The sequence below is a fragment of the Nocardia arizonensis genome, assembly GCF_001310275.1.
GTDB classification, from domain to species: Bacteria; Actinomycetota; Actinomycetes; order Mycobacteriales; family Mycobacteriaceae; genus Nocardia; species Nocardia arizonensis.
The window spans coordinates 1-54,887 of sequence record NZ_LGYZ01000030.1 but is presented as its reverse complement, the minus strand read 5'-3'; the positions used below and the strand labels follow the sequence as shown (position 1 = coordinate 54,887).

Genomic DNA, 54,887 nt, shown 5'->3' with positions numbered 1-54,887 from the left:
TGGAATTTTGTAGGTCGGTTCGTCGATGCTAGCGATTTCCTCGACATCCGGGTCGATGAACGAGCCGACGAAACTCGCGACGGCCCTAACGAGCCCGTCCCACAGCGTTCCGCCGTTGGCGGTGCCCTGGTTGAAATAGCCCGACTTGTCGACGATGTCGATAACCAGCGCGCCCGGGCGCAGCGTCATACCCGGAATCGGCTGTTCGTCGCCGAGGTCCGGCATGTACCGCCGCCACACGACCGACAGTTCGGCGTCGGCGAGAATTGGCGCTGCGACTGTGTGCCAGTTCTTGAATCTCGACGAGAGCAGCGCCCACAGAATCCCGTCGGCGAGGTCGTCGCCGAAACTGTGCGGCTTTACCACGACCGACCACTGCGAAACGTCGGCCGGTGTCCACGAGTCCGGGTCGAGGGGGTCGTCGGGCAGGTTCCACCAGGATTGTTGCTCGCGCATGACTTGCAGGTGGAGGGCGGTAAGCAGGCACCAACGGGCGCCGCCGGCGAGCATGAAAACGCGCGGGAATTGCAGGGCCGACGGCAGGAACGGGTTACTCCAAACCGTGTACCACTTGACGGTTTCGTAATCGCTGAGCCAGTTCACGACGAGGACGCGGGAACCGTCTTCGCGCTTCTCGGCCGACACCGAATCGAGGCGCCCGGACCAGCGCGCGCCGTTGCGGCACTCGACGACGATGTGAACGGTTCGCTTCTCGCCGCGCTGTAGACGGCCCCATTCGTCCCAAATCCATTGCGCGGTGTAGTGGTCCCATGGAATTTCGGTGACGCCCGCGCCGGTGTCGTTATCTTTCCACTCGAAATCGCCGAGGTACTCGGCGTCGAGCCAGCCCTGCGGGTTGAACTCGCCGTCGTACAGCGAGACATCGGGCGGTTCGAGGCGTTGCGCGGCGCGCTGGCGCTCGCGTTCCTCGGTGACTTGCCAGATGGCTTCACATTCGGCGAGCAGGTCCGCCGTCATCACGGCCATGTCAGAACCTCTCGAGGCCCCACGGCCGGCTCCACATTCGTGGTTGGCGGAACAGGATTCCGAACGTGTCGCTCGTAACCTCGGACGCCGCGACCGGTAGCGCGGTCCATGGCGTGTACGGCGGGATCACATAGAGCAGGCGGTTACCGCCCATGAGGCCCGTCACGTTCGTATTCGTGAAGTCCTCGAACGGGATTTTCATTCGGTCGACGTTGGCGCGCAGGCCGCTACCGTTCGTCGGCCCGATGGGGGTCGTGACGATCACGCGGTCGGAGTCGTCGCGGCCCGACCGGAAATCGACGCCGATCACGCGCGCGCCCTTCGGCCCGGTCCACGAGACATCGGGGATGTGCGCGCGACCGTCGCCGGTGACGATCACCGTGTGCGCCATCGGGCGGTCGGTGGGATTGCACACCCACACTTCGCCGTCGCCGGACTCCTCGCCCTCGAGCATCCATCCCGCGGGGTGCTCGTCGTCGCCGGTCCAGTCGGATTCGTACCACATGGGTTGTGGTGCTACGAGCATCATCGGCAACAGGCTGTGCCCGTAGTCCCATGGGTCGCTATCCATTGCCAGGATGGGCGATTCGAGCATGAGCACGTCGAGCGAGCGGGTACCGCTGCGCGGTGTGGTGATCGCGAGGCGAGCAGGTCCGGCGGCGGGGTCCCATGGGTCGATTTCGTAGTCGAACGCCCCGCGTAGGCGTGAGTCGATGTCGGCCCATTCCTCGGGGTCGTCGTTCGGCGAGAACGCCCCGAGGCCGATGTCGAGTTCGCGGTGTGGCCGGTCGACCTTGCTCGGTTTGCCGCCGATCTCGAATGCCCCGCGTTTCATCGACACCCGCACGGGGGCGTCGTACAGCCCTTGCGGGTTCGTGCCGAGCACCACGCCCTGCTCACCGGCACCCGGGCCGGACAGGCAGAAATACGAGTCGTCACACCCGAACAGCTCGACGGTTGCGTATACGCCCACCTCGCCTACTTCCCCGCCGTCTGGCGCTTCTGCTCGCGGGCCACCCGGTCGAACGCCCCCGCGATATCGGCCGTGACGATCTGCCAGTTGTTGACCGTCTTCTCCATGCCCTCGACGTGGCCGCCGATACCGGGGATCGCCGATTTCTGGCCGGTGAGCCAGGACTCGCCGGCCTTGCCGATCGCGCCGTTGAACTTGGTAAACGCGGCACTGACGGCGGCGGCCTGGTCGAACTGCTCGCCCGTGGCCTCGGCGGTGCCGTTGACCCCCGACGAGGCGGCGGGGGTCGTCGTGTTGGCCGCCGCGGTGTCGGCCGCCGTGCTGCTCGTCGTGAGCGACGCCGGGAAGTTGTCGACCCACACCGGAACCGCGGTGCCAGCGGGACGCGACGTGCTGCCCGACGAGCTCGTGCCGCCGCTGGTACTCGGGCCGCCGCTGGTACCTCCGGTGCCGGACCCGAGGCCCCCGGAACCATCGGCGCCAAGTCCGCTGGCGGTGCCGGACCCGAGCGCGCCGCCGGGGTCGCCGGACATCGGCCAGTGCCATTTCTTCGCGAAATCGGCGGCACCCTTCGCCCCCGGGCCTGCCTCGACGCCGTCGCCGCTCGACGATTCGACGTTGAGCGTGCCGACGGTCGTCGCCATGTGCCCGGCCTCGCCGACGCGCCCGTTCGTGCCGATGCTGATATCTCCACTGCCGCCGAGTCCGGGTTTCCAACCGAGCGAGGCGAAATCCGAATCGGTGGTGAAGTAGCGACGGCGCGGGTTCTTCCCGACGGCCGCCGCCCACACACCCCCGGCGATGCCCGAGCAATCCCACGACGGATCGCCGACGCCGCCGTACTGATATCGCTTGCCCGCCTCGCCGCGGGCGAGGTCCTGCCCCGCGACGAGGCCGCCACCGGCGAGGCCGGGCAGCATCGCGCGCAGCATTTCCAGCGGCGGCACCCATCCACGGTTCAGCGCGGCGACGAGCTCGGCACCGCCGCGCGCCATCGCCGACGCCTTGACGACGCCCTCGTCGGTGGACACGAGCGCGGTCGGAATACCGCGCGCGTCCCGGCCGAGAATGCTGTCGCTCGTCGGCGTGCCCGGCCCCCACAGCCGCCCGTCCGCCGTCCGGCCGGCCACGCCACCGCCGGCGAGTAGCGGCAAATTCGGTGTGTCGATGGTGAATTGAACGCGCTTGTTGATTACCGGGATCTCGAAATCGAATCCGAGGCTGAAATTATTCCACGCCGAGATAAGCCAGTTGATCGCCGACCGGAACGAATCTTTTATTCCGTCCCATAGGCCCGCCGTCGCCGAACGCACCTTGTCGGGCATACCGGTAACGAACGTGACCACGTCAGTAAATTTCCCGACGACCCAGTCCTTGACCTCGGTAACCTTCGTGTTGAACCACTCGAACACCGAGCCGACGAGGTCGAATGCTGGTTTGATGCCCGAGTTGTAGAACCACATCACCGTTTCGGCCGCCGTGGTGAATACCGTCTTGTACACGCCGAACACGCGCATGACGACGTTGTCCCACCAGAACGAGATAACGGCCGAAATCCCGTCGAACGCCGGTTGTATCGCGTTGTGCCACAACCACATAGCTACTGCGCCCGCGACCTCGAACGCGACCTTGTAGGCGTTGAACACGCGCATGACGATGTTGTCCCACCACCACGAAATGACCGCGCCTATTCCCTCGAACGCCGGTTTGATCGCGGCATTCCACAGCCACATAGCCTTGTCGCCGAGCCACTGGAAGGCATTGAGAATCCAGTCCCATGCGACTTGCAGCCATTCCCAAACCACCGCAACGGCATTCTTGATCGCGGGCCAAATCTTTTCCCACAGCCGTTTTCCGGTCTCGGTCTTGGTGAAGAACGCCCACAGCGCCGCACCGAGCGCGACGACGCCGAGGATAATCAACCCGATAGGGCCGGTTGCGAAATTCATTGCGATGCCGAACGCGCGCGCAGCGACCGCGCCCGCAATGAGCGCGATCCTGTGCGCGGCGAGCGCGATCGTATTGCCGGTCAGCGTCATTGCGCTACGGCCCGTCGCTGCCGCGAACACGCCCTGCGCCACCGACGAGGCGAACGTAATCGCGTTCCATACCAGCATCGCCGCGCCGACCACCTTGAACGCGGTCGCCGCCATCAGCAGATACGGCGCGAGCGGCGCGAGGTGCGACAGCACGGTCGCGAGCGGCGGGGCGATCGTGGCGAGCGTCGTCGCCCACGGCGTGAATGCGTGCACCAGTGCGGGAATGAGCGGGGCGAGCCGCTGCATTACCTCGCCAAGCGCGGGCATGATGATGTTCGCCATGTTGACGAGGCCGGGCGTTGCCTCGCGGATGGCGCCACCGACGGCGACGAATCCGGGAGCGAGGCCCTGTGCGGACGCCTGCCCCATCTGCCGGAACAGCGAGAACAGCGGCATTGCCACGTTCGAGACATTCTCGAAAATCTGCGTGAATTGGCTCAGCGCCCCTCGAATCTGCTCGGGGGTGATGCTCGCCAACTTGTTTCCGAGATTCAGGAAAAAGTCGTTCGCGCTCTTGCTGGAATCCTGGAACGTGGTCGCGGCCGCGGCGGCGAATTGCACGAATCCACTTGCGAGGCCGCCGAGTCCGACATTGTCCTTGTTGAGGTGCTGGAAGAACACGCCCGAGGCGTCGCCCATCCGCTGAATCGCGCCGATGGTTTCCGGGCCAGTGAGGGAATCCACGATGCCCTTGCCGATTTGCCCGGTGTAGACGCTCATCCACCCGAATTTGCCTCGGACCTGGTCGATTCCGACGCCTATTTTCTGGAATGCCGGGGTGAGTTCGGCCGAGAATCGGTCGACCATTTCCTGTTTCAGTGTGCGAACGGCGGTGAGCATCGGCCCCATTCGCTGACCGACCATTTTGTTAAACGCCTCGTCGGCCTCTTTCCAGTCCTCGCCGAATGTCCCGGCCGCCTCGCTGAGTCCCTTCATGCCGATTTTCAGGGCGAATATGGCCGGACCTGCGAGACCGACGGCCGCACCGGCGAATGCGCCGAGCGCCATCACGCCCGCCGACAGCGCGGACATGAGCGCCCCGCCGATGGCCGTTCCCAGACCGGATACGACGCCTATCGCGGTGGCCGCCCCGACGGTCATGAACGCCAGCTTTTGCGCGAAATTGGTCATGAAGGATGCGAGCCGAACCACACCTTGCAGCACCAGGAACGCCGAGGTGATCTGTCCGATTTCCCCGGCGACCCTGCTCGCTATGGCCGAGATGAGGCGTAGCGCGCCCGCGAGGCGCGTTAGACCGGTCGCCGCCACTTGCCGCAAGGCGAGCGCCGAAATGAAGGTGGCCGCGCTGAAACTACGCACCAACCGCGCGGCGAGACCGAACCCGGTGGCGATCGTGCTCGCGTTCGCCACGAACAGCGACAGGCCGCGCGTCGCAACGTTGATACCGACACCGACGCCCCGCAGTCCCGAGACGAGGCCGGAACGGATACGGTCGGCCGCCGACCGGCCGGACGCCTCGTAATCCTCGCTGCGGACGCCGTCGGCGACGGCCCGCCCGGCATCGCGCCCCGCCGAGTGCCCGCCGGCCACGAGTCCCTTTCGGAACCGTCCGGCGGCGTCGCGGCCCGCGGCGGCGTAGTCGGCGCTGCGCAGGCCAGCCGTGATCGCCGAGCCTGCGTCACGGCCGGCTTTCTGGCCGGTGGTCTTGAGTCCGACGCCGACCCGGGTACCGGCGGTGCGTCCGGTCGATTCGTAGTTCGCCGAGCCGATACCGGCCGTGATCGCCGAACCGGCGTCAAGGCCGGCCCGCTGTCCGGCGACCGTGAGCTGCCCCGAAATCTGGCGCTCGATATTCCCGGTGATGCCCCGGACTGTGGGGATTACCTCGAGGGTGGCGTATGCGGTAGCCAACGGATCACCCCCTATCCCGATTGGTCGCCATGGTGCGGTTGCGTTGGGCGAATCGGGCCATTACGCCGCGCTCGGCGCGCCTGCGTGCGGCCGTGACCGCGCGCTGTGTGATGGATTTCGGTCGGGCGCCGTGCGGTTGCCCGGTGAGTGCCTGCCAGATGTCGGCGAGTAGGTACTCGAGGGTCCCCCACTGCGGCTTGCCGCCGTTCTCGTGCACTGCGATCGCCGAGTCGCCGGGTAGGTCGACGATGCGTACCCAGATTTCGCGCAGCGTGAGCAGTGGCACGCCGGCGGCGTCGTATCGCCACCGGTCGGAGTACCGGACATGGTGGTAACGCGATAGGTCGCGCTCGACCTTGTCCGGTACTTCGCGCAGCAATCGCAGTAGGGTCGTCAGTTTCCCGCGTTGTCCAGACCGGCGGCGTCGGCCCATGCGTCGAGCATGTGCCCGTAATCGGCGTCGTACGGGTCCGTGGCGAGGAACCGCGCGAACTCAGCCGGTCCGAGCAGCTTCTCGAGTGCGACCGTGCCGCGGCGCTCGTCGAGTGCGCGGGCGACGCCCTTCGTGCGTTCGAGGTTGGCCGGGGCGGTGTAGACGTTGCCGGCGTACTCGAATTCGACGAACTCGGCGGCCTCGGCCTCGCGCTGCGCGGCGGGCTTCTGGTGGTCCTGCGGTTCGCGCACACCTGCGGGGCGGTGCGGCATCGCGCGCGCGGGGGCCTTCTTGGCGGCGGTCCGGCGGGGGGTTGTGGTCATGATGGCGTGGTTTCCTCTCGTGGTGAATCGAGGCGCAACCCTTGCGTCTCGAGTAGGTGGGCGGCGGTGGCGCCGAGGATCGCGGCCCAGCTCTTGGCGCCGAGTGCGCCGAGGCCGGGTTGCTTCGCCAGTTCGCCGGCGAATCGGCCGAGCACCTCGGCGGTTGTCCCGGCGAGCGGCTCGGCGGCGGCGTCCTGTTCCTGTCGTGCGCGTTGGATTGCCGCGGCGATGCGGTTGCGGTCGCGCTGGTTGTAGTTGCCGTTCTCGTCGGCGAGGCCGAGGTGCTGGGCGGCGCGACGGATCTCGTCCTCGGTGGGCACCGGGGCGGGGCGGGGCATGGCGTGGTTTCCCTGCTGGCGTGGTTTCGCGATGGAAAGCGACCGGGTCCGGCGAAACCACGCCAGCAATTCCGGGACCCGGCCGCGTCTGTTACGGCGCTGCCGCGACGAGGATTCCGGTCGCGCCCGTGAGGCCGGTCGCGTCGCCGACGAGCAGGCTGTTCACCTCGCCGGCGAAGTCGCCCTGCAGGGTGACCGTGTAGGGTCCGCCGGCCGAGCCGCTCACCGTGACATTGTCTGTGCCGAGGATCGCGACCAGCGCGGCCTGCACGACCGACGCCGCGGCGTTGTAGGCGATGGTGCCGGTTTCCTCGCCGAGGTACGACAGTTTGAACGTGCCCGCGGTCGCCGTGCCCTGAATGGTGACGATCTGGGTTTCGTTGATCGGCGTGTACTGGCGCACGTACAGCAGGCCCGAGCCGGTCGCGAAGATGTCCGCCGTCACCTCGTGTGAGGTCGGATCACTCTCGTTGCGGTCGAGGTTCGGAATCCAGCACTCGGCCGGTCGCGCGGTGAATTCTCGTTCCAGCAGCCCCTGGTCGTTGGTGTACTCGAACGCCAGCATGAACAGGCCCGGCCGCGGCACGACGATATTCGTCGGGCTCGACCCGGGGCGCGCGATCCGGCGGGTTGTCGGGTTCGATTCGAGGCAGGTCACCACCTTGGATTCCTTGTAGTTCTTGTGCCCCTTGCGGTATCGCCCGATGCCCCATCCGAAATGCTCGGTGGTGTCCCACTCGCGGGCATTCTTGATTCCGTCGTCGCCGTTGAGAATGCCGAGGTTGTCCCACGTCGCATCGAAATCGGCCGCGATCGTGGCGGGGTTGTTCGGCGTCAACGTCTTGCCGACGTATACCGCTGCGTCCGAATAGATTTGGACGGCTTCGGGGTTACGGGTGAGTGACATGTTCGGTTCCTTCCGTGAGCGTGCGGATTTCCCCACCCGTGCGGGGCAGGCGTTTCGGGCGGCGTGATTTCAGACCGCGAGCGTGCGGGCCAGCGCCCGCACCGTGAACGAGGCCATGACGCCCCGGTTGTTCGGGTCGATGTCCTCGACGAGGCCCGTCGGGTCGGTGACCGCGGCGATGCCGGGGATTCGGTGGGCGAGCAGGACGCCGAGGCACACACCGGCGATGCGCCGGGACCGGTCGCGGCCGGCCGACCAGACGGTGACGCGCAGGCTCGGCGAGGTAGCCGCCGGCCATACCGTCGGGCCGCCGTCGTCGAATACGACGACCCGCGGGGCGTCGTCGGGTGTCCAGTCCGGCGGCACGACGAGGCCGAACGTCGGTGCCGGTGCCGCGACGAGGCCGGGCACGACGCCAGCGAGGTAGTCCTTGGCGACCTTCGCCGGGTCGGCCGGGGTTCGGAACGGCTTCACAGGTTCCCGCGCACCGTGAGCCCGACCGCGGCGGCGGCCTTGGATAGTGCGCCGTATCGCGCCTGTCGGTAGGCGGGGACGCTCACGGCCACCACTTGCCGGTCGGTGGTGTAGCGATGAACTCGAACGTCTCGGGGGTGACCGCGGCGGCCTGCGCGTTCGGCGATGAGTCCGGCCGCCGCCTCAAGTTCGGGGCCGAACGCGGTACGCAGCAGGAGCCCGACCTCGCCACGATTGAGGGTCACCTTGATACGGGCCATGGCTACCCCCTTCCCCTCGTGCAGAGCACGACCGTCCCGGTTCGGGTCGTGCGCGGTGATCGCCAATCCTCGACCTGTACCCGGCACCGCTGCCCGCGTACGGTCACCTCGTCGGCGTCGGTGATGTCGACGGCGGGCGTCGCGTAGATCGTGAATTCGACGCGGTCACCATCGCGGCCCCGGTCGACGTATTCGGCCGTGGCACCGGGCGCGATGGCCTGCACTGCGATCGCGGTGTCGCCCCACGGCACCGGATTGCCGTCGTCGTCGTGTCCGCCGCCGCGGTGACGGATCACGGTCTCACTCATGCCCGGCTCGGGATTCGATACCGGTCGAGCACCCGGCGCTGCGAGGCGGTGAGCACGACGCCGCGGTCTGTCCGGGCGCCCCACTCGAACGGCCCCATTTTCTCGGGCTCGTCGCCGACGACCGCGGTTCCGACCGGTGTCGCGATCGCGAGCGAGGCGGCGTCGAGGATCACGGACACGAGGTTTTCGGGCACCTCGGCGAATCCATGATTCACCACGGCGACGACGCCGCGGTACCGGGTGGTCCAGTAGCCGCACCGGCGCAGCGAGCCGTCGCGCGACCATTCGTAGGCGGTCGTCTCGAGCGCGGTTCCGTTCTCGGTGATGCTGGCAACCGAGTTCAGAGCGAGCGTCGGGAGTTGCTGCACCGTGCCGCCGCTGCCGTCGACCGTCATCGTGTCGTCGATCGCCGGGGCGATATGCCATCCGCAATAGTCGCGAATCTCGCGGACGATACCGGCGAGGCGGGCGTACTCGAGGCCGGTTCCGGCGGCGAGCGCCTGGTATGCGGCCAGGTCGAGCAGCGACGGGACGGGCGAGCTCATCTCACGCGCCGCTCTTGCGGGTCCTGGTGCGCACCTTGTTCGCCGGCGTGGCCTGTTTGACCTCGGCGGCCGACGCGCTCTCGGCGGCGAGGCGCTCGGCCTCGGCGCGTTCGAGTTCGGCGGCCTCGGTGCGTTGACGCTCGGCGGTCTCGGCGTCGAGCCACTCACGTACCGCGGTGCGGTGGTCGACGGTGTCCTCGTCGGTGAAGCCGCGCGCGGCGGCGTCGGCCACGGTGAGCTGCAGCGTGGTCGGCCACCCGTTGACCTCGACCTCGTACACGCGAAGTTCGGGCATGTGTCCCTCCTCCTGCTGAGCACGGGCGGCCGGTGCGCCGGCCGCCCGTGAGGTGAACAGCGTCACGCTGTGATGTCGACCTTGACGAACGCGGTCGGCCGGGTGACGGCGAACGCTTCGCGCTTCTCGGCGAGGATCGCGACCATGTTGCGGATGAAGAAATCCGCGTGGCTGTCGGTGATCGTGACCGTGGTGTCCTCGCGGTCCCAGATCACGGCCTTGGCGAAGTCGCCGACGAGGGCCTCGCCGGCGGGCTGAGTCTCGCTCTCGACGACGGGCAGGCCCCACAGAGTGCGCGGGCCGATGGCGAACGGTCCGCCGTAGAAGAACCGACCGTCGGCGTCCTTGGTGAGGTCGATGGTCTCGGCGTCGGCCGGGTTCACGACGATGCCGTTCGGGTTCACGCGGCCGACGGTGCGTGCCTTGGTGATGCCCTTGCGAACCGAGGTGAACAGGTCGGTTGCGAACGCCTGCGTCTGCACCCCGGACCAGTTCAGAATGCCGGTGAAGTTCTCGCCCGTGCCGTTGCCCGCGAGGATCTGCCCCTCCTCGGCCTCGTCGATGTCGGCGCGCAACTCGTCGTTGATGAGGCCCTCGAGCTGCGCCACGTCGGCGAGCGCGCGCTTGGTGGCCGGCACCCACTCGGCGATCGTCTTCACGTTTGCGGTGCGGCGCTCATAGGCCCACGCGCCTTCGGGCTTGTAGCCGCCGTTCGCGTCGAGCACGAGCGCGCCGGCGCTACCGGGGGCGGTCGGCGCTGCCGAGCTCGTCGCCTCGGCGACGACCGCGGCGGCGTTGGTGTGGCTGGTCTGCGCCACGTACTCGACGACATCGGAACCGGTGCGGCGCACCGAGACGAGGTCGCGAATCGTGAGCGGCTTCCGGCCGAGCGGCTCGACGATGCCGGACTGTTCGGGCACGACGAACGCGCCGGCCGAGGTGTCCGAGCCGCCGACGAACAGGCCCTTGATGTTGATCGGGTCGGAGTGGAACCGGGTCCCATCGGGGATTCGGCCGCCCTTGAACGGCGCCATGGCCGCCTTGAACTGGGGCGACTCGATCACCTGGAGCCCGAGCGCCTTCACGCGCTCGCGCACCGGCATACGGCCCTGTTCGTCGAGGTCGTCGACCGCGGGCTCGCCGATTTCGGCGGCGAGACTCTTCGCCTCATCGAGGATCTCGAGGTCGCGCTTGGCGACCTTGATCTGGTCGAGCAGGTCTCGACCCTTCTGCATCTCGGCGTTGTACTCGGCCAGGATGTCCTCGGCCCAGCTCGAGGGGTCGCCCTTCTCCTCGACGATCTTGCGGGCCGCGGCGGTGGCGGCGAGTGCCGCTTTCTGGAGCTCGCCGAGCTTGGTCTTGGTCATCATGTCGATTTCCTCCCGGTGGTGTGAATGGTTATGCGCTGCACTCGATTTCAAGGGCGAGCGCGTCCAGTAACGCCAGGGAGACGACCGGATTCGGCGTGGTCTGGCCGGCGGGAGTCTGCGCGGACTTCCCCGGGGACGGTTCCTTACCGCTGGTCTTGTCCTGGTCTTCTTCGTCCTCCGTCGCCCCGTCGGCGGGGAGTACAGCTTTCAGTGATGCGGCGGCCTGCTCGAGCTGGTCGACCGTCTCGCGGATGATGTCCTCGTTTTTCGCCGACAGCACTCGGCCGGCCTTGGCGCGCAGGCCCGCGGCGGCGGCCTTCACTGCGAGGATTTCGGTCTCCTGGTTCGCGCCGATCGGCACAATGGATACCTCGAACAGGTCGAGCGTCTTGAGCGAGTAATAGGCGTCCTTGTACGTCTTGCCCTCCCCTACGGGCTCGACCCACTCGCCATCGACGATCGCGTACGCGAATGACATCTGGGACACCCGGCCGGACTTGAGCAGGCGGTACACCTGCGCCGATTTCGGCGAGTCCATATCCAGGCGACCGTGGACCTTGAGCCCGTGCGAGTCCTCGGACGCCTCGACGATCTCACCGAGGTTGAAATCCGGGTCAGCGGTGTTGTGGCCCCACAGCAGCGGAATCGGGATCGCTTTCGCCGCCCATGCCTTGAGGGTGGCGGCGAACGCGCCGGGCTGCACCACGTCGCCGTATGAGTCCTTGTTGCCGAACACCGATGCGTAGGCGACGAACTCACCCTCGGCGAGCCCGGCGTCGGGTCCTGCCTTGATCTTGACGGCGCACGCCTTCGTGTTCACGGGTCAGTCCTCCTCGGGCAGGTCGGGCGGGTCGGTGTCCTCGTCGACCGGGTCGGCGTCGTCGGCGGGCTCGGCGGGGGTCGGGTCCTGGTCGCCGTTCTGCGTGACGTTCAACGGACGGATCAGCACGTCGCCGCCCTCGATCGGCGACCGGTTGTCGAGCGCGCGGGCCTCGTTTACGGTCATCCACGGGCCGCCGACGGCGGTCTGTATCGCGGCGCCGCGTTCCTCGAACGAGCCGCTCAGCTTCTCGCGCAGGTTGAACTCGACGTAGATGCGTTCGGCGGTCAAGTCGGGGATGAGCTGCAGCTGTATCTCCTCGCGCAGCATGGTCAGCCATGGCCCGAGTGTGTCCTGATAGAGCATCTTGTGCTGCTCGGTGATGTTCGAGAACGTGGCGTGATCGAGGATTCCGACCATGGGCGGCGGGATGAAATACGCCGCCGCGACTTCCTCGCGGGACAGCTTGCGTACCTCGAGGTACTGCAAATCCTTCGCTGTCTGCGAGGCCGGAACGAACGTCATCCCGTCCTCGAGAATCGGTGTGCCGCCGACTTCCGGGCCGCCGCCGGTGTACTGCGAGCGCCACGACTTTCGGAACCGCTCGCGCGCGGTGTCCTCCCATTTCGGCGCCTCGGCCGGCCGCGACAGGTAGCCCGAGACGCGCGCGCCGTTGCGGAGCACTTGCTCGCGCATTCGGGCCGCGGCCCATTCCTCGGCCAGCGTGGAACGTAGCGCCTCAATCGGTGACGATCCGAAATCGTCGAGGCCGGAGTACCCGCGGAAATAGACCACCTCGTCGGCGGGAATCAGGCGTTTGCCCTTGCTCGCCGAGACCTCGAATGCGTCGGGGGTGAGCCAGTTCTCCCCCTTCGGCGTCACCAGTGGCGGCGGGAGTCGCACGAGGCCGAGGCCGCCGGTCTTGGGTTTGATCTTCCACCAGTACGCGCGGTCCCAGATCCCCACGTCGTGCACGAGCGCGGACACGAGGCGATACCGCGTGGTGAACGGGTTCGGCGTTTCGATCAGATCGGACAGCGGGTGATCGGTGATCCGCACCCGCTCGAGGTCGCTACGCCGCTCGAAGAAATGAATGCCGAGCTCGGCGATATTCCGCGCGAGGAACGTCACGCAGGTACGAACCGGCCCTTGCGTGCGCCATAGTTCGTAGTAGTCCATGGTCATGTCGTCGGCGAGCCTGAGCCGCGGCTGTACGGGCTGCCCCGGCCGCGACAGCGACCGCACCGCACCTTCGGATACGACGAACGCCACCGGTCACCCCCTCACAGTGCTTGGATGTAGTCGATGGCCGCGCGGTCGATCACGATCTCGCCATCGGCCGGGGCCGCTTGGTCGCCGTCGTGCACGGTGGCGTCGCGGACGATGAGCAGGGGGCCGCGCGTCTCGGTAATCACGCCCGCTACTGCGGTGCCGCTGCGCAGGTTCACCACCACGCGCCGGTGCACGACGTAGCGGCGCGAGCGCCACCACGACGCCCCGGCCGCGGCGAGTGCCGCGGCGGCGAGCACGAGGCCGAGGCCGAGAATTTCCATTGCCGCCCTTCGTCATACGACCATCAGGTCGTTGTCGTCGTATGCGCTGGTCGTCTTCGGCGCGGCCTCGATCGCCCTCGATAGCGCCATGACGAGCGCGACAACGGGGTCGATCTTGTCGCCGGCGTTTGCCTTGTCGGGCTTGACGTTCTCGGCGGCGTCGATGGCTACGGCGAAGTTGTCGACCGTCCAGCGCACCGCCGGATTTCCGCCGTGTCGGAGTACCGGCCGGTCCTCGGTGCCCGACAACATGAGTCGTTTGAGTTCCTTCGTCGGCGCCGACATGGATGCGAACCCTTGGCCCATGGTCACCATGGGGGCGCCGTCGGCGACGAGGTCGTTTACCAACTGGCTCGAGTTCCATCGGTCGTACGCGATTTCGCGCACGTCGTAGGTCTCGGAATCCGCGGTGATCGCCGATCGGATGAACTCGTAATCGGTGACGTTCCCCGGCGTGGTCGTGAGGATGCCGCGGCGCACCCACACCGAGGCGGCACCGGCGGTGCGCCGATCGAGGGCGGCGACGTTGTCCTCCGGTGTCCATAGCCGCCACACGAGGTCATAGCCGCCGCGATCCGGGTCGGGAAAGCACCAGCACAGCGCGTTCAAGTCGGACACACTCGCCAGGTCGAGGCCACCGAACGCGGCCCGGCCGCGCAGGCGCTTGGGGTCGATCATGCTCGCGTTGCGGTCCCACGCCGTGATGTCGAGGTACTTCGTGGCCTGCTTCGTGCGCAGGCCGAGGTGTAGGCGCAGGTACGACGACAGATCGGCCGGCGACTGCTGGGCCTTGACCGCGGCCTGTTTGAGGAACGCCCTCGTCGGGGAGACGCCGAATCCGGGGTTCGCTGCGCGCTGCGTTTCCTCGGCGAACGGGTCGGCGTCCTCGTCGGCGGCCCACACCACGCCGTAGGTGGCCGGGTCGGTGAGCACACCGCGGGCGAGTTGCTCGACGAGCGTGCGTTTCCGGTCGTACGGGGTTTCCTTGCGGCTCGCGTCCGCCGTGGTGATGAACACGATGAGCGGTTGCGAGCGCGATCCGGTGCCGGTCTCGATCGCCTCGACGAGGTCGTTCGTCTTGTGCAGGTGCAACTCGTCGACGATGCCGCCGTGTAGGTCGGCGCCGTGCTGGGCGTCGCCCGCGTTCGAGACCGGTTGGAAGTATGAGCCGGTCCGCTCGTGCACGATCTTGGCCTTGTACGTCGTGACGTACTTTCGCAGCGCCGGCGCTTTCTCGGCAAGTTGCTTGATCGGCGCGAACACGAATTGTGCCTGCTCGAGGCGGGTCGCCGCGGCGATCACCTGCGCGCCCTCTTCACCGTCGGCCGCGGTCAGATAGATTCCGATTCCACCCGACAACGTGGACTTGCCGTTTTTCCGGGGAACGTCCACGTACAGCGTGCGAATGATCCGCACATACACGCCGAAATCCTCGTCTAGGTGGACCCACCCGAACGTCGGCGCCAGGATATAGGCCACTTGCCACGGGTCCGGGATCAGCGGTTTTCCGGCGAGGCGGCCTTTCGTGTGGCGCAGTGCGCGAAATGCGTCCAGCACGCGGTCGACGCGCTCGGGATCGAATCGGGCGCCCGGCTCGTCGCGCGGTTCCGGCGTCTTCCATCGTGGCGGGCAATCCGGTAGCGGAATGCCGCGGTCGAGCAGATACCACGCGACCTCGGGCGAGAGCTTGAGCCGCTCGAGTTCCTCGGCGTCGGGCAGATCAGGCGAACGGGTCGTGGTCCGGGTCATCGCCGCCGCCGTCGCGCGCGAGCCGTGCCTCGGCCGACGGGGTGAGGCCGAACTCTTGCGCCATCGCCCGTAGCTGCGTGGTCGCGGTCTCGAGCACGGTCACGGCGGGGTTCCGCTTGACGCCGTGCGCGGTCGGCACGGTGAACCCGTCGCGCTCGACCTCGCGCGAGGCTTTGACCCACCGCGACCACGTCTCGCAGTAAACGGCCAGCGCGGCGCGGTCCTCCTCTTTCAGCAGGTCGAGGCGCGACAGGCCGGGCACGACTCGTTTCCACTCGGCCCGCGCCTCACGAGAGAGCCAGGTCGGCGGGCGTGGCGGGATGCGGCGGAACGCCGGCGGCGGCGTGACGACTCGGCCGCCGCTGTCGCGCCCCTCCGATCGGCCCTTGAGTAGGCGCAGACCGGCCGGGGCGGCGGATTGTCCGGGCATTTCACCCCCCGAAAAAAGTTGGTCAACTCGAGCGCGCGAAAGGAAAGCTCCACCGCCGGTGTCCGTCCGGGCGGTCGTAGAGATTCCGACCCCCTACCCGGGGTCAGAACGGCGCGGGGGTGCCACGGCGGGCCTCCTGCGCCTCTTCCAGACTCTTCACGAGGTGGTGCTCCTCGCACAGTGATTGCAGGTTGGCCCAGTCGTACCGGGTGCCGCCGAGGTGCAACGGTGTGATGTGGTCGACCTCTGTAGCGAGAGCTCGGCACGATGCGCGCGGCCACTCGCACACGGGGTCGGTGTCGAGCTTGGATGCGCGCAGCGTGCGCCAGCGTCGGGTGCTGCCACCGGCCCACGCGCTACCGGCCCACGCCGGCGTGCACGGGCATCGTTGCCCGCTCGGTGCGGGTCGTCGACAGCGGTTGCACACGCGGGGCGGCCTGCTGGGCATCAGCGAGACCGTTGCACCGTTCGGGCTGCGATCCAGCGCACGAGGCGCAGCAGTGCGGCGTCGAGCCAATCAGGCATGTGTCGACGGGGTCGACGAGGTGGTGAGTACACGCCGTCGAGCCGTGTACCGAGGTGGCCGGACGGCCCGGCGGTGAGGTGCCAGACCGAGCCGTCACGACCAATGATCTTCACCAGGACCACACGCCCAACGGCGCGGTGTACATGGGCTGTTCGAGCGTGCGAATCGGTTGGTGACGCAGACACTCGAACAGCAGGCCGAGCGCGTCGAGCAGGGTCACAGGATCGCGCCGACGACAGCGGCGGCGACGGCGGGCCAGTCGATCGCGCCGACGATGGCACCGACGACGGCCGAACCGGTGGACAGCAGAGTGGACAGCATGGCGGAATCTCCTCCGGTAGTGATTGGAATGGTCCCGGTATCGGTTCCGGGACGGGGTTCGCAGCGCGCAGCGTGACCCCCCGGGCAGTCTTGGGGGCCGGGGTTGCGGCATCGCGCCGAGTCGCCTCGGCGGTGTCGAAATGATGCGTTGGGGCGCTTACGGCATGAGTCGGCACCGTTTGACGCGCTGCGGGTCTATGGGGCCTGAAACGGCCTGTGACATGCAAAAACCGGCGCCGCGCCGACTTTCGGGGTCGGTTCGTCAGTGCCGGTTTTCAGGTGCCACCGAGGATAGCACCAGGTCAGGGCGCTTTCGATCTTGCCCGGCCATTCGTCGCGCCCGCGAGGTGTTCGGCGAGCTCGCGGCGAGCGAGGTCGAGGGCATCGCCGACACGGTAGACGGGCACCGCGCCATCCTCGCGCCGATCGGTGATCCGAACACCGGCGCGCGTGCGGATGAGCCACGCGCGCCGCGTGAGGCGGCCCTCAGCGGCCCATCGGTAGCCCGTGCGGCGTGCGATCGGCGATCCGACGGCCGCGCAGGCGTGCAGCAGCTCGGGCATCGTGCACAGCATGTCGCGGGCGGCCTCGGTGGCGGCGGCCTCGATCCGGGCGACCTCGTGCTGCAGATGGCACCGCGGGCACCGAACCCACGTCCCATCGGGTTCGGCCCACAGGTTCGCCGAGCACGTCGAGCCGTCCTCGAGCAGGGCGGGGCACCGGCCGAGGTATCGGTGATCGGCGGGCCGGTCGACCGCGCGGCGTAGGCCAGCGGTGGTGGTCACGATGTCGCGGTGCGCCTGCTCGGCGGCGTCGAGCTCGCGCAACTCGTGGGGATGGCTCGCGAGCCACACCGCGAGGCGCTCGTCGAGCTGCACCGGTGTGATGAGGTGGGCGGCCGTGCGCAGCGCCACACGGGACACGCGAACGCGAACACCGTTGCGCAGGCGGTCCTCGTGCACGACGGCGGGGGCCTCGGCCGAGCCGCCGGTGTGCCGGGCGTTGATCGCGAGGACGGCGAGCGAGCGAGCCTCTATCGGCACCTCGACGCCGAGGTGATCGGCGAGCACGCGCGCCCATCCGTGCAACGCGGTCGACAACGCGATAGCGTCGCGCTCGCCGAGCAGGCGCACGCCGCGCCCGCGGTATTCGCTGCTCGTGTCCTTGATCGGTAGCGGCGCATCGGCCGAGCGCCCGCCAGCGCGGCCGTCGGCGACCCGGGCCTGCCCGCTGCGCACCGTTTCGAGGTCGGCGAGCAGGCTCGGCACGGCCAGCAGGGCCTCGACGAGGGTCCGGCCGCACACCTCGCACAGCGCGAGGCGGTCGCCGACGAGGCGTGTGCAGATACCGCACGGCGTACCCGTCATCGGCCGCCGCCGGCCTGCGTGTCCAAATCGAGCACGGGCTGCTCGTCGTCGGCCACGGCCTCGAGTTGAGCTCGCCGAATCCGACGCTCGGCAACGGCCGCATAATCGTCGGTGATCTCGATTCCGACGAATCGGCGGCCCTCGAGGATCGCGGCGACACCGGTCGTGCCGGACCCGGCGAACGGGTCGAGCAGCACGCCGCCGGGCGCGACGATGCGGACTAGGTCGCGCATCACGTCCAGCGGCTTCTCGGTGATGTGCTGGCGATGCCGCGGCGTGTTGGACACATACAGCCCGGGCAACGGCTTGCCGTCGAGTTCCTCGAACGCCCGCGGCCCATGCGTACCCCACACCACGAACTCGCAGGTGTTCGCGTAGCGGCCTTGTGTATTTCGACCGTTGGGCTTGTGCCAGACCACGACGCCGCGCCACACGAACCCGCCGGCCTGGATTGCATCGGTCACGATGGGCAACTGTCGCCAATCGCAGAACAGCGCGAGGACACCGCCGGGCCGGACAACGCGCAGCGCCTCGCCGATCCACAGCGCCGACCAATAGCCGTAGCTACGTTGGTCGCGGTTGTCGCCGTCGAATGCCGACAGCGCGCCCCCGCCGGTACCGGCGGCGACTTGCTCGGTTTGCACGTACTTCGTGTGAACCGATTGCATTCGGTCGGTGCGGTAGGCGCCGCCGGAACTGTACGGCGGGTCGGTAATGACGGCGTCCACACTGGCCGTGCCCAGTCCGGCGAGCACGGCGAGCGCGTCACCGTGGTACAGCGTCGCGCGCTCGGTGTCGTAATACGGGGTCACCGGTCAGCCCTCCAATCGGTCGAGCGTGATGTGCACGCCCGTGGCCTCGCCCGGCTCGGCGAGGCGTTTCCGTGAGCGCAGGTCGACCACCTGGGAGTCGTCGACCCACGCCACGCCGGTAAGGGCGTCGAGGACGGCGCGGGCGAGCTTGTCGGCATCGGGCCGCTTGACGGCGGCGGGCGTCGCGACCGGCGTTCGCTGCGGTCGGTGCAGCACGAATTCCAGCGACGCGGCGAACGGGTCGCGCGTCGGCCGCCAACCGCGTTCGTGCGCGGTCCACGCGATCCGAGCGCGCCAGTCGTGGACGCCGGTCGCGGACTCGACGAGGATCGCCTTGCCGCGGGCGTTCTTGCCCTTGTAGTCCTTGGACCCTTGCGGGGCGGGGAGGCCGGGCACGAATAGCGCGCCGTCACTGGGTACGCGGTTGTACGCGATCGGTTCGGACATGCCGGGAAGTTGGTAGGTCACCGGTCGCCGCCGTTCCATACCGGAACCTCGGTGATGCTGTTGTCTGTCTCGCCGCGTAGGCGCTTGCGCACATGGTCGCGCAGTTGCTCGACGGCGAGCGGGTCGTTTCCGACCACGTCGACGAGGGCCTGCGCGGCGTCGTCGAGGATGCGGTGCGGGGCATCGGGTTTGACCTTGGCGAGCGCGGTCGCGGCACCGGTGCCGAACCCGTCGAGGTACACGCGCAGGATCACCTCGAACGGCGTCGTGACCATGTCGACCGGCGCGCGGTCGGGATCGTGCCCCGCTCGGGCTTGTGCGAGCTCGCCGCGCAGGCGGTCGAGTTCGTCGAGGGCCTCGAGGTGGGAGTCGATGAGCTGGCGCTCACGCTCGGCCGTCGGGCGGTGGTCCAACTTGCCGACCGGTCGGCGCCAGTCGGCCAGCGTCTCGCGTCGCATCATTTGGTCAGACCTCCTCGTGGGGTTCGTGGGCGCGGCACGCCGGCCACCACGCACGGATATCGGACGATTCACAGCCGGACACGCGAATACCGCCGCCGAACTGGCATTTCGGGTATTTCCGGCCGTGGTGCTCCTCGATCTGCCGGTGCTGGCACGTTCCGCAACGCAGACCGCCGCCGTCGCGGGTGGTGGCGGCGTCACGATGGAGCGCGACATATCCGAGCGGGTGCACGCCTGCGGCGATCCGATTCGCCACGAGGCGGCGGCGGCGTTGCCCGCGGGTGAGTTCCTCGGGCTCGTCGGACGGTGGCGCCTGCGCGCCCGGGGGAAGGTCGAACAATGCGAGGTCAGACACGTTCGGCGGCCTCCTGGTCATCGGGCCGGACTGTCGCGGTCGAGACGGTGCCGCGCGCGTCGAGCGTCCATGCCCGCTGTTCGGCCGTGAGGCCCGCGGGGACGTACAGCGCGGCCTCGCTGGCGAGAATCGGCGCCCACACGACGATTTCGCCGGGGCGAGGCGTCTCGATGCGGGGGCCATCGGCGCCCAGTACCCACGGAAATTCGCGGTCGTCGATGCGCAGCGCCCGGGCCTCGTCGTCGACGACGATGCGGCGCGCGAGGTCCGGCTCGACGTTGTCCGTCCAGACGAGTCGGGTCGCGCCGTCGTGGCCGTGCACGGCGATCGCGTCCTCGATCGAGGGCCACACGACGGTCGAGCGGCGTTCGCCTCGCCAGCGCACGACGGCGGTTCCGTCGTCGAACATGGCGCCGTCGGCGACCACACCGGTACCGCTGTAGCCCGTCACGTCCTCGTCGCGGTGAAACTCGAATGTGCGTGTCATCGGTGTTGCTCCTTGCGGTCTGCTGCTGCTATGGCCTGCTGTGCGCGCAGGCTTGGGGATGACTGGTTGATTTCGTGGCGTTCGCCGCGGGTCCACGGTTTGCACACGGGGCACGGAATCGGACGGGCCTCGTCGTCCTCGCCGAGCCATCCGCGGCGGCACCGGGAGTCATGCCACGGTGCCGAGGTGTCCTCGGGTTCGCCGGTGCGGTCGTAGCGAGTCATGTTGTCCACAGCCCGGCTCGCGCGGTCGTGAGTTGCGTTCGGTACTCAGCCACGCGGGTTTTTCTGGTTGTGGTTGGTATGGGTTGGTGGGGGGTCACCGGTGACCCCCAGACATGGCTCAGATGACCCCCAGACTCGGACCAGATGACCCCCAGACATTTCGGGAGAGCGCCCGAACAGGGGTCGCCGTTGACCCCCAGACTCACAACCTGTGGATAACTCCGGGGGTCACCGGTGACCCCCGGACCCGAGGTAGTTCCGTCTGTCCACGGGTCGCCGGTGCCCCGTGGAGTCCGGGCGATCCCGGCAACTCTGGGGGTCATGACTGACCCCCAGAAATCGCCGTCTCGTTCGGATCGAGCATCGGGTGATCGAGCAGCGTCGAGGGCACGGTGAGCCGGTATTCATCGGCGAGGCCGCGGTGCCGGTTGCCCTGTTTGGTTCGCTCGACGAGGCCGAGTGCGCGCAGATCGGCGAACGCGCGCTTGACGGTCTTCTCCGATACGCACATCACGAGCGCCAGGCGCTCGACGCCGGGGCGAATGCGCGTCCCGTCGCTGTCCGCGTAGGTCGCCAGCATGAGCGCGAGAAACTTTGTCGTGCTGTGCATTTGAACGCGCCGGGCGATCCGTTCCCACTCGAACCGGTCTACCGGGACCATATGGCGCGTCGCGCCCGAGACTGAATCCACAACGCGCCTCCACGGGGTTGACAGCACGAACGTCCACGAGTGGCGGGCGTCCAGTTCGGATAGGACAACCGGCGCGGTTCTCACTGCCCCGCCTGCTGCGCGCGGGCGTCGAGCCGGTCGGCGAACTGGCGCAGCGTCTCGGCGAGCTCGCGGTCGGCGAGCTCACGCGACGGATTGCGTACCTCGTCGATAAACAGGGCGTCGGGGTCGTCGGGGTCGTGCCCGATGAGCAGGGCAACGGCCGTGTATCGGGTGGCGTCGCGCAGAACGCGGGCCACCCGATCGGCCGGGACCGGCTCGGGCGCGGTCATGACTCGGCCTCGCCCGCGTACTCGGCCGCGATCGTGCGCGCCTCGAACACGATGCCAGGCAGGCGTTGCTGCCATCCCGAGGCGTACTCGTCGAGGCGCTCGCGACGGTCGGCGGTGAGCTCGCGCGAGGCCATCACGCCGAGGAAACTCTCGCCGCACCGCACGAGCAGCGACGGCGACGGGACGCCGCGGCCCTCGATGAGCAGCGGTGCGCCGTACGCCTTGGACGCCTCGCGGAATCGGGCGATCATGTCGCCCGATACGGCCATGTCGTCGATGGTTCGGTGGGGCGACTGGTGTACGGCCTCGATCTGCTGCGCGACGGCCGCGAGCGCCGAGTCCTCGGCCGACAGTCGCGGGATTTGCAGCGCGCGGCCGTCGATCATGCCCGAGCAGTCGGTAATACGCAGGTGTTCGTCGAGCACCTCGAGGCGTAGCAGATTCTCGGGCGAGACACCCTCGCCCACGGATTCCTTTCCACCCTTGAAGATTCCGAGGATTTTCGTCACGTCGTCGGGCAGCAACTCGACGCCGATCACGTGGTATCCGCCGGGCGGCTTATCGCCCCACAGGGACACGATCGCGAGCGCGCACGTGAATCGGTCCGAGGCGCACACGGTCAGGTGTTGGCGGCCGAGTTGCAGCCGTACGCGGTGCACCGCCGGCGATTCCTTGTCGGTGCTGGCGTGCACCCGTACCGACATGAGGGCTTGCCGGAAATCGCCGGTGCCGACGATCACGCTCTCGTGCATGGTCACTGCCTCTCGGTGGTGGGATCGAGGCCGAGCAGGCGGCGGACCGCCTCGCGGGCGGGTCGGAGTTCGGCGTCGCTGTTGAGCACGCCCATATGGCCAATGCCGTGCATCGCGTTCGCGATCTTCTGTTGCTCGATGAGCTCGCCGAGGTGTTCGGCGATCGCGAGCAGGGCGGCGATGTTGGCGCGCTGCGCGATGAGCATCGGCGCGGTGAGGTCCGGCCACAGTTCGGAATTCGCGTCGAGGTCGAGCAGCAACGCCGCCGCCTCGCGTGCGTGTTCGCTCACTGGTTCGCCTCGTTCGTGTCGGCGGCCTGCGCGGCGGTGAGGAACGCGGTCATGTCCTCGGCCTCTTGCCCGGTGAGGTCGGCGAGTGCGTCGAGCGGTCGGCGGGCGGCGTTGCGCGCCCAGTCCAGACGCGCGGCCTCGTCGGTCACGTTGTCGCGAACGAGCGCCGCCACGAGCGCGTCGACCTGCTCGGCCGTGGCCTTGACCTGCGCCGTGTCCTGTTTTCCGACTTTCTGCGAGGCGGCCTCGGGCGGCTCGGCCTCGAGGTGTTCGAGCAGACGAATCGCCTCGTCGCGGGTCACCTCGGCGCCCGAGGTGACCTCGCGCCCGAGGAATCGCCCGATTTCGGCGAGGATCGAGGGGGCGCCGGAAACGCCGCGCTCGCCGAGCAGGCGGGCGACCTTGCGCTGCTGAATCTTGGTCATCGGCGGCGAGGCGGCGGGGGCCTGGTCGGCGGGTTCCTCCGGTGCGGTCGGTGCCGTTTCCTCGGCGGGCGGCGTCCAGTTCTTGACCGTCTCGGCGGCGTCCGACGATTCGACCGCCGCACTCGCAGCGGCGAGTGCCTCGGCCGGCGACACTCGCTCGGACCGCACGCGGACCGGCTCGGGCTCGCTCTCGATGTCCTCGACGGTGCGCGAGATGCCGAGCAGCACGTCGGGCGCGAGTCGGCGGCACACCTCGGCGGCGGCCTTGGCCCACAACATGTTTTCGGGCTCGGTGATGTACTTTTCGTTCCCGATGAGGTTGCCGTTCTTGTTCACGGCGTACTCACCGGTACCGGGGTCGACCTTCGGGATATAGCCCGCCTTGTCGGCGCGCTCGATCGTCCACGTACTCGGCTCGGACTCGACGCCGTCGGGCGAGGTGCCGACGAACACGACGCGCGTCGGCCCGGATTCGACGGTGCGGAAACGGAACCCGCGATTCTTCAACAGGGCGACCATGGTACGGGCGTAGATGGCGGGCGTTCCGTGGACCACGAACACCTGCTGCAGCGCCTGCAACGGGTTGAGGCCGAGCTCAGCGCCATGCAGAACCGCGACCGTCGCCGCTTTCGGATTGCCCTGGTAGAACTTCGGCACCATGGGCGTCATGCACACCACGTCGGCGAACTCGCGCGCCTTGACCATCGCCACGAGGTAGCGATCCAGCGTGCCGAGCGGGTCCGACGGCAATGCGACCAGGGTCGCCTCGACGGGCTCGGGGACAGCGATTGCGGTTGTCACCGGTGCAACTCCTTCTTGAATTCCCAATCAGGGAGGTCGATTTGGTGGAACCCGCGGCCGTGCCCCGGCCACGAGTCGGACTCGATGCACCGCGCGTACCGATCGAGCGCGCGGCGGGTAATGTCGCGGCCGAGGTCGACCACGCGGGGTTTGAGTTCGTGCACCGCGACGAGGTGGGGCGGGCGTTTCGCGACGACGACGAACACGAACGCATCCAGCGGCACCCGGGCCTCGGCGAACGTGAGCTCGTACCACGCCTGTTGCACGTGGTAGGCCCAGCGGCGAACCTCGGCGGCGAAGTCTTCCGGGCTCGACGATTCGGCCGTTTTCAGGTCGACCGCGATCCGGCCGCCGGGCCGCTCGTGCATCCAGTCGGTTCGGGCGCGCATCAGCACGCCCGTCGCCGGATCGTGGCCGTACGCGCTCAGTTCGGGCGTGCCGGTCGCCAGTAGCGGCCCGGCGTCGTCGTCGTTGAGGACCGCCTCGGCCATGGTCTCGACGGTGTCGATTTGGTGGGAGAGCAGCGGCACGTCGCCGCGCGCCCGGATCACCTTCCGTCGCTGTTGGTCGGCGGGTTTCTTCCAGTCCTTCGCCTTGACCTCGACGGTGCGCGCGCCGACGCCGAGCACGGCCGTGTGCACGGCCGTGCCGAATTCCTGGTCAGGGGTGGGCTCGCGCACTTCCGGGTGGTCGCGCTCGTACAGCCATTCGGCCGGGGCGAGCTCGAGCAGGCGGCGCCCGCCGCTCGACGACAGCGAGGCGCGGTCGCCGTGGTATGTCTTCTCGGGAACCCCGGCGTACACGCCGGGAATGGTCGGTGCCGTCACGCGCCCACCGCCTCGGCGGCGATGCACAGCAGGTATCGGAACCCGGCGACCGCCTGCGCGGGTACCACGCCGTTGCCGATGATGTGGAGCTGTTCGTCCCGAGTGAGTCCGATGTCGGGATCGGTGACCCACCCGTCGGGCCACATCATCATCCATTCAGCGAACGGCGCGGCGAGGCGCGGGTTACCGGTGCGGCTGAGCTCGGTTGGTTCCGGGGCGGGCCTGGTGACGGCCTCCTGTCGGGCGATCGCGTCGGCGTATCTCCCCCATCGCTCGGGGGCGTACGCAACGTTGATGAGCTGCACCATGTGCCCGCCGCGCTTGTCGGGATGCGCGCCGCCGCCGGTGCTATCCGATGCGCTCGGGGTCGGTAGTAGGCCGGGCAGTGCGCGCAGGCCGGGGTCGTTCCGGTTGAGGTCGGCGGGTGAGCTGTGATGGTTGTCCGTGGTCTTCGGGGTCGGCAGTAGTCCACCCTCGGCGTGCGCTACGGCGAGGCCCGACAACAGCAGTTCATCGGCACGGTCGCCCGAGCGGGCGACCGCCGACGGCAGCATGAGGTCGCCCGACGAACCGCGCTGATTCGGGCCGCCCTTCACTCCGTCCCCAGTACGCGGCGTCGGCAACAGGGTTACAGGTCCAACGTCGAGCCGAGCACCTCGGCCAGCGACCCGTTTCCGTCCTCGACGTGCCGTCTCGCCGCCGGTGCCGTCATCGACGCCTTGCCATCCGCCGCGCGAGGCGTCGGGAGAGTAGGCGAGGACGAACGCGCGCTCGCGGCGATGACACGCGCCGACCGCCGACGCACGGACACACGTCCATTCCGCATCGAGCCCGAGGTCGGCCAGGTCTCCAAGTACGGCGCCGAGCGCCCTGAGAACAGGTCGACCTCGAACGTGTCCCAGGTCTGCGCCTGCGGATTCCACTCGGCGAATGGCTGGTGCACTGAGCAACCCCCGAACGTTCTCGATCAGGACGTACCGCGGTCGCAGCACGTCGATTGCGGCGGCCATGTGCGACCACAGACCCGAGCGGGTCCCGTCGGCCAGACCGGCGCGACGACCGGCGGCGCTCACGTCCTGGCACGGAAACCCGCCGCACAGCACATCGACGGGCTCGACCGAGTGCCAGTCGATTTCGGATACCGATCCGAGGTTCGGCGTATCCGGCCAGTGGTACGCGAGGACCCGCGAGGCGCCCGGGTCGATCTCGGCGTGCCATGCCATCGACGAGCCGCGGAACAGCTCGAGGGCGGCGAGGTCGAGGCCGCCCGCACCCGAGAACAGGGAACCGATGCGCGTCATGCGCCCACCGCCGACGGCCAATCGACCGACCGCGTCCATTCGCGGGCGTCATCGACCTCGTGCGACATGTCGAACCCGCCCCAGATACCCACGTTCTCGCCGAAGGCGAACGCCTGCGCGACGCACAGGCGACGCACCGGACACCCGGCGCACAGCCGTTTCGCCGTGGCGTGATCCTCGGATGTTCGATACGCCCACCACAGTTCGGGGTCGACGGTCCGGCATGTCGCCGCGATCATCTGGTCGAGGTCGCCGGCGGTGAGTCCAAGGACTCGGCGCGGGCCGACCGGCTCGGCGCTGTGCTTCACGCAGTCGACGCACATCATTCGACTACCGCGCCGCGCCTGCGCGCCTTCGGGGTGCGCGGACAACCCGCGATCACAGCGAATGCACCTCGGCATGAGCGGATCACCCGCGGGCATGTAGTGGCCCACTACGCCACCCCCGCCCGATAATCGGGGTCCCACTCGTCGAGGTCCCACTCGCCCGCCGGGTCGCCCGGCTCGGGATAGTCGACCTCGTCGTCGACGATGTCGAGGTATTCCTCGAACTCGGCGCCGCGGTCGGCGATCGCCTGCGCGCCGAGCAGGCCGAGCACGACGACGAGCGCAGCGGCGACGACGAGAACCTGCGCGGCGTGCGCGAGCGGGCTCACTGCCCCGCCGCCGTTCCGGCGAGCCGGGTCACAGCCTCGGCGAGCAGGCCGGCGAGCACCTCGGGGCAATACTGCTGGCGTGCGACCATCGACACCACGTCGTAGTGCTTGAGCGAGTTCGCGCCGTTGCCGCATCGGCACGCGGCGGTACCCGCGATCAGGTTGTCGAGAACGCCCGCGACCGCTTTCCGCGAGTGCTCGACGACTTCCCAGCTCTCGCCGGTCATGGTCGGTCCGGTTGGCCTGCTCATGATGCGTTCTCCGTTCGGGTGATGGATGCGCGCAGCGCGGCGCGGGATCGCCGGCCGTGGTGGATGCGGCGCCGTAGCCGCGATGTCGTGTACTCGTGCCGGGCCTGCGTGGTGTCGGCCTCGGCGCGCAAGCGGGCGATTTCCTCGACGTGCCGCGCGCGCTCCTGCTCGGCCAGTGCCGCGCGCAGCACGGCGGCGGCGAGCAGTTGCGCGAGGTTCTCGGCCGCGCGGCGGTCGGAGTGGTCGAATCCGCGTTCGTCCATGCCGCCGCCACTGCTCAGACGCAGGCTCGCGGCCAGCGCGGCGAAGTCGGCCGCTGTCGCGCGGCGTTCGGTCGACGGGGCCTCGGCGACGACGAGGGCGTCGACCGCCTCGCGGGTCGCGACGTAGATACGGGCCAGGTCGAGGTCGTACCCGGCCGATTTCAGGTCGTGCGCCATTCCGGCCGCGCAGGTGGCGAGGATGATCGGCCCGCCCGCGGGGTCGGGAACGAAACAGCGCTGGTCGCAGTAGCGGCAATACGGCCCCATCACTGGCCGCCCGTCTCGGGGCGAAGGGTGTACTTCGGGCACCGGCCGCCGTGTGAGTCGCGGGGCGCTCCGCAGAATCGACACGGGCCGGATTTGTCGCCGCCGTCTGGTCGGCCGCAGTAGCCGGTCGACCCGAACGGCCCGCCCTCGAATACCTCGGTGGCTTGCCGTCCGCAGGTGCACAACTCGCCGGGCTCGGCGCTGCGAATGGTCGTCTCGCTCATCGCGCACCGCCCATCCGCAGCGCGTAGTCGAGTTCGTGCAGGGGACGGCCGCGGTCGACCTCATCAGGCGGGTCGACGAGTTCGAGCAGCGAGAGCGGGACCGTGGGCGTCGGGTCGACGCCGACAGCCTCGGCCGCGATCGGCCGGTCGTCGGCGGCGTCGCGTTCGGCGGCGAGCTCGGCGGCGAGCGTCGCGACGGTGACGGCCGCGGTCATGCCGAGCGAGTGTTTCGGCCGGCGACCGAATCGCCGGTCGACATTGGGAACGTGCCACTGCATCGGTAGCATCTCCTCTGGTCCTTGGATGTGGGATCACTTGCCCCGGTCGAGTTGCAGTCGGTCGGGGCGTCCCCCTGTTCGGGGGCGTTCGGGGGGCGCAGCACCGCGGCGGCCGCGTGCGCGATTTCACGGATGGCGCGGGGCGCGAGCATCCGGCCGGACACCCAGCCCGAGGCGTCGATCGCCTCGCACAGCCGGTGCCACGTATCGGGGTCGACTCCGGGCGGCGGGTCGCCGAGCGCGTCGTCGAGGCGGCGCTGCTGCGCTCGCTCGGCGGCCTGCTCGTAGACCTCGACCCAGCTCATCTCGCGGGCCTCCTGTCTGGTCGTGGTGGTGGTTGGTGCGGGGCCGACCGAGTTCGGGTGTGAGGGGGTGCACCCGGCGGTCCGTCGGTCGGTCCCGCCGCCCCGCGGCGGCGTTCGGCGCGCCGCCGCGGGAAGTCAGGCCGCGTCTTTCTTGCGGCGTTTCATCCGGGCGGCGGCGCGCGGGCTCAGTCCGGCGTCGGCGGGAGTGGTTTCGGTACGCGCGCTCGATGCGGCGGCGGGTCGGCGTGCGGCGAGGTCGGCGAGCTTTCGCTGCCCGGCCTCGCGCATCTGCTCGACGAGCACGGCCATGTCCGCGCGGGTCATGCGCCAGTGCTGCCCGGCCAGAACGGCGGGGGTCTCGCCGCTCGTGATGCGGCGGCTCAGCCAATCGACCGACGGGGCGCCGGTCATCTCGCATACCGCGTCAAGGGCGAACGTCTCGTATTCGGTCGTGGTCGTCATCGCTCGGCACCCTTCCGGCTAACTTCCGCTGCGGCGCTGTCCTTTTCGGTGTCGGCGCGGGCGGCCATGGAGTCGATTGCGGCGCGGATGTCGGCGGCCGACATCGTCCACTTGACGCCGGATTTCCGGCCCGACAGGCGACCGTCGCGGAGACGTTTGGTCAGCCAGTCCTCAGTTACGTGCAGGCGCTCGGCGACCTCGGGCAGCGTGTAGAGGCGCAGCTCGTCGACGGTGGTCATCGGCGTTTTTCCGCGATCGTGTCGAACAGCTCGCCGACCGTGAGCCCGAGCGCCGTCACGATGCGCGAGAGCTCGGCGGCGGTGAACGAGGTTCGAGCGTGGATACGGCGCTGCCATGTCGAGGGCGAGAACCGCGCCGCGCGGGCGACGGCCGCCTCGGACCGGTCAGCCTTCGCGATGACTTCCCGTACCGCTGCCGCGGTCGCCGTGTCGATTGGGAACATACGGTTCACAGTAGGGAAGAATTCTACCTATGGCAACACCAAGAGTTCCCAGTGTGTCACCGCGCAGGCACCATAGGGCAACCGTGAGGCGTCCGTGTCGTCCTCTGCGTGCCACTTGCCCTACGGTCAAATTTGACCCTTAATAGGTCACTATGGACACACCTAGCGAGCCCGTCGCCCGACCGGACGACGCAGACGAGGCGGCCCGTCGAATGGACGAGGCCGCGGCCCGGCTCGACCGGTGTCTCGGCGAGGCAGTGCGCATCCAGCGCGTGACGCAGCGGCTATCGCAGGCCGACCTCGCCAAGATGGTGCGCGTCAGCACGAAAACGATGGGCATGTTCGAGCGCGGACAGAACTCGATGTCGATGCGCAAGCTGCTTGAGGTCGCGACAGCGCTCGGCGTCGAGCTGGGCGACCTCGTGCAGCACGCGACGGCCCTACAGGCCGAAGGGTTCGGGGAGTAACTCGCCGCAAACCTCGGCAGGGTCGGCGCCGAGGTGGGAAACCTCGAGGATGAACCTCGCGGCGTCCATCTGCCAGGCTCGCGCGATCAGCGCCGCCAACTCGTCCGAGTCTTTGCGTCCCACCTGCTGCCCCATTCCGCACCCTCGATTGCCTCGTCACGCCCTCCACCGATCACGAGCCCCCGACTGCTCGCTCGAACACCTGTTCGATACTACCGGGCGCGGGGTGCCGCGGGCTGATGTAGCGGTGTGTCCCCCTCCCCGATTCGTAGGACGATGGGGTAACGCGATCGTAGCCAGGAACATAGAACCGGTATGCCCGATTTGCAATATCTCGGAATTGTTACCAATTAAAAGGATCAACCACAGAAACCCGGGGCGCGCAATACCTTGCGCGCCCCGGGTTTTCGTGTCTTGTCCTACGCCGTCAACCTCGGTCGACGGTCGCCGAGCGTGTGCGCGGCGAGTGCGCGCGCTATCTCGGCATCGGCCACGGCCGCGACCGCGGCCACCTCGCGGTCGAACTCATGCCGCATCCGCGAGACCGTCTCGGCCGCTTCGGTTCTCACCTCGGCGACCTCCTCGACGGCGAGGTCGCGCAACGCGAGCGCCGCGTCGCGCTCGCGTCGCGCAGCGTGTGCGCCTGTCTCTGCGCGGTGCCGGGCGCGCTCGGCCTCGACGACGAGCGCCCGTGCCCGCTCGAGCTCGGCGACGAGGCGCCCGGCGTCGGTCTGCCCGGCCGCGGCCTCGGCCTCGGCCTCGGCGGCGTGGCGCCGCGCGGCGCGGTGTGCGTTGACCGGGTTGTGCGATGGATCGGCACAGTAGGCGGCCGGCCGGCCGGGCCCGGTGCGCGGCGGAATTTCCTTGCCGCACACGGAATCCGGGCCGGTCGGAAACCGGCACTCACCTGCGGAGAATTTCATTTCATTGCACCCGTCATGAAATGGAATCGCCGCTACGCCGCGTCGGCGAGCAGGTCGCCGGCCTCGTGCTGGGCGACATGGTCGACCGCGGCGTCGTACGTGGGGAACACGGCCGATTGCACCTCGCCGTCGGCGTCCATCCAGACCGCCTCGAACCCACCGGCGACGCGCTCGATTTCGCCGAGCTTGCCGAGCTGCACGTCGCGGCGCCGTCGGGCCTGCTCGAGGTCGACCACGCGGCTACGCAGGCGAGGCAGGCGACCGGCGACGGTCTGCGCGCTCGCGGCGCTCGCGGCGTTCGAGTTGTGTCCGTACCGTCGGTCGGTCATCGTGATCGACGAGTGCCCGGCGTCGCGCGACACGACCCAGATCGGCTCGCCGTCCTGTAGACGCCACGAGATGCCGGTGTGCCGTGTGCAATACGGCGTGAGCCGCTTCGCCGTGAGGCGCTCGACGATGTGCCCGTACCGCTTGCGCAGCGTGTCGAAACTCAACCCCTCCCATCCGGCCGCGCCGGTGAACGGCGTCCGGTCGTTTGCTGCCAGCGCGGCGAGGCGTTCCAGCGCCGGGGCCCACCCTTGTTGCCAGAACCGGACCGAGGTCACCGGGAGACCGCTCGGCGTGACGAACAGGTACTCGTGTGCCGGGCGGTCGAGGTCTAGCCGGGCGACCGTCTCGAGCGGTACGAACGTCACGCGCACGCCGCGCTCGGTCTTCGGGTCGCCGAGCTTCATTCGACCGTTGGCCCACTTCCACGCCTTGGTAATCGAGACCGCGCCCGTCTCGCGGACGATGTCGCCGACGGTGAGCGCCCCCTGTTCGCCGGGGCGGCACATCGACATAACGCCGAACTCGAACCACGGGCGCCAGAACGGGGCGAGCAGTTCCTCGAGCAGCTCGAACTCGAGCTCGTCGAGGTGGTCGACCTCGCGCGCGGATTGCTTCGGCAGTTTCGTGTCGGCGCACGGGTTCCACGGGATGAGCGGCGTCGGCCTCTTCCGGGTCGCGGCGCCCATGGCGGCGGCGAGTAGGCCGTGCTTGTTGCGGATGGTCTTCGCGCCGTTGCCGAACTCCTCCTCGAGCCACTCGACCCACGCGGCATCGAGCTCGGGCGTCATCGCGTCGACGGGCAAGTGCTCGCCGAAGAACGGCACCATATCGCGGTCAATCATCCGGCGGTACTTCCGCTTGGTCTCGTCGTCCACGCTCTTGCCGAGGCTGTCGACGTAGCGGTGAAGCCAGACTTTCAGCATGACGACATCGGGCTCGGCGGCGAGCTGGGCGGCGAGGACGCGCTCGGCCTCGACGGGGCCGACACGGTCGAGCAGTTTCGCCCACCGGATCGCGGCGCGGTGGTCGTCGAACGATTGGGAGGTCTGAACCGGCTTGCTGTGGCCGGGCCGGGAGATGCGGTAGCGAACCTGCGAGTAGGTGCTGCCGTTGCTACGTACGCGAATGCGGGGAGTGGTCGCCATGGGCCGTGCGTCCTTGCCTCAGCCGAACCCCCTCAGGTTCACTGTGGACCGCGTTGTGGACGCAGAAAGGGTACAATCCGAAGATTAAGCCCCTGACCTGCTATTTCGTTGTGGGCGAAGGGGGACTTGAACCCCCACGTCCCGAAGGACACTGGCACCTGAAGCCAGCGCGTCTGCCATTCCGCCACTCGCCCGAGCGACTGGAAGAACGTATCACGGGGGTGTGTGAATCACGAAATCACCTGTTGACCGGCTGCGCGAGCGGTGCGGGCCTGCCCGTGCGCGACACGGGGAACCCGCCGGGCCTTCCGGGAGTTACAGGTGTGGACGATCGTGGATATCATGCAATGAACGTGGTCGAAACGCGACACGCCATGCGCGTGTGTCGTTGTTATGAATTGAGTAGAGGCTCACGAAGACGCTCACCGAAGGGAGGCCGAGATGGGCATCGTTTCGCGGTTCGAGCGTCGTCTGAGAGGCACCGTCGATGACGTGTTCGCACGCGCCTTCGGCGGTAGCGTCGTACCCCGGGAGGTGGAGGCAGCGCTACAGCGTGAGGCCACCGATCACATCCAGGATCTGGGCGGCGGCCACCTGCTGGCGCCCAACAGTTATGTGATAACGATCAACTCCGCCGATCACGCCAAACTGGATGCCGATCACGAGCTCACGACCCGCGCCTTCGCCAGACATCTACAGGACTTCATCCGCGATCAGGGGTGGCAGACCTATGGCGAAGTACACGTAGCGTTCCAGGCATCACCTACGCTGCACACCGGACAGTTCAGGGCGAGCGGCCGCGTCGATCCCGATGCCGATCGCAGAGCCACCCAGGCTCGCAGCCCCGAACCCCCGCCACAACGACCCGCTAACCCGCAACCAGGAGCTGGCCCCATGACGCAGAACTCTGGCTACGACCCCAGCCGTGAGCCCGCGGAGTCCGATCCACGCAGCCGCGGGTACGCGCCGCCTCCTGCGGGGCGGCCCGGTCCGCAGAACGGTGCGTATCCCGACGATTACGGCCGCGGCGGCGGGCAGTACGGCGCGGGCGGCGCCGACTATCGGGCGCCGGAGTCGCAGCAGGGCTACGGGGATTACCAGAACGGCTACGACTACCAGCAGCAGCCCGGCGGTCAGGGCGCCCAGGGCGGTTACGGCCAGCAGGCGTACCAGGATCCGGGTTACGGCCAGCAGGGCGGCGGCTACGGCGACCGTGGCGGTTACGGTCAGCAAGGCTATGGCGAACAGGGCTACGCCCAGCAGCCGGGCTACCAGGAGCCCGGTTACGGCCAGCCGGGCTACGGCCAGCAGCCCGGCTACGGCGACCAGAACTACGCTCAGCAGGGCGGTTACGGCGACCAGGGGTACGGCGATCCCGGCTACGGCCAGCAGGGTTACGCGCAACAGAGCTACGGCCAGCAGGGCTACGCCGAGTCCGGCTACGGCGACCAGGGCTATCCCGAGCAGAGCGGCTACGGCCAGGACGATCAGGGCGGCTACGGGCAGGCATACTCGCAACAGCCCGGTTACGGCGCCCAGCCCGGATACACCTCACCCGGCGGTTACGCCGGCGGGGCGCAGGCCGCATCGGGCTTCTCGGCGACGCTGCAACTGGACGACGGCAGCGGCCGCACGTACCAGCTGCGCGAGGGCAGCAACATCATCGGCCGCGGCCAGGACGCGCATTTCCGGCTGCCCGACACCGGCGTCTCGCGTCGTCACATCGAGGTCCGCTGGGACGGCCAGACCGCGATGCTGTCGGATCTCGGTTCGACCAACGGCACGCTGGTGAACGGCTCGCCGGTGCAGGATTGGCAGCTCGCCGACGGCGATGTCATCCGCGCCGGGCATTCCGAGATCCTGATCCGTATCGTGTGATCCCGTAAGCTCGCGATGCAGATCACGACATGACGCTTCCTCACATGGCAATGAGGGGTTCTGCGGCCTTATCGTGATCGGAATCGGCTAGCGGCCCTATGATGCTGCCATTACGCACGGCGCCACTTCGGTGCCGGGCAAGGCAGGCAGCTTGTGGGGTGGGTCGAACCGCACCGACGGCACCCGACGGATTACACGGTCGAACAGGAGGTGGAACGCCGTGCAGGGACTGATCCTGCAATTGACCCGCGCGGGGTTCCTGCTGCTGTTGTGGCTGTTCGTATGGGCGGTTATGCGTACCTTGCGCAGCGACATCTACGCGGCATCCGGCGTTCGGATACAGCCCAGGGCCGCACGCGGTTCCGCGGTGCTGCCTTCCTTCAGCCGAGGCCAGAAGGGCGCCAAATATCTTGTGGTGACTCAAGGTTCACTCGCCGGCACCCGTATCTCGCTCGGCACCCAACCGGTGCTGATCGGGCGTGCGGACGATTCCACGCTGGTACTCACCGATGATTACGCCTCGACTAGGCATGCGCGACTGTCCCCGCGCGGCGACGATTGGTACGTAGAGGATCTCGGCTCGACAAATGGCACGTACCTCGACCGCGCGAAGGTCACTACCGCCGTCCGTGTTCCCCTCGGCACACCCGTTCGTGTCGGCAAGACAGTGATCGAGCTGCGATCGTGACACTTGTTCTCCGCTACGCAGCGCGCAGCGACCGAGGTCTTGTCCGAGGAAACAACGAGGATTCCGTCTACGCGGGCGCACGGCTGCTCGCACTCGCCGACGGCATGGGCGGTCACGCCGCGGGCGAGGTCGCTTCCCAGCTGATGATCGCCGCGCTGGCCCATCTCGACGACGACGAACCGGGCGACGACTTGCTCGGCAAGCTCGACACCGCCACCCGGGCGGGCAACGCCGCCATCGCCGATCAGGTCGAGGAGGAACCCGAACTCGACGGCATGGGCACCACGCTCACCGCCATCCTGTTCGCGGGCCGCAAGCTCGGCTTGGTGCACATCGGCGATTCGCGCGCCTACCTGTTGCGCGGCGGCGAACTCGCCCAGATCACCCGCGACGACACATTCGTGCAGTCGCTGGTGGACGAGGGCAGGATCACCCCCGAGCAGGCGCACACCCATCCGCAGCGGTCGCTGATCATGCGCGCGCTCACCGGCAACGAGATCGAGCCGACCCTGATCATGCGCGAGGCGCGGGCCGGGGATCGCTATCTGCTTTGCTCGGACGGCCTTTCCGATGTGGTAAGCGACGAGACCATCGCCAACACCATGCGCGAGGGCAATACCGACGAATGCGCCGATCGGCTCATCGAACTCGCCCTTCGCAGCGGCGGGCCGGACAATGTCACGGTCGTCGTCGCCGACGTGATCGATCTCGACTACGGACAGAGCCATCCGATCGTGGCGGGCGCGGCCTCCGGTCAGGACGACGACACGCCGCCGCCCAACACCGCGGCCGGTCGCGCCGCCGCCATGCGCCCCCCGCGAGCCACCCCGCCGCGCCGGGCCGCGGCGACGCCGGAACCACCCGCGCCGAGCAAGTCGCACAAGCTGCGCTGGATCCTGCTCGCGGTGGCGCTCGTCGTCGCGGTCGGTGTCGGATTGCTGGTCGGCTACAAGATGATTCGCAACAACTACTATGTCGGCGCGAACGACGGCCAGGTGGTGATCCTGCGCGGGTTGCCGGGCACGGTGCTCGGCTATTCGATCCGCGAGGTCGACACCATCGGCTGCGTCGACAAGTCCGGTGCGCTGACCATTCTGAAATCGGGCACCGAGCCGCCGTCCTCGTGCAAGGCACTGCGGGTCGATGATCTCAAGCAGACCGGGCGCGATCAGGTCAGCAAGGGTCTGCCGCCGGGTTCGCTCGGCAAGGCCGAGGACCAGATGCGGCTGCTGGCCAAGCAGGAACTGCTGCCGCCGTGCCAGCCGAAAGCGAAGCCGCAGCCAACCCAGCCGCCCGGAACGCAGCCGGGTGTCGTGCCGAACGAACCGGCGCCGCAGCCCGCGGCCACCCCGACCGACGCGGCGCCGCCGCCGGAGCCGAATCCCAACCCGAATCCGAATACGGATGACACCAGGGGTACCGACGTCAAGACACCGACGAAGGTGGAGCCCACCGCGCCGACGTCTACCGCGTCGCCGACCCCCCAGACCGCGGGGGAGAACTGCCGGGTGACGGACTGATGTCCGCACCGGCACCGCCGTCCGCCGGGGCTTTCCCAAGTCCCCCGGGCGGATTCGCTCCCGCGCCGCCGCCGTCGACCAGACGCAATGTGGAACTGTTGCTGCTGGCCTTCGCGGCGTTGATCACCACGATCTCGCTATTCCTGGTGGAGGCCAGCCAGGAACAGTCGATCACCTGGGATATCGCGAAGTACGGTTGTGCCTTCCTGGCGCTGTTCGGAATCGCGCATTTGGCGGTGCGCCGGTTCGCGCCGTTCGCCGACCCGCTGCTGCTGCCGATCGTCGCGGCGCTCAACGGTCTCGGGCTGGTGCTGATCCACCGGCTCGATCTCGGTGCGGCGCAGAACGCCGAGTTCAATTCGATGGAGATCCCCTCCCCCGACGCCAACCAGCAGATCGTCTGGACCGGTCTCGGCATGGTCATCTTCATCAGCGTGCTCGTCGTGCTGCGCGATTACCGCACGCTGGCGCGCTACAGCTACACCCTCGGTCTCATCGGCCTGGTCGCGCTCATGATCCCGGCGCTGCTGCCGGGCCGCTTCTCCGAGACCAACGGCTCCAAGATCTGGATCAGACTGCCGGGCGTCAGCGTGCAGCCCGGTGAGTTCGCCAAGATCCTGCTGATCATCTTCTTCGCCTCGGTGCTGGTCGCCCGGCGTGACCTGTTCACCACCGCGGGCAAGCACATGCTCGGCATGGACTTCCCGCGGGCCCGCGACCTCGGCCCGATTCTGGCGGTGTGGATCATCTGCATCGGCGTGCTGGTCTTCGAGAAGGATCTCGGCACCTCGATGCTGATCTTCAGCACGGTGCTGGTGATGCTCTACATCGCGACCGAGCGGGTCGGCTGGCTGATCATCGGCGGCGGACTGCTCGCGATCGGTTTCGTCTTCGCCTACAAGACCTTCTCCCACGTGCGTGTCCGCACCGACACCTGGCTCGATCCGTTCGCCGACTACAACAACACCGGCTATCAGATCTCGCAGTCGCTGTTCGGACTCGCCACCGGCGGACTCGCGGGCACCGGACTCGGCAGCGGACGGCCCAATACGGTGCCCTTCGCCAATACCGACTTCATCATCACCACCATCGGCGAGGAACTCGGCCTCATCGGGCTGACGGCGGTGCTCGTCCTGTTCCTGGTCCTGGTGATGCGCGGACTGCGCACCGCGATCGCGGTGCGCGACAGCTTCGGCAAACTGCTCGCCGCCGGTCTGTCGTTCACGATCGCGATCCAGCTGTTCATCGTCGTCGGCGGCGTCACCAAGTTGATTCCGCTGACCGGTCTCACCACGCCTTTCATGTCCTATGGCGGTTCCTCGCTGCTCGCCAACTACGCGCTGCTTGCCCTGCTGATCAAGGTCTCCGACGCCGCGCGCGCACCGGCACCGGCCCGCAAGAAGGATCCGGCCCCGCCCATCGCCGATGCCCCGACTGAGCTGTTGCGCCGCTCGGAGAGGCCGCAGGAATGAACACGCCACTACGACGGGTCGCGGTCGCGGTGATGGTGATGATCGTCGCGCTACTGGTCAACGCCACCTATGTGCAGGTGATCAAGGCCGACGACCTTCGCACCGATCCGCGCAATTCCCGTGTGCTGCTCGACGAGTACGCGCGCCAGCGCGGCCAGATCTCGGCGGGCGGCACCGTGCTCGCGAGTTCGGTCGCGACCGAGGACCGCTACAAGTACCTGCGGACGTATCCGACCGATCCGATGGCCTACGCCCCCGCGACCGGCTTCTACTCCATCCAGTACGGCAGCACCGGACTCGAACGGGCCGAGGATTCGGTGCTCAACGGGTCCGACAGCCAGCTGTTCGGGTCACGCCTGATCGATATGGTCTCCGGTCGCGACCCGCGCGGCGGCAATGTGCTGACCACCATCAACCCGGTCATGCAGAAGGTGGCCTACGACCAGCTGACCGCCAAGGGATACACCGGCTCGGTGGTGGCGATCGAGCCGAGTACAGGCAAGATCCTCACCATGGTCTCCACACCGAGCTACGACCCCAACCGGCTCACCGGACACGACGGTGCGGCGACCACCCAGGCGTGGGAGAGCCTGACCAGCGATACGGACAAGCCCATGCTCAACCGGGCCATCTCGCAGACCTATCCGCCCGGCTCCACCTTCAAGGTCGTGGTGACAGCCGCCGCCCTGGCCAATCGGGTCGCCACGCCGGACGACCAGTTCACCGCGGCGCCCAACATCACGCTGCCCGACACCACCACCACGCTGGAGAACTACAACGGTTCCACCTGCGGGTCGGAGGCCACCGCATCGCTGACCGAGGCATTCCGCCGGTCATGCAACACCGCGTTCGTCGAACTCGGCCTTCGGGTCGGTTCCGCGCGACTCAAGGACGAGGCCGCCGCCTTCGGCATCGGACCCCACGGGGGTATTCCGATGCCGGTGGCCGAGAGTACGGTCGGCACCATCACCGATAACGCCGCGCTCGGCCAGAGCAGCATCGGCCAGCGCGATGTGGCTCTCACCCCGCTGGACAACGCCGTGATCGCCGCGACCGTGGCCAACGGTGGCGTGCGGATGCAGCCGTACCTGGTCGACCAGTTGCAGGGCCCGGATCTGAGCGAGCTGTCCAAGACCAAACCGGTGTCGGTGGGTCAGGCAGTGAGCGCGCAGGTCGCCTCACAGCTGACCACCTTGATGGTCGCCTCCGAGCGCTACACCGCGGGCGGTACGCGGGGCGGGTACACCATCGCGTCCAAGACCGGCACCGCCGAACACGGCGAGAACCCGCGCTCGACCCCGCCGCACGCGTGGTATATCGCTTTCGCCCCCGCCCAGAATCCGAAGATCGCCCTCGCGGTGATCGTCGAGGACGGCGGCGACCGCGCCCTCGCGGCGACCGGCGGGTCGGTGGCCGCACCCATCGGCCGCGCGGTGCTGGACGCCGGTCTGCAGGGGGGCTGAACGAGATGTACGTACGAGAGGTACGGGGGCCCCGATGCTGAACAACGGAGCGATGGTCGCGGACCGCTATCGCCTGCAACGACTCATCGCCACGGGCGGTATGGGTCAGGTATGGGAGGCGCTCGACACCCGGCTCGACCGCCGGGTGGCCGTGAAGGTCCTCAAGGCGGAGTTCTCCGCCGATCCGACCTTCCGGCACCGGTTCCGCACCGAGGCCAAGACCACCGCGCAGCTCAACCACCCTGGCATCGCGGGCATTTACGACTACGGCGAGACCTACGACCCCTCCGCCGGGGAGACCGCGTACCTGGTCATGGAGCTGGTCCAGGGCGAACCGCTCAACGCGGTGCTCGGCCGGATGGGGCGGCTGTCCGTGGTCCAGGGTCTGGATCTGCTGGAACAGACCGGCCGGGCACTCGAGGTCGCGCACGCCGCGGGCGTGGTGCACCGCGACGTGAAGCCCGGCAATATCCTGGTCACGCCGACCGGTCAGGTGAAGATCACCGACTTCGGCATCGCCAAGGCGGTGGACGCCTCCCCGGTCACCAAGACCGGCATGGTGATGGGCACAGCCCAGTACATCGCCCCCGAACAGGCCGTCGGCGAGGACGCCACCGCGGCCAGTGACGTGTACTCCCTCGGCGTCGTCGGCTACGAGGCGCTCTCGGGCAAACGTCCGTTCAGCGGGGACGGCGCGATCACGGTCGCGATGAAACATGTCCGCGACACCCCGCCGCCGATGCCCGCGGATCTGCCGCCCAATGTGCGCGAACTCATCGAGATCACGATGGGCAAGGATCCGGGTCTGCGCTACGCCAGCGGCGGCGAGTTCGCCGACGCGGTCGCCGCGGTGCGGGCCGGACATCGACCGCCCATGCCGATGGGCGCGGGCGCGATGGGCGCCGGACCGGCGACCGAGGGCGCGACCAGGGTGCTGCCGCCCGGTCCGACGACGATCCTGCCCGCGGGACAGCACGAGGGTCAGACCGCCCGCTACGCTGCCACCGGCGCGATGGGTCCGGCCGCGACCACCATGAATCCCGGCGCCACCGCCGGTCCGCCGCCGCGCGACACCGGCTGGACCAATACCCAGAAGTGGCTGACCGGACTCGGTATCGGCGCGGTGATTCTCGGCGGTGCGGCGATCTGGCTGCTGTTCGGCGGTGACACCAATCCGAACCCGACTCGCACGCCGTCCTCCACGGTCGCGCCGTCGATACTGCCGCCGGTCACGACGGGATCCGAACCGACCACCACGCGTCCGTTGCCGCCGCCACCGCCGGTGACCACGTTCTCGCCGCCTGCGACGACCGAACCGCCGACGACGACCCCGGAGCCGACCACGACCGTGCCGCCGACCACGACGGCGCAGCCAACGACCAGGCCGACCCGGACGACGCAGAGCACGACGCGCAACTGGTTCCCGACGGTCGAACCGCCGTTCTCCGAATTACCCGGTGCCCGAGGCCCCTCGAACACCCGCAGTGCGCCCAATACTCCGCCGCAAGGACAACAATGACGACCCCGAAGAATCTCTCCTCCCGCTATGAGCTGGGCGAGATCATCGGATTCGGCGGTATGTCCGAGGTGCACAAGGCGCGGGATCTGCGGTTGAACCGCGATGTCGCGATCAAGGTGCTTCGTGCCGACCTCGCCCGCGATCCCACGTTCTACCTGCGCTTCAAGCGCGAGGCCCAGAACGCCGCCGCCCTCAACCATCCCGCCATCGTCGCGGTGTACGACACCGGCGAGGCCGAGGTGGACGGCGGTCCGCTGCCCTACATCGTCATGGAGTACGTCGACGGCGACACGCTGCGCGACATCGTGCGCGGCCAGGGTCCGCTGCCGCCGAGACGCGCGATGGAAGTGGTCGCCGACGTCTGCGCCGCACTGGATTTCAGCCACAAGGCGGGCATCGTGCACCGCGACATGAAGCCCGCCAACATCATGATCAACCGGGCGGGCGCGGTGAAGGTGATGGATTTCGGCATCGCCCGCGCCATCGCCGACAGCTCCAATCCCATGACCCAGACCGCCGCGGTCATCGGCACCGCGCAGTATCTGTCGCCCGAGCAGGCCAGGGGCGAGACGGTGGACGCCCGCTCGGACGTGTACTCCGTTGGCTGTGTGCTCTTCGAGATCCTCACCGGCGAGCCGCCGTTCACCGGTGACTCCCCGGTCGCGGTCGCCTATCAGCACGTCCGCGAGGATCCGCGGCTGCCGTCGCACGTCTATCCGGGCGTGCCGCGCGAACTGGATTCCGTGGTGCTCAAGGCGATGAGCAAGAATCCGGCCAACCGGTACCAGACCGCCGCGGAGATGCGCGCCGATCTGATCCGGGTGCTCGGCGGGCAGAAGCCGAGCGCGCCGATGGTGATGACGGAAGAGGATCGCACCACGGTCTTCGGCAATCCCGAACCGCCGCCGCGCAGCTACCGCACCGTCGAACGCGCTGATGACACCGCCGAACAGGATCCGGCCGAACCCAACGGTTCACGACGCACCGCCTACATCGCGCTCGCGGGCGCGGCGGCCCTCGCCGTGGTGTTCGCGCTGTTCTGGGTGCTGATAGGTCCGGGAAGCAAACCCGATCAGGTCTCGGTGCCCGATCTGGCGAACAAGCCCGCGACCACCGCGCAACGGGATCTGGAACGCCTCGGCTTCCCGGTGGCGATCCAGGAGAAACCCGATTCCAAGGTCGCGCAGGGCAATGTCATCTCCACTCAGCCGCTGGGTGGTTCCCGGGTGGACGAGGGCAGCATCGTGACCCTCCAGGTCTCGACCGGTCCGGCCCAGATTCCGGTGCCGCGACTGGCGCGGCTGACCCAGCAGCAGGCCGAGCAGGAGCTCAATGCCAAGGGTCTGCGCCTCAATCCCGACGTGCGCCGGGAGCCGTCCAGCATGGACGACAAGGACAAGGTCGTCAACCAGAATCCCGCGGAAGGCCAGAAGGCCGACGCGGGCGGCATGGTGACGGTGTCGATCGGCAGCGGACCCGAACAGGTTACGGTCCCCTACGTCGCGGGCCAGCCGATCGAAACGGCCGAATCGACCCTGACCAGGAGCGCCGGATTCCAGATCTCCATCCAGGAGGTCCAGAGTTCGCAGACCAAGGGCACGGTGCTGAGCACCGATCCGCCCGCGGGCACCATGGCCGACAAGGGGTCGACGGTCACCGTCCGGGTGTCCTCGGGCGATCAGTTCTCCATGCCGGATCTGCGCTCCAAGACACCCGCGCAGGCGTCGGCGGAACTGCGCCAGCTCGGTTGGAACGGTCAACTGTCGCAGAACACCGTGACGACGCTGAACACCGCCGATGTCGGCCGCATCACCGCACAGCAACCGGCGCCGGGCAGCTCGGCGTCCAAGTCCGGGACGATTCTCATCACCATCGGCGTCCTGCCCCTCGGCCCGCCGTGAGGCCGGGCTACTACAGCGCGAGGTGACGGTTCATCGACATTGCCGCCTCGGCCATGTCGGTCAACTCGATGACCGTGACCCCGCGCCCGCGTAGCTCCTCGACGCCGACACAGTCGGCGACGAAGGTCGCCGGTTCCCGCCACGCGATCACCACCCGGGGTATGCCCGCGGCGAGTATCCGCTCCGCACACGGCGCGCGCCCGGCGGTGGCACGCCGCGAACACGGTTCCAGGGTGCTGTACATGGTGGCGGTGCGCAGTCGCGGGTCGTCTGCGGCGAGTTTGCCGAGTGCCGCCTCTTCGGCGTGCGCCTTGAGATCGGTTTCCCGGGAGTATCCGGTCGCCAATACCGCGCCGTCCTCGGCGACGATCACCGCGCCCACCGAGAAGGCCGTGGCGCTCGGCGGTGACATGCGCGCCAACTCGATCGCCTGCCGCATGTGGTCACGGTCGATCCGATTCCGCCGCTCGTCGGACATCGACGCCTCCTGCCGTTCATCGTCCGCGGGGCGCATAGCGCAGCAGCGCGATATCCCCCACGCGGGTCACGTCGATCAAGGTCATCCTGCGCGCCGGACCGCCCGGGAAGGCGGCGGGTCCGACGAAACGCGGTGCGTCGGCCGCACCGACGAGGATCGGCGCGACCGCCATATGCAATTCGTCGGCGAGGTCGGCGGCGAGGAAGGCGGTGTGGATGGCCGTGCCGCCCTCCACCATGAGCCTGCCGATACCGCGGCGGCCGAGGTCGTCGAGCAGTGCCGCGAAATCCAGGTCGGAACCGAGGGCGACCACGTCGGCGAGTCCGGCGAGCCGGTCGCCGAGCGCGTCCGCGCCCGCATCGGTGGTGTAGACGAGTTTGTCGCCGCCGCAATGCCAGAACTGCAGGTCGGGGTCGAGATCACCGGCCGCGGTGACCGTGACCTTCAGCGGATACTCCGGCAGACCCGACGCGACGCGCGCGGCCCGGCGCTCGGCGCTGTTCACCAGCAGCCGCGGATTGTCACGCCGCAGGGTCCGTGCGCCGACCAGGATCGCGTCCGACTCCGCGCGCACCTGATCCACGCGATCGAAATCCGCGTCGCCGGAAAGGCGCAGCCGCGCGTCGCTCGCATCGTCGATATGGCCGTCCAGGCTCACCGCCACCGAGAGCAGCACGTACGGGCGACTCGTCGCGGTCACCGCACCACCAGTGCCGCGACCTCCGCCTCCAGGATCTCGACCAACCCCTCCTCGGGCCTGCTGCCGCAGACCTCGAGCCAGTTCGCCAACATGCGGTGACCGCCCTGGGTCAGCACGGATTCGGGATGGAACTGCACGCCGTGGATGGGCAGGGTGCGGTGCCGCACCGCCATGACTATGCCCGATTCGGTGCGCCCGATCACCTCGATCTCCTCGGGAATGGTGTCCTCGAGCACGGTGAGCGAGTGGTAGCGGGTGGCGGTGAACGGATCGGGCAATCCGGCGAGCACACCCGAGCCGGTGTGGAACACCAGACTGGTCTTCCCGTGCAACAGTTCCGGCGCGCGGGTCACGGTGGCGCCGAATGCCTCGCCGATGGCCTGATGGCCCAGGCACACTCCCAGCAATGGCGTGGCCGTGCGCGCGCAGGCGTGCACCAACGGAATGCTCGCGCCCGCCCGGTCGGGCGTGCCCGGGCCGGGACTGATGAGGACGCCGTCGTAGTCGGCGACCACCGAGTCCACGTCGAGCAGCCGTTTGTCGTCGTTGCGCCAGACGACGGCGTCGGTTCCCAACTGGCCGAGATACTGCACCAGGTTGAACACGAAGCTGTCGTAGTTGTCGACGACGAGAACACGCATGGTTCGAGATTACGTGCCAACCCCTCGGAGCGTCGCACCCATTACCACTTGGGCTAGCCTAGAGACACACCGGAGGGCCGTCCCGCCTTGCCCGGGCCGCATCCGTCCGCGGACGGAACGGTCGCCGCGGCGAACGCGTCCCCACGCGTTTCACCCGCCGGTACCGACCTGCACGCCGATAACGAGGACGTCATGCCGAAGTCGAAGGTCCGCAAGAAGACCGACTATACGATCAATCCCGCGAGCCGGATCCCGGTGAAGGTCAAGGCCGGTCCGTCTCCCGTGTGGTACGTCGCGATCATGCTCGGCTTCATGCTGGCCGGGTTGGTCTGGCTGCTCGTCTACTATCTTGCCGCCGAGCAGATCGAGTGGATGAGGAATCTCAACGCGTGGAACTTCCTCATCGGCTTCGGGCTCATGGTGGTCGGCCTGATCATGACGATGCGGTGGCGCTGAGCAGCCGGGATCCGAATCGTCCGACGGCAGCGGCGACTGATTACATCCATGTCATTCATGCACAACCTGTGGATGCCCCTGTGGACAACTCGAGGATGATTGGGGAGAGTGCCGCGTGAATCCTGACTCCCCGGAGCATTCGGACACACCGACGCCTCGTCTCGCCTGGACCACGCCCACCGCGGCGCTCTACGCGGTGTCGATCGGCGCCGTCGTCTTGGCGGTCGCGGCCCTCCTGAGCAATGACAACGCCGGTCGCCTGCTCATCGGTCTGGCCGCCGTCGGATTGCTCGCGCTGGCCGTGCTCGGCTTCCGGCAGCGCCCGCGGATCGCCATCACGCCGGGGCCGAATCCACGGCTTGTGGTGCGCAATCTCGTAGGCCCCACCGAGTACACCCCGGGCCAGATCGTGCGCGCCCGACTGGTCGGCTACCGCCGCCTCGGCCGCAAGATGCCCATGCTCGAAATCGACGTGCGCGAGGCCGACGGCACCGAGCACTTGCTGATCTTCGGTCGCTGGGATCTCGGAACCCACCCCGAGGACGTATTCGACGCCCTGGTCGCCAACGGTCTGGCCACCCGTTAGCAACTGCACTGGGCGACAATGCTTCACGTGAAACGTCGGATTACGTCAGCGACGCCACTCCCGCGCCGATGACCGCGAGATCCAGCACCGCGATTGCCGCGATCGCCGCCCAGCCGATGCCGAGCGCCGCCTCGGGGGTGCGGGCCCGCAGCCATTCCGGCAGGAACAGCAGTCCGACCGCCGCCAACGTGCCCGCGACCAGACCGCCGAGATGTTCCGACAGTGAGATGCCCGGCAGTGAGAAGCTGATGAAGATATTGATGCCGATCAGAATGAGCATCTGATTCGGACTCTGCCGCACCCGGATCAACAGCACGGTTATCGCGCCGAACAGGCCGTACACCGCACCGGACGCGCCGACCGTCGCGGTATTCGCTTCATCGAAGGCCATACTCGCCGCCGCGCCGCCGAGCAGCGCGACCAGATAGACGGTGAGGAAGCGCACGCGACCGAGCCCGGCCTCCAGACTGCGGCCGACCACCCACAGCGCGAACATGTTCAAGGCCAGATGGATCGGCCCCCAATGCAGGAAACCCGAACCGATGACCCGTTCCCACTCACCGTCGGCGACCAGTCCGGGCACCAGAATCCAGCGCGCGAACAGCGTCGACCCGTCGTAGTTGTCCACCACGCTGCGCGACTGCACCGCCGTGATCGCGAAAACCACCACATTGACGGCGATGAGGGCGTAGGTGACATACGCGACCGGCGCTCGGTTGACCGGCGCGCCCGCGGCATTGCGCACGGCCGGGCTCGCGTGCTGATCTTGGCGCAGGCAGTCGACGCAGTGCTGGCCGACGGCGGCGGCCCGCAGACATTCGGGACAGGAGGGCCGCCCGCAGCGCGTGCACGCCAGACCGGTCGGACGATTCGGATGACGGACGCACGTCGGTGCGGGCGGCTGCGGATTCATCGTGTCACTCGATGGTGATCTTGGAGATGATCACCGGCTCCTTCGGTCGATCGTCGCGGTCGGTCGGGGTGGCTGCGTTGGCGTCGACGACCGCGTTCGCCATCCCCAGCAGGTATCCGCGGTCGAAACCGCACCGGCGGTCTGAATCGGTGGGGTCACCCCGCCATGCTAGTCACGAATCGCCGACGGGCCCGCCGACCGGGTAACCCACGTCCTACCAGGGGCACGGGCGCGATTCACCGGCGTATGCCAAAGTGGTCCAATGACCTCGAGGAGCCTGCATGTCTCGACACGTTCGCTGATCGCCGCCGCCGCCGTGGCACTGGCCGCCGGCGCGACCTGGCTGGTGCGCGGTCGCCGTCCACAGCCGCCGCGGCCCGCCCCCGCGCCACCGCGTATCGGGTACTCGCGCAACGGCGCCGCGCCCACCCCGATGGCCGGGGCGGGCGCGGACAACGGTCGCTGATCAGCGGCTGACGGTCCGCTTGTACTGACGCAGCGCGAGCGGCACGAAGACCACCAGGATGATCGCTACCCACCCGAGTGTGGTGATCTCCGGGTGACGCAACGGCCAGGCTTCCGGGGCAGGCACGGCGGGGTTGTTGTTGCCGAACAGGTCACGGGTGGCCTGGGTGACCGCGGAGACCGGATTCCATTCGGCGAACACCTTGAGAACCGCGGGCAGGTTCTCCAGCGGCACGAAGGTGTTGGCCAGGAAGGTCAGCGGGAAGATCACCATGAAGCTGGCGTTGTTGAACACCTCCGGCGTGCGGACCAGCAGCCCGACCACGGCCATGATCCACGACACCGCGTAGGCGAACAGCAGCAGCAGGGCGTAGGCGATGACGGCGTCCAGGAACGACCCTCGGATGCGCCAGCCCACCAGCAGACCGGTCAGCGACATGACGACCAGGCTGACGATATTGATCACGACATCGCTGAGTGTCCGACCGACCAGCACCGCCGACGGCGCCATCGGCAACGACCGGAACCGGTCGATGATGCCCTTCTGCATGTCGTCGGCCAGACCGGCGCCGGTGAAGGTCGCACCGAACACCACGGTCTGGGCGAAGATCCCCGCGATCAGGAACTCCCGATAGCCGCCCTCCATACCCGGCACCTGGATGGCGGTGCCGAAGACGTAGGCGAACAGCAGGACGAACATGATCGGCGACAGCGTCGAGAAGATCAGCACATCCGGGACGCGCCTGATCTTGATGACATTGCGCTTGGCGATTGTCCTGCTGTCGTTGATCACGATCGCCAGGCGTTCGAACGATCCCGGCCGCTGGGCCTGCGGTGTCGCGGTGGCCGCGGTCATCGCACACTTCCTTCCGTCTTCTCGTGCAGCTCGGCCGCCATGTCGGCGTTCTCCTCGGCCTCGTGACCGGTGAGGGTGAGGAACACGTCGTCCAGCGAGGGACGGCGCAGACCGACATCGTGGATCTTCACCTCGTGTTTCGCGAGCAGGCCGATGGCGTCGACCAATGCCTGCGAACCATTGCTGACCGGCACCGTGATGCGACGCAGCCCGGGTTCGAGGTGGATCTCACCGTCGGCGAGACCCGACAGCGCCTCCTGGGCGACCGCCAATTTGTCCACTGTCTCGACGGTGAGTTCGATGCGGTCGCCGCCGACGAGGGTCTTCAGTTCGTCGGCGGTGCCGCGGGCGATGACCTTGCCGTGATCGATCACCGCGATGGCGTCGGCGAGCCGATCGGCCTCTTCCATGTACTGCGTGGTGAGCAACAGCGTGGTGCCGCCCGCGACCAGTTCCTCGATGACGTCCCACAGGTCGAGGCGGGCGCGCGGGTCGAGGCCGGTGGTCGGCTCGTCCAGGAACAGCACCGGCGGATTGGCCACCAGGGCGCCTGCGAGGTCGAGCCTGCGGCGCATGCCGCCGGAGTAGCCGCGCACCGGGCGGTCGGCGGCGTCGCTGAGCCGGAAGCGTTCGAGCAGTTCGCGGGCGCGTTCCTTACTGCGCTGCACCCCCATGTGGTACAGCCTGCCCACCATCTCCAGATTCTCGAATCCGGTGAGGTATTCGTCGACGGCCGCGTACTGTCCCGATGCCCCGATCTGCGAACGCAGCGCCTGCGGGTCGCGCAGGACGTCGATTCCCGCGACTGTCGCTTTGCCCTCGTCGGGTATCAACAACGTGGTCAGCACCCGGACGGTGGTGGTCTTTCCGGCGCCGTTCGGGCCGAGCAACGCGGTGACGGTGCCCTCCGGCACCGACAGATCGAGCCCATCGAGGGCGGCGACCGCGCCGTAGCGTTTGACGAGACCCTCGGCGACTATTGCGTCGGGCATATTTCTCCTGACGTTCGTTTCTTCTCGATGACGAAGTTCCATCGGCGTCGGTCGTGTGACCGTCGACGCGGTGACGCCGAATCGGGCATCCGGCCCCGTACCGGAGTCAGTATTGCGCTGGGCTCGGACGATTTCATCCCATTTGTGCGGCGTGCGGCGGCTACGGCGACAGGTTGGTCGACAGCGTCGACAGCGGAGCGCCCGACAGAAAGGGCCGCATCCCGGATCGGACGGTGCTCGGGGTTGCCGTTCCGGAATGCGACCGAGTACATGGTGCCGTGCCGGAATCGTCGCCGGCGCGCGTAGTGCGGTACGCGAATATCGCGTACCGCATACTCGCCCCGTCGTTCGATGGCGATGCCGGTCGTACGGCCTCGGCCGGAGTCCGTGATCACGCGCACATGATGGCACCGGGGTCCGACAGATTCCGACCGCACACGACATGCATGCGGCCCGCGACACGCGGCGAATTCGGACGGTGTCTCGGTGATGTCCAAGCCGTGACAGCGGCGATTCCGGACACACAGTGACCGCGCGGCACGGTTCCAGTGATCAACTCCGACTCCGCTCGAAATTTGCACTGCCAGCGGAAACCGCTGTTACACAAGCATTTTGGCAAACATCTAGCCGCTTCCAGATGGAGCAGACCGCACGGTCGGCGAAGGTGGGGACATCGCGGGGCAACCGAGGGGTCCGAATCCGCGCGAAAAACTTCCAAAGTGTGCTTCCCCACGCACCCACAATCGCCGATCTTCGCGTAGGATCATTCACGTCGGCCCCTCCCCCCCGGGCCGACCTTACGCGGGCCTCGGCTAACTCCCCCCCTTCGCCGAGGCCCGCTCCCATGTCCGGGGTAGGTCAGTCCGGGTCCACCGCGCGCCACGCCGCCGCCAACCGCAGCGCCCGCGCCCGCCCCGCGGTGCCGAGCAGCGGCCGATCCCGTTCCCACCGCGTCCGCGTCCCCGTATCCACCAGCGCCCACTGCGAATCCAGTTCCGCCAGCAGCCGGTCGACCTGATCGAGCACTCCGCCCAAGGCGATATGCGTACCTGGTTCGCGCGGCCGCGACCAGTCGATTCCGCGCAGCGCGGCCACCGCGGCCAGCAGCCCCTGGCGCGCCTGCCGCGACCAGCCCGCCGCGCGGCCGACTCGCACCAGCCAGCCGAGCGCCGCCGCGATAACATGCCCGTCCTCGAGTGTGCGGAAAGGTTTCAGGTAGTCCGCATAGCCGTCGCCGGGCAGCACCCGAGCGCGCGCGTCGACGAATGTGACGGTGGCGTGCGGTATCTCGGGCGCGAACGGCACCGCCGGATTCTCCGTCACGGTGACACCGGGTTGCGCGGCGTCGACCAGTGCCGCGCGTAGGGCGTTACGCCCGTGCGCGTCCGTCCCGACACTCGTGATCACGATCATCCACCGTGCCGATGTGCCCATGGTCGTGAAGGTCTTGGTTCCGCGCACCGCCCCGCTTTCCGAGAGTTCGGTACGGATCACCGACGGATGCGCCCCCTCCGCCTCGGTGGCGGCGAACGCGGTCAACTCCCCCTCGGGCAGCTCGGGTACCAAAGCACGCAGCGCCTCCTGATACCCGGAGAGAAACGCGTAGCCGAGTCGGTCCGCGCCGAATCCGCCTGCGACCGCCGCGTCCAGCGGTGCGGCGAACCGGTCGGAGAGCGAACGATGCCGCGCCCAAGCCTGCGCGATGCTCACCGGCGGCGTTTCCAAGGCGGGCGCGGTCAGCAGATAGTCGAACACTGATTCCACAGATGCACGGTAGCGCCGCCGAATAACCGCGGCTCACCGCCTACCCTCCATGGATTTCGCGGACTCACCGGGTTCACTCGGAGTTGTCAGCACCCGACCGGGAGGAGCCCGACAGTGCGGCAGCCGGACGACGTCCGCAGAAGAGAGCTCTACGACAACGAGGCACGGCTGTCGTGGGTACTGGCCGCACTCGCCGGCCTGATCGGCGCCGCCGCATTCATGCACACCGCGGGTTACTTCGTCACTTTCATGACCGGCAATACCGAACGCGCGGTCCTCGGCCACTTCCACGACGAACGCGATGTCGCCATCGCCGCGGCCATGCTGCTGCCCTCGTTCCTGTCCGGCGTGGTGGTCGCCGCACTGTGCCGCCGCTATTTCTGGAGCGGCCACCCCCACGGCCCCACCCTGCTGACCACCGCCTCTCTGGCCGCGGCGTCGGTCATAGATTTCGCCCTCTACCAGCTGACCTCGTCCACCCGAATCGAATTCGTCCCCATACTGTTCGTCGCGTTCGGTGTCGGCGCCCTCAACACCTCGTTCGTGAAGAACGGCGAAGTATCCATCCCCCTCAGCTACGTGACCGGCACCCTGGTCAAACTCGGCCAGGGCGTCGAACGCCATATCAGCGGCGGCACCTACGCCGACTGGCTCGACTATTTCCTGCTCTTCACATCGTTCGCCTTCGGCGCCCTACTCGGCGGCATCCTGAGCTTGATGGTGGCGGGCTGGGCGATGCTCATCACGGCCACCGCGGTCTGCCTGCTGGTTACGGTCTACACCTACCTGCACCTCGACCGTCACGGCCCGCTAGCGGAGAAGTAATGGACCGGTCACGACCGCGCCGGACTCGATCTAACGGAGGTATCCGATCACGTACGTTATTCTGTACCATTGCAGTGCGACGAGAGAAGGGGCCCCATGCGAGCCATGCACAGCACCGAAGCGCGTCAGAACTGGTCTGAAGTACTGGACGCAGCCACCGAGGACAACGACGAGGTCGTGATCACTCGTTCAGGCGGGAAAGAGCCCGCCGTGGTGATCTCGCTGGCCGAATACAACTCCTTGAAAGAAACGGCCTACGTTCTGTCCACCAGGGCCAATACTCGCCGCTTGCTCGAGTCGATCGCGAACTTGGAATCAGGCAGGGTGGAAGCCCACGAGCTGATCGAACCCGAGGACAACGACGAGTGAGCCGCAAGGTGGGGTTCGACTCCAACGGGTGGGAGGACTACAGCGGATGGCTCGCCCGCGATCGTAGGTTGCTCTGCAAAGTCAACCGCTTGATCGAGGATATCCGGCGCAACGGCAACGCTGAGGGCATCGGCAAGCCGGAACCCTTGCGGCACAACTTGGCCGGACTATGGTCACGGCGGATAACCGACGAACACCGGTTGATCTACGTGGCCGACGACGACAACGTGACGATAGTTGCCTGTCGTCACCACTACGACGATTGACTACGACCGCAATGCCACCCGAAGACAGAAGGACCAACAGGTCACTCCTCGATCAAGCCGAGCACCTCGGCCTTGCTGTATCCGTTGACACGTGCGGATTCGATCAGTTGGCGGGCGGCCTGTTCCACCGGGGCAGCGGTCGGCGCTGTCGCGGTGACGCGGACGCCGCGCCCGCGCCGGAAGTCCACAACCCGTTCCTCCCGAAGCCTCCGATACGCGGCCAGGACGGTATTGCGGTCGACGGACAACGCCCGCGCCAACTCCGTCGCGGACGGGAGTTGTTCATTGACGGCCAACTCGCCGCTGGTGACCGCACGTCGCGCGGCCCCGCCGGATCGCCGCTGCGCAGGACGACTCGGCCCGACCGGTGGGGCGCGTGGACTGTCGGGGCTCGACTGCCCCGGCAATCGGATCTCGGGCCGGACCGTGGGGCGAACCCTGTCCCGACTCGGACCGGCGGGTCACGGCCTGGTTGCTGACATCTTCAACTGTGATATAGATCACATGGCGCGGGTAGTACAGACTCGGGCTCGACGCACGCCTGACCGGCATGGGTGGGTGACGTTGCGTCGGGGATGTGCCAGTCTGCGAAACGTCGGTTTCGGGCGGTCGGCGCAGCCGCGAAACTTCATGGCCGTGGTGAGATCGACTACGGCGCACGCCGGTGTCACGTGCATGACCGGTCTCGGCGGTGTGCGGCCTGGTCTGTGGCGTGAGTCCGTTCCGGCTCGGAACTCGGGTTCACGGTTCGTCCCGCATTCACTCGAAAGATGGTCAGCCGAGCCGGAGTTGAACGAGATATAGTGACCCGCATCACATCATGCTTACTGTTTGCCCGTCAAGACCGGCGACGCGGGCGGGCTGAACCTGACCAGTCGCACCAAGTTCGAGCGACCGGGCGAAGGGTTCCTGCGCCAAGTCGCGGCCACACTCCCCGCGGGTGATCTCGGCAACGCCGATACCCACGGTAAGTCGGAGTACTACGGCGACAACGAGACCCGCGCCAATCCCTGCGTCTCGAACTCGCCCGCCGTGCCACAGGGCGGCCGGGTCAAGGCCGTGCGGACGGCGAAGACCTCCGACGGCACGGCCAGCGTCCTCGAGACCGTGTACACCGCCGCCGGACGGATCGCCGCCACGCGCTCCAACAACGAACCCTGGTCGTGCGTGAGCTACGACGCCCGCGGGCGCGAACTCACCAAGACCTACCCGGCGTTGGACGATCAACCGGCCCGCACCGTCACCCACGACTACGCCGTGGGCGGTGACCCCCGCAAGCACAAGGTCACCGACAACAGTGGGTCGACCACCGCAGTACTCAACCTGCACCTGCAGGTGGTGTCCTACACCGACGCCAACGGTGTCACCACCACATTCGAGTACGACCTGGCCGGACGGAAGACCAGCGAGACCACCACCATCGACGGAGTCGGCTCGACGCTGAAGTACTTCTGGGACGACGCCTCACGACTGACTCGCCTGGAACTGGACGGCCAGACCGTGGCAACACCGGGCTACCAAGCCGGAGTGCTCACCAGTGCCACCTACGGCAACGGCACCAGTCTCGCGATCGGCCACAACGACGCGGGCTCACTGGTCGGCCTGACCTGGAAGGTTCCCGGCTCCGAAGTCACCAATGCCGCGACCAGATCCCGCGACCAGCGCATCATCGACGACAGGATCACCGACACCGCCGATCCCAGCACGATCTACGACTCCCACTACACCTACGACGGCGTCGGACGACTGGTCGCGGCCTCCGTGCCCTTCCATCAACTGACCTACGGCTACGCCGCCGCCGACGGCTGCGGCCCCAACGCGGCCGCGGGCCTGAACACCAACCGCACGTCCTTCGCCGACAGCTTCAACGGCGGGCCCGCCGCGGTGACCAACTACTGCTACGACGGTGCCGACCGGTTGCTGTCCACCAACGGCGCCACCGCGCTGTCGTTCGTCTACGACCCCTACGGCAACGCGACCAAGGTCGGCGCCGACACCCTCGGCTACGACTCCACCCTCCGGCACATGCGAACCACGACCGCCGCCGGACGCAGCGTGACCTACACCCGCGACGTGCACGACCGCATCTCGGCTCGCACCGTCAAGGACGGAACCAACCCCGACCAGGTCACCCGCTACGGATTCACCTCCGATTCCGGTGGACCGGAATTCATCCTCGACGGGGCCGGGAAACTGCGCCAGCGCGTGGTGAATCTCCCCGGCGGCGCGCTGCTGACCAAGAACTATCCGCAGAACACCGCAGCCTGGTCGTATCCGAACATCCACGGCGACATCCTGATCACCGCCGACGGCGCGGGGGCGCGCACAGGTGCGATCCACCTCTACGACCCCTTCGGCCAGAACATCGACCCGACAACCGGCGCGTTCGGCGACATCCCGATTCCGGCCACCGCGGAAGGCGGCATGGACTTCGGATGGCTGGGTCAACACACCGTCCCCGTCGAACACGCGGCGGGTCAGCAGGCGGTCGAAATGGGCGCGCGAACCTATCTGCCCATCCTGGGACGGTTCCTGCAAGTCGACCCAGTCCCGGGCGGTTCGGCGAACAGCTACGACTACGTCAACGGCGACCCGGTGAACACTTTGGATCTCAACGGAAAATGCCCTGCGTGCGCCGCCTCGGCTGCCGTAGTGCCCGTTGTCGCAGCCACAGCAGCGCAGTATGGTCCCAAGGTGCACCTGAAAGATCGTTCGGTGGAGGCGCCCAGCGTCAACCTCGCCGGCATCGATGACAGCCCAGCGCCCGCGAACTCGCCCACACCCAAGTCACAGGAATCCACTGTGCGCCTGCTCTCCGAGACGACAAATATCCCTCGTGCGACCGAGATCGGTGACAGGATCAATCTCGGTGGTGGCAGTTACGTCGAATCCAGATGGTACGGCTGGCATCTGCATTTGGGTCCCGACGCGGTGCAGTACGTCTACGCCAGTGCGATGGCCGGAGCCGGAGCGGCCTCGCTCCTCGGTATCTGGCACAACGTTCCTGGGAAACTCGTCGCCGGACTCA

General features: G+C 68.0%; 67 protein-coding genes and 1 tRNA gene (1 of these 68 running past the window's edge). 15 read left to right on the top strand and 53 right to left on the bottom strand.

Annotation, left to right across the window (positions count from 1 at the left end; genetic code table 11):
• From APZ21_RS05440 to APZ21_RS05240, 41 genes are all read right to left on the bottom strand, one after another.
• Positions 1-987: the 5' portion of a Gp37-like protein gene (locus tag APZ21_RS05440; RefSeq protein ID WP_054812111.1), read on the bottom strand. The gene continues 702 nt to the left of window position 1, outside the view; the window shows 987 of its 1,689 coding nt (coding positions 1-987); its start codon is at positions 985-987; its stop codon lies beyond the left edge, outside the window.
• Between the two features lies 1 nt (position 988).
• Positions 989-1,960 (bottom strand): hypothetical protein, encoded by a 972-nt coding sequence (locus tag APZ21_RS05435; protein WP_054812110.1) that lies wholly within the window; start codon positions 1,958-1,960, stop codon positions 989-991.
• 5 nt (positions 1,961-1,965) lie between these two features.
• Positions 1,966-5,871, bottom strand: coding sequence for a phage tail protein (locus APZ21_RS05430; RefSeq protein ID WP_054812109.1), 3,906 nt, complete (start codon positions 5,869-5,871; stop codon positions 1,966-1,968).
• 4 nt (positions 5,872-5,875) lie between these two features.
• Positions 5,876-6,250, bottom strand: coding sequence for a hypothetical protein (locus tag APZ21_RS05425; RefSeq protein ID WP_054812108.1), 375 nt, complete (start codon positions 6,248-6,250; stop codon positions 5,876-5,878).
• 14 nt (positions 6,251-6,264) lie between these two features.
• On the bottom strand, positions 6,265-6,627 hold the full coding sequence (locus APZ21_RS05420) for a hypothetical protein (protein WP_054812107.1): 363 nt from the start codon (positions 6,625-6,627) through the stop codon (positions 6,265-6,267).
• On the bottom strand, positions 6,624-6,965 hold the full coding sequence (locus APZ21_RS05415; RefSeq protein ID WP_054812106.1) for a hypothetical protein: 342 nt from the start codon (positions 6,963-6,965) through the stop codon (positions 6,624-6,626). The genes APZ21_RS05420 and APZ21_RS05415 overlap by 4 nt, the downstream gene beginning before the upstream one ends.
• A gap of 91 nt (positions 6,966-7,056) precedes the next feature.
• On the bottom strand, positions 7,057-7,872 hold the full coding sequence (locus APZ21_RS05410; RefSeq protein ID WP_054812105.1) for a hypothetical protein: 816 nt from the start codon (positions 7,870-7,872) through the stop codon (positions 7,057-7,059).
• 69 nt (positions 7,873-7,941) lie between these two features.
• On the bottom strand, positions 7,942-8,346 hold the full coding sequence (locus APZ21_RS05405; RefSeq protein WP_054812104.1) for a hypothetical protein: 405 nt from the start codon (positions 8,344-8,346) through the stop codon (positions 7,942-7,944).
• Positions 8,343-8,606 (bottom strand): hypothetical protein, encoded by a 264-nt coding sequence (locus APZ21_RS05400; protein WP_054812103.1) that lies wholly within the window; start codon positions 8,604-8,606, stop codon positions 8,343-8,345. The genes APZ21_RS05405 and APZ21_RS05400 overlap by 4 nt, the downstream gene beginning before the upstream one ends.
• A gap of 2 nt (positions 8,607-8,608) precedes the next feature.
• Entirely contained in the window at positions 8,609-8,914 is a 306-nt protein-coding gene (locus APZ21_RS05395) for a hypothetical protein (protein WP_054812102.1), read from the bottom strand.
• A complete protein-coding gene (locus APZ21_RS05390) occupies positions 8,911-9,459 on the bottom strand; it encodes a hypothetical protein (RefSeq protein ID WP_054812101.1) in 549 nt (182 codons plus the stop codon). Before APZ21_RS05390 ends, APZ21_RS05395 begins: the two co-directional genes overlap by 4 nt.
• 1 nt (position 9,460) lies before the next feature.
• A complete protein-coding gene (locus tag APZ21_RS05385; protein ID WP_156370704.1) occupies positions 9,461-9,754 on the bottom strand; it encodes a hypothetical protein in 294 nt (97 codons plus the stop codon).
• Between the two features lie 62 nt (positions 9,755-9,816).
• The gene (locus APZ21_RS05380; protein ID WP_371852353.1) at positions 9,817-11,121 is read right to left on the bottom strand and encodes a phage major capsid protein; all 1,305 of its coding nucleotides are present in this window, start codon (positions 11,119-11,121) and stop codon (positions 9,817-9,819) included.
• Between the two features lie 31 nt (positions 11,122-11,152).
• The gene (locus APZ21_RS05375) at positions 11,153-11,944 is read right to left on the bottom strand and encodes an HK97 family phage prohead protease (RefSeq protein ID WP_054812098.1); all 792 of its coding nucleotides are present in this window, start codon (positions 11,942-11,944) and stop codon (positions 11,153-11,155) included.
• 3 nt (positions 11,945-11,947) lie between these two features.
• Positions 11,948-13,216: a phage portal protein gene (locus tag APZ21_RS05370; RefSeq protein WP_054812097.1), complete on the bottom strand. Its 1,269-nt coding sequence runs from the start codon at positions 13,214-13,216 to the stop codon at positions 11,948-11,950.
• Between the two features lie 11 nt (positions 13,217-13,227).
• Positions 13,228-13,497 (bottom strand): hypothetical protein, encoded by a 270-nt coding sequence (locus APZ21_RS05365; RefSeq protein WP_054812096.1) that lies wholly within the window; start codon positions 13,495-13,497, stop codon positions 13,228-13,230.
• Positions 13,498-13,509: 12 nt separating this feature from the next.
• Entirely contained in the window at positions 13,510-15,246 is a 1,737-nt protein-coding gene (locus APZ21_RS05360) for a terminase large subunit (protein WP_054812095.1), read from the bottom strand.
• Positions 15,218-15,676, bottom strand: a complete 459-nt coding sequence (locus tag APZ21_RS05355; protein WP_054812094.1) for a phage terminase small subunit P27 family — start codon at positions 15,674-15,676, stop codon at positions 15,218-15,220. Before APZ21_RS05355 ends, APZ21_RS05360 begins: the two co-directional genes overlap by 29 nt.
• 103 nt (positions 15,677-15,779) lie before the next feature.
• Positions 15,780-15,965 (bottom strand): HNH endonuclease, encoded by a 186-nt coding sequence (locus tag APZ21_RS35435; protein WP_239476495.1) that lies wholly within the window; start codon positions 15,963-15,965, stop codon positions 15,780-15,782.
• A gap of 860 nt (positions 15,966-16,825) precedes the next feature.
• Positions 16,826-17,890, bottom strand: coding sequence for a hypothetical protein (locus APZ21_RS05345; RefSeq protein ID WP_054812092.1), 1,065 nt, complete (start codon positions 17,888-17,890; stop codon positions 16,826-16,828).
• Positions 17,887-18,702, bottom strand: a complete 816-nt coding sequence (locus APZ21_RS05340; protein ID WP_054812091.1) for a DNA-methyltransferase — start codon at positions 18,700-18,702, stop codon at positions 17,887-17,889. The genes APZ21_RS05345 and APZ21_RS05340 overlap by 4 nt, the downstream gene beginning before the upstream one ends.
• Before the next feature lie 3 nt (positions 18,703-18,705).
• Complete coding sequence (locus tag APZ21_RS05335; protein ID WP_054812130.1) at positions 18,706-19,149, bottom strand: RusA family crossover junction endodeoxyribonuclease; 444 nt, start codon at positions 19,147-19,149, stop codon at positions 18,706-18,708.
• A 17-nt stretch (positions 19,150-19,166) separates the two neighbouring features.
• Positions 19,167-19,610 (bottom strand): hypothetical protein, encoded by a 444-nt coding sequence (locus APZ21_RS05330; protein ID WP_054812090.1) that lies wholly within the window; start codon positions 19,608-19,610, stop codon positions 19,167-19,169.
• Positions 19,611-19,614: 4 nt separating this feature from the next.
• Positions 19,615-19,965: a hypothetical protein gene (locus APZ21_RS05325; RefSeq protein ID WP_054812089.1), complete on the bottom strand. Its 351-nt coding sequence runs from the start codon at positions 19,963-19,965 to the stop codon at positions 19,615-19,617.
• Positions 19,958-20,452 (bottom strand): hypothetical protein, encoded by a 495-nt coding sequence (locus APZ21_RS34985; protein ID WP_204249041.1) that lies wholly within the window; start codon positions 20,450-20,452, stop codon positions 19,958-19,960. The genes APZ21_RS05325 and APZ21_RS34985 overlap by 8 nt, the downstream gene beginning before the upstream one ends.
• Before the next feature lie 543 nt (positions 20,453-20,995).
• Positions 20,996-21,451, bottom strand: a complete 456-nt coding sequence (locus APZ21_RS33730; RefSeq protein WP_156370702.1) for a helix-turn-helix domain-containing protein — start codon at positions 21,449-21,451, stop codon at positions 20,996-20,998.
• Entirely contained in the window at positions 21,448-21,678 is a 231-nt protein-coding gene (locus tag APZ21_RS05310; RefSeq protein ID WP_054812087.1) for a hypothetical protein, read from the bottom strand. Before APZ21_RS05310 ends, APZ21_RS33730 begins: the two co-directional genes overlap by 4 nt.
• Entirely contained in the window at positions 21,675-22,436 is a 762-nt protein-coding gene (locus APZ21_RS05305; protein WP_156370700.1) for a hypothetical protein, read from the bottom strand. The genes APZ21_RS05310 and APZ21_RS05305 overlap by 4 nt, the downstream gene beginning before the upstream one ends.
• Entirely contained in the window at positions 22,433-22,720 is a 288-nt protein-coding gene (locus APZ21_RS05300; protein WP_054812085.1) for a hypothetical protein, read from the bottom strand. Before APZ21_RS05300 ends, APZ21_RS05305 begins: the two co-directional genes overlap by 4 nt.
• Complete coding sequence (locus tag APZ21_RS05295) at positions 22,717-23,946, bottom strand: hypothetical protein (RefSeq protein WP_054812084.1); 1,230 nt, start codon at positions 23,944-23,946, stop codon at positions 22,717-22,719. The genes APZ21_RS05300 and APZ21_RS05295 overlap by 4 nt, the downstream gene beginning before the upstream one ends.
• Positions 23,943-24,773 carry a PD-(D/E)XK nuclease-like domain-containing protein gene (locus tag APZ21_RS05290; protein WP_063125159.1) on the bottom strand — a complete coding sequence of 277 codons (831 nt, stop codon included), beginning with the start codon at positions 24,771-24,773 and terminating at the stop codon, positions 23,943-23,945. The genes APZ21_RS05295 and APZ21_RS05290 overlap by 4 nt, the downstream gene beginning before the upstream one ends.
• Positions 24,770-26,074: a DNA cytosine methyltransferase gene (locus APZ21_RS05285; RefSeq protein WP_054812129.1), complete on the bottom strand. Its 1,305-nt coding sequence runs from the start codon at positions 26,072-26,074 to the stop codon at positions 24,770-24,772. The genes APZ21_RS05290 and APZ21_RS05285 overlap by 4 nt, the downstream gene beginning before the upstream one ends.
• A complete protein-coding gene (locus APZ21_RS05280; protein WP_162240301.1) occupies positions 26,071-26,382 on the bottom strand; it encodes a WhiB family transcriptional regulator in 312 nt (103 codons plus the stop codon). Before APZ21_RS05280 ends, APZ21_RS05285 begins: the two co-directional genes overlap by 4 nt.
• Positions 26,383-26,507: 125 nt before the next feature.
• Positions 26,508-26,729: a hypothetical protein gene (locus APZ21_RS05275; protein WP_054812081.1), complete on the bottom strand. Its 222-nt coding sequence runs from the start codon at positions 26,727-26,729 to the stop codon at positions 26,508-26,510.
• Complete coding sequence (locus tag APZ21_RS05270; protein ID WP_156370698.1) at positions 26,726-26,980, bottom strand: hypothetical protein; 255 nt, start codon at positions 26,978-26,980, stop codon at positions 26,726-26,728. The genes APZ21_RS05275 and APZ21_RS05270 overlap by 4 nt, the downstream gene beginning before the upstream one ends.
• The gene (locus APZ21_RS05265; RefSeq protein ID WP_156370696.1) at positions 26,977-27,513 is read right to left on the bottom strand and encodes a hypothetical protein; all 537 of its coding nucleotides are present in this window, start codon (positions 27,511-27,513) and stop codon (positions 26,977-26,979) included. The genes APZ21_RS05270 and APZ21_RS05265 overlap by 4 nt, the downstream gene beginning before the upstream one ends.
• A gap of 217 nt (positions 27,514-27,730) precedes the next feature.
• Positions 27,731-27,949, bottom strand: a complete 219-nt coding sequence (locus APZ21_RS05260) for a hypothetical protein (protein WP_054812078.1) — start codon at positions 27,947-27,949, stop codon at positions 27,731-27,733.
• Positions 27,946-28,317 carry a hypothetical protein gene (locus tag APZ21_RS05255; protein ID WP_054812077.1) on the bottom strand — a complete coding sequence of 124 codons (372 nt, stop codon included), beginning with the start codon at positions 28,315-28,317 and terminating at the stop codon, positions 27,946-27,948. The genes APZ21_RS05260 and APZ21_RS05255 overlap by 4 nt, the downstream gene beginning before the upstream one ends.
• Before the next feature lie 135 nt (positions 28,318-28,452).
• The gene (locus APZ21_RS05250; protein ID WP_054812076.1) at positions 28,453-28,779 is read right to left on the bottom strand and encodes a hypothetical protein; all 327 of its coding nucleotides are present in this window, start codon (positions 28,777-28,779) and stop codon (positions 28,453-28,455) included.
• Positions 28,776-29,018, bottom strand: coding sequence for a MerR family transcriptional regulator (locus APZ21_RS05245; RefSeq protein WP_054812075.1), 243 nt, complete (start codon positions 29,016-29,018; stop codon positions 28,776-28,778). Before APZ21_RS05245 ends, APZ21_RS05250 begins: the two co-directional genes overlap by 4 nt.
• Complete coding sequence (locus APZ21_RS05240; RefSeq protein ID WP_054812074.1) at positions 29,015-29,242, bottom strand: helix-turn-helix domain-containing protein; 228 nt, start codon at positions 29,240-29,242, stop codon at positions 29,015-29,017. The genes APZ21_RS05245 and APZ21_RS05240 overlap by 4 nt, the downstream gene beginning before the upstream one ends.
• A 212-nt stretch (positions 29,243-29,454) precedes the next feature.
• On the opposite strand from APZ21_RS05240, the gene APZ21_RS05235 reads away from it, so the two are divergent.
• The gene (locus APZ21_RS05235) at positions 29,455-29,709 is read left to right on the top strand and encodes a helix-turn-helix transcriptional regulator (protein WP_054812073.1); all 255 of its coding nucleotides are present in this window, start codon (positions 29,455-29,457) and stop codon (positions 29,707-29,709) included.
• Here the strand turns inward: APZ21_RS05235 and APZ21_RS33725 are convergent.
• From APZ21_RS33725 to APZ21_RS05220, 4 genes are all read right to left on the bottom strand, one after another.
• On the bottom strand, positions 29,683-29,832 hold the full coding sequence (locus tag APZ21_RS33725) for a hypothetical protein (RefSeq protein ID WP_156370694.1): 150 nt from the start codon (positions 29,830-29,832) through the stop codon (positions 29,683-29,685). The genes APZ21_RS05235 and APZ21_RS33725 overlap by 27 nt on opposite strands.
• Before the next feature lie 296 nt (positions 29,833-30,128).
• Positions 30,129-30,632 carry a hypothetical protein gene (locus APZ21_RS05230; protein ID WP_156370692.1) on the bottom strand — a complete coding sequence of 168 codons (504 nt, stop codon included), beginning with the start codon at positions 30,630-30,632 and terminating at the stop codon, positions 30,129-30,131.
• Between the two features lie 32 nt (positions 30,633-30,664).
• Complete coding sequence (locus APZ21_RS05225; RefSeq protein WP_054812071.1) at positions 30,665-32,107, bottom strand: site-specific integrase; 1,443 nt, start codon at positions 32,105-32,107, stop codon at positions 30,665-30,667.
• Between the two features lie 111 nt (positions 32,108-32,218).
• Positions 32,219-32,301, bottom strand: a tRNA-Leu gene (locus tag APZ21_RS05220).
• Positions 32,302-32,548: 247 nt separating this feature from the next.
• Between APZ21_RS05220 and APZ21_RS05215 the strand changes: the two genes are divergently transcribed.
• From APZ21_RS05215 to pknB, 7 genes are all read left to right on the top strand, one after another.
• Positions 32,549-33,985, top strand: a complete 1,437-nt coding sequence (locus APZ21_RS05215; protein WP_054812070.1) for a DUF3662 and FHA domain-containing protein — start codon at positions 32,549-32,551, stop codon at positions 33,983-33,985.
• Positions 33,986-34,205: 220 nt separating this feature from the next.
• Complete coding sequence (locus APZ21_RS05210; protein WP_054812069.1) at positions 34,206-34,673, top strand: FHA domain-containing protein FhaB/FipA; 468 nt, start codon at positions 34,206-34,208, stop codon at positions 34,671-34,673.
• A complete protein-coding gene (locus APZ21_RS05205) occupies positions 34,670-36,193 on the top strand; it encodes a PP2C family protein-serine/threonine phosphatase (protein ID WP_054812068.1) in 1,524 nt (507 codons plus the stop codon). Before APZ21_RS05210 ends, APZ21_RS05205 begins: the two co-directional genes overlap by 4 nt.
• Positions 36,193-37,665 carry an FtsW/RodA/SpoVE family cell cycle protein gene (locus APZ21_RS05200; protein WP_054812067.1) on the top strand — a complete coding sequence of 491 codons (1,473 nt, stop codon included), beginning with the start codon at positions 36,193-36,195 and terminating at the stop codon, positions 37,663-37,665. The genes APZ21_RS05205 and APZ21_RS05200 overlap by 1 nt, the downstream gene beginning before the upstream one ends.
• A complete protein-coding gene (locus APZ21_RS05195; RefSeq protein ID WP_054812066.1) occupies positions 37,662-39,128 on the top strand; it encodes a peptidoglycan D,D-transpeptidase FtsI family protein in 1,467 nt (488 codons plus the stop codon). The genes APZ21_RS05200 and APZ21_RS05195 overlap by 4 nt, the downstream gene beginning before the upstream one ends.
• A gap of 34 nt (positions 39,129-39,162) precedes the next feature.
• Positions 39,163-40,647 carry a protein kinase domain-containing protein gene (locus APZ21_RS05190; protein WP_054812065.1) on the top strand — a complete coding sequence of 495 codons (1,485 nt, stop codon included), beginning with the start codon at positions 39,163-39,165 and terminating at the stop codon, positions 40,645-40,647.
• A complete protein-coding gene (pknB, locus tag APZ21_RS05185; protein ID WP_054812064.1) occupies positions 40,644-42,548 on the top strand; it encodes a Stk1 family PASTA domain-containing Ser/Thr kinase in 1,905 nt (634 codons plus the stop codon). Before APZ21_RS05190 ends, pknB begins: the two co-directional genes overlap by 4 nt.
• A gap of 10 nt (positions 42,549-42,558) precedes the next feature.
• Here the strand turns inward: pknB and APZ21_RS05180 are convergent, their stop codons facing one another.
• Genes APZ21_RS05180 through APZ21_RS05170 form a run of 3 tightly spaced genes read right to left on the bottom strand, consistent with a single transcriptional unit; the run spans position 42,559 to position 44,367 of the window.
• Positions 42,559-43,026 (bottom strand): deaminase, encoded by a 468-nt coding sequence (locus tag APZ21_RS05180; protein WP_054812128.1) that lies wholly within the window; start codon positions 43,024-43,026, stop codon positions 42,559-42,561.
• A 16-nt stretch (positions 43,027-43,042) separates the two neighbouring features.
• Positions 43,043-43,726, bottom strand: a complete 684-nt coding sequence (locus APZ21_RS05175) for a RibD family protein (protein WP_054812063.1) — start codon at positions 43,724-43,726, stop codon at positions 43,043-43,045.
• Complete coding sequence (locus APZ21_RS05170) at positions 43,723-44,367, bottom strand: aminodeoxychorismate/anthranilate synthase component II (RefSeq protein WP_054812062.1); 645 nt, start codon at positions 44,365-44,367, stop codon at positions 43,723-43,725. Before APZ21_RS05170 ends, APZ21_RS05175 begins: the two co-directional genes overlap by 4 nt.
• 192 nt (positions 44,368-44,559) lie before the next feature.
• Here APZ21_RS05170 and crgA point away from each other — a divergent pair, with 192 nt between their 5' ends.
• Both crgA and APZ21_RS05160 read left to right on the top strand, forming a co-directional pair.
• Positions 44,560-44,823 carry a cell division protein CrgA gene (gene crgA / locus APZ21_RS05165; RefSeq protein ID WP_054812127.1) on the top strand — a complete coding sequence of 88 codons (264 nt, stop codon included), beginning with the start codon at positions 44,560-44,562 and terminating at the stop codon, positions 44,821-44,823.
• Positions 44,824-44,938: 115 nt separating this feature from the next.
• On the top strand, positions 44,939-45,409 hold the full coding sequence (locus tag APZ21_RS05160; RefSeq protein WP_054812061.1) for a PH domain-containing protein: 471 nt from the start codon (positions 44,939-44,941) through the stop codon (positions 45,407-45,409).
• Between the two features lie 40 nt (positions 45,410-45,449).
• On the opposite strand, the gene APZ21_RS05155 is transcribed toward APZ21_RS05160, so the two are convergent.
• Entirely contained in the window at positions 45,450-46,322 is an 873-nt protein-coding gene (locus APZ21_RS05155; RefSeq protein ID WP_054812060.1) for a rhomboid family intramembrane serine protease, read from the bottom strand.
• A gap of 262 nt (positions 46,323-46,584) precedes the next feature.
• Between APZ21_RS05155 and APZ21_RS05150 the strand changes: the two genes are divergently transcribed.
• A complete protein-coding gene (locus tag APZ21_RS05150; RefSeq protein ID WP_054812059.1) occupies positions 46,585-46,788 on the top strand; it encodes a hypothetical protein in 204 nt (67 codons plus the stop codon).
• On the opposite strand, the gene APZ21_RS05145 is transcribed toward APZ21_RS05150, so the two are convergent.
• The 3 genes from APZ21_RS05145 to APZ21_RS05130 form a co-directional block, all read right to left on the bottom strand.
• Positions 46,789-47,643, bottom strand: a complete 855-nt coding sequence (locus tag APZ21_RS05145; protein WP_054812058.1) for an ABC transporter permease — start codon at positions 47,641-47,643, stop codon at positions 46,789-46,791. It lies immediately after the preceding gene.
• On the bottom strand, positions 47,640-48,635 hold the full coding sequence (locus APZ21_RS05140; protein WP_054812057.1) for an ATP-binding cassette domain-containing protein: 996 nt from the start codon (positions 48,633-48,635) through the stop codon (positions 47,640-47,642). The genes APZ21_RS05145 and APZ21_RS05140 overlap by 4 nt, the downstream gene beginning before the upstream one ends.
• Before the next feature lie 858 nt (positions 48,636-49,493).
• Positions 49,494-50,399: an acyl-CoA dehydrogenase middle domain-containing protein gene (locus APZ21_RS05130; RefSeq protein WP_054812055.1), complete on the bottom strand. Its 906-nt coding sequence runs from the start codon at positions 50,397-50,399 to the stop codon at positions 49,494-49,496.
• 114 nt (positions 50,400-50,513) lie between these two features.
• Here APZ21_RS05130 and APZ21_RS05125 point away from each other — a divergent pair, with 114 nt between their 5' ends.
• The 3 genes from APZ21_RS05125 to APZ21_RS05115 all read left to right on the top strand — a co-directional run bounded on the left by APZ21_RS05125 (position 50,514) and on the right by APZ21_RS05115 (position 51,859).
• The gene (locus APZ21_RS05125) at positions 50,514-51,224 is read left to right on the top strand and encodes a YoaK family protein (RefSeq protein WP_054812054.1); all 711 of its coding nucleotides are present in this window, start codon (positions 50,514-50,516) and stop codon (positions 51,222-51,224) included.
• Positions 51,225-51,329: 105 nt separating this feature from the next.
• Entirely contained in the window at positions 51,330-51,593 is a 264-nt protein-coding gene (locus tag APZ21_RS05120) for a type II toxin-antitoxin system Phd/YefM family antitoxin (RefSeq protein ID WP_239476494.1), read from the top strand.
• Entirely contained in the window at positions 51,590-51,859 is a 270-nt protein-coding gene (locus APZ21_RS05115) for a Txe/YoeB family addiction module toxin (RefSeq protein ID WP_156370690.1), read from the top strand. The genes APZ21_RS05120 and APZ21_RS05115 overlap by 4 nt, the downstream gene beginning before the upstream one ends.
• A 41-nt stretch (positions 51,860-51,900) precedes the next feature.
• Here APZ21_RS05115 and APZ21_RS05110 read toward each other — a convergent pair whose 3' ends face one another.
• Positions 51,901-52,266, bottom strand: a complete 366-nt coding sequence (locus APZ21_RS05110) for a GntR family transcriptional regulator (protein ID WP_082392859.1) — start codon at positions 52,264-52,266, stop codon at positions 51,901-51,903.
• 424 nt (positions 52,267-52,690) lie between these two features.
• On the opposite strand from APZ21_RS05110, the gene APZ21_RS05105 reads away from it, so the two are divergent.
• Positions 52,691-54,887 (top strand): RHS repeat-associated core domain-containing protein (locus APZ21_RS05105; protein WP_204249040.1); only part of this gene is annotated, 2,197 nt, incomplete at its 3' end.

Bases quoted from the DNA above. Each gene is read 5' to 3' on its own strand.
- APZ21_RS05360 (WP_054812095.1), bottom strand. From the start codon at position 15,246: ATGACCCGGACCACGACCCGTTCGCCTGATCTGCCCGACGCCGAGGAA.
- APZ21_RS05270 (WP_156370698.1), bottom strand. From the start codon at position 26,980: ATGAGCAGGCCAACCGGACCGACCATGACCGGCGAGAGCTGGGAAGTC.
- APZ21_RS05415 (WP_054812106.1), bottom strand. From the start codon at position 6,965: ATGCCCCGCCCCGCCCCGGTGCCCACCGAGGACGAGATCCGTCGCGCC.
- APZ21_RS05140 (WP_054812057.1), bottom strand. From the start codon at position 48,635: ATGCCCGACGCAATAGTCGCCGAGGGTCTCGTCAAACGCTACGGCGCG.
- APZ21_RS05285 (WP_054812129.1), bottom strand. From the start codon at position 26,074: ATGACGCGCATCGGTTCCCTGTTCTCGGGTGCGGGCGGCCTCGACCTC.
- APZ21_RS05395 (WP_054812102.1), bottom strand. From the start codon at position 8,914: ATGAGTGAGACCGTGATCCGTCACCGCGGCGGCGGACACGACGACGAC.
- APZ21_RS05380 (WP_371852353.1), bottom strand. From the start codon at position 11,121: ATGACCAAGACCAAGCTCGGCGAGCTCCAGAAAGCGGCACTCGCCGCC.
- APZ21_RS05250 (WP_054812076.1), bottom strand. From the start codon at position 28,779: ATGACGACCACGACCGAATACGAGACGTTCGCCCTTGACGCGGTATGC.
- APZ21_RS05255 (WP_054812077.1), bottom strand. From the start codon at position 28,317: ATGAGCTGGGTCGAGGTCTACGAGCAGGCCGCCGAGCGAGCGCAGCAG.
- APZ21_RS05190 (WP_054812065.1), top strand. From the start codon at position 39,163: ATGCTGAACAACGGAGCGATGGTCGCGGACCGCTATCGCCTGCAACGA.
- APZ21_RS05365 (WP_054812096.1), bottom strand. From the start codon at position 13,497: ATGGAAATTCTCGGCCTCGGCCTCGTGCTCGCCGCCGCGGCACTCGCC.
- APZ21_RS05260 (WP_054812078.1), bottom strand. From the start codon at position 27,949: ATGACCGCGGCCGTCACCGTCGCGACGCTCGCCGCCGAGCTCGCCGCC.
- APZ21_RS05310 (WP_054812087.1), bottom strand. From the start codon at position 21,678: ATGACCGCGCCCGAGCCGGTCCCGGCCGATCGGGTGGCCCGCGTTCTG.
- APZ21_RS05195 (WP_054812066.1), top strand. From the start codon at position 37,662: ATGAACACGCCACTACGACGGGTCGCGGTCGCGGTGATGGTGATGATC.
- APZ21_RS05410 (WP_054812105.1), bottom strand. From the start codon at position 7,872: ATGTCACTCACCCGTAACCCCGAAGCCGTCCAAATCTATTCGGACGCA.
- APZ21_RS05120 (WP_239476494.1), top strand. From the start codon at position 51,330: ATGCACAGCACCGAAGCGCGTCAGAACTGGTCTGAAGTACTGGACGCA.
- APZ21_RS05200 (WP_054812067.1), top strand. From the start codon at position 36,193: ATGTCCGCACCGGCACCGCCGTCCGCCGGGGCTTTCCCAAGTCCCCCG.
- APZ21_RS05240 (WP_054812074.1), bottom strand. From the start codon at position 29,242: ATGTTCCCAATCGACACGGCGACCGCGGCAGCGGTACGGGAAGTCATC.
- APZ21_RS05345 (WP_054812092.1), bottom strand. From the start codon at position 17,890: ATGACGGGTACGCCGTGCGGTATCTGCACACGCCTCGTCGGCGACCGC.
- APZ21_RS05330 (WP_054812090.1), bottom strand. From the start codon at position 19,610: ATGATGCGACGCGAGACGCTGGCCGACTGGCGCCGACCGGTCGGCAAG.
- APZ21_RS05150 (WP_054812059.1), top strand. From the start codon at position 46,585: ATGACCTCGAGGAGCCTGCATGTCTCGACACGTTCGCTGATCGCCGCC.
- APZ21_RS05235 (WP_054812073.1), top strand. From the start codon at position 29,455: ATGGACGAGGCCGCGGCCCGGCTCGACCGGTGTCTCGGCGAGGCAGTG.
- APZ21_RS05145 (WP_054812058.1), bottom strand. From the start codon at position 47,643: ATGACCGCGGCCACCGCGACACCGCAGGCCCAGCGGCCGGGATCGTTC.
- APZ21_RS05355 (WP_054812094.1), bottom strand. From the start codon at position 15,676: ATGCCCGGACAATCCGCCGCCCCGGCCGGTCTGCGCCTACTCAAGGGC.
- APZ21_RS05420 (WP_054812107.1), bottom strand. From the start codon at position 6,627: ATGACCACAACCCCCCGCCGGACCGCCGCCAAGAAGGCCCCCGCGCGC.
- APZ21_RS05170 (WP_054812062.1), bottom strand. From the start codon at position 44,367: ATGCGTGTTCTCGTCGTCGACAACTACGACAGCTTCGTGTTCAACCTG.
- APZ21_RS05335 (WP_054812130.1), bottom strand. From the start codon at position 19,149: ATGTCCGAACCGATCGCGTACAACCGCGTACCCAGTGACGGCGCGCTA.
- APZ21_RS05390 (WP_054812101.1), bottom strand. From the start codon at position 9,459: ATGAGCTCGCCCGTCCCGTCGCTGCTCGACCTGGCCGCATACCAGGCG.
- APZ21_RS05215 (WP_054812070.1), top strand. From the start codon at position 32,549: ATGGGCATCGTTTCGCGGTTCGAGCGTCGTCTGAGAGGCACCGTCGAT.
- APZ21_RS05155 (WP_054812060.1), bottom strand. From the start codon at position 46,322: ATGAATCCGCAGCCGCCCGCACCGACGTGCGTCCGTCATCCGAATCGT.
- APZ21_RS05400 (WP_054812103.1), bottom strand. From the start codon at position 8,606: ATGGCCCGTATCAAGGTGACCCTCAATCGTGGCGAGGTCGGGCTCCTG.
- APZ21_RS05245 (WP_054812075.1), bottom strand. From the start codon at position 29,018: ATGACCACCGTCGACGAGCTGCGCCTCTACACGCTGCCCGAGGTCGCC.
- APZ21_RS05385 (WP_156370704.1), bottom strand. From the start codon at position 9,754: ATGCCCGAACTTCGCGTGTACGAGGTCGAGGTCAACGGGTGGCCGACC.
- APZ21_RS05230 (WP_156370692.1), bottom strand. From the start codon at position 30,632: ATGAAATTCTCCGCAGGTGAGTGCCGGTTTCCGACCGGCCCGGATTCC.
- APZ21_RS05225 (WP_054812071.1), bottom strand. From the start codon at position 32,107: ATGGCGACCACTCCCCGCATTCGCGTACGTAGCAACGGCAGCACCTAC.
- APZ21_RS05180 (WP_054812128.1), bottom strand. From the start codon at position 43,026: ATGTCCGACGAGCGGCGGAATCGGATCGACCGTGACCACATGCGGCAG.
- APZ21_RS34985 (WP_204249041.1), bottom strand. From the start codon at position 20,452: ATGACACGCACATTCGAGTTTCACCGCGACGAGGACGTGACGGGCTAC.
- pknB (WP_054812064.1), top strand. From the start codon at position 40,644: ATGACGACCCCGAAGAATCTCTCCTCCCGCTATGAGCTGGGCGAGATC.
- crgA (WP_054812127.1), top strand. From the start codon at position 44,560: ATGCCGAAGTCGAAGGTCCGCAAGAAGACCGACTATACGATCAATCCC.